Consider the following 53,888-nt stretch of genomic DNA (forward strand, 5'->3'; position numbering starts at 1 on the left):
AACGCGGCGAGGACATCGCTGGTCTTGTTGCGCTTGTGGGGGTAGACGGCATCCGGGTTGGCATGGGTGATGGCCACCGGTTTTTCCGAGTACTGGATGGCTTCCAGGGACGTCCGGTTGCCTACATGGGACAGGTCGACGACGATCCCGCAGTGGTTCATTTCACGGATCACTTCCTTGCCGAATCGCGCCAGGCCGCTGTCGTGTTCTTCGTAGCAGCTGCCGCCCAGCTCGTTCTGGTTGTTGTACGTGAGCTGGATGACGCGCACGCCCAGATCGGCGAAGAGTTCGACAAAGCCGATGTGCCCCTCGAGGAGGTTGGCGTTCTGGAACCCCAGTATCAACGCCAGTTTCCCCTGGCCGGCCAGCGCCTCGATATCGGCTGCCCCGCGGGCAATGCCCACCAGGTCGGCGTTGGCGCGCGCCAGCGTCCGCCATCGGTCGATGGCCTCGAGCGACTGCACCGTGCCTTCCCAGAATCCCAGCGTCACGGTGACGCAGCCCACGTTGCCGCGCTGGAGGGATTCGAATACGTCGCGGTCGAAATGTCCGCACTGCAAACCGTCAATAATCACTTGCTTCTCCGTCAGGATGCAATCAGGGAGTCCGGGCCCTGCGCCCCGGCATGGGGGTGACGCAGCAGAGTCAGGTCGGTGTCGTCATCGGCGGGCGCGCGGCCGATCACGGTGCCGTCGTCCTGCACGATGGTCGGCCCGGCATGGCGCCTGGAGGCCACGGAGTCGGGGGAAAGCGCCTTGTTCGACGCTGCATACAGTTCCCACCACAGGTCTTCCGGCATGGGGTAGCCGTGCCGCAGTCCGTGCGCCAGCAAGGGGTCGCGCGTGTCCCAGGCGCCGGGCAGCGGGTCGAGCCACCGTGGGCGCAACGTCGCGCCGTCGGCATGGGGCTCGCAGTCCAGCCGCAGCCCGTGCTGCCCGGCGAGCGGGGCCACGCACATCAGTTCGGCCGGCTCGCGAACGTGGCGCACGCGCACGGCCGGGCAGCCCGACTTGCGCATGGCCGCGACCAGCAGATCGGCCAGCAGGGGCGCCACGCACCATGCGTGCAACCCGGCGCCGTCGAAGCGGCCGGCGTCGATTTCTTCGCGGATGTCGCCCAGGCGCGCAAGGTCGGCGGCGAGCGCTGCACGTGCCTGCGGCGACGCCAGGCCGCGCAGGCCGGACAGTCCGAGCCCCTGCGATGCCAGCGCCGTGTCGCGCAGGGCTGCTGCATAGCCCGCCGGGGCGCCGCAGGTAAGCAGGATGCGTTCGGCAATGAGACGGGCCTCGCGCACGGAAATGCGAAGCTCGCGCTGCCCGGAACGGGTGTGTACAGTCATTTATGCGGGTTCCTTGGGGAAAAACCAGACGGGGTCGGCGCCGCGTTCGATATCGGCGGGCGTCGGCGCGCCATGGAACAGCACGCCTCGCAGATTGCGGCCCAGGTAGTCGCGCGCCTTGTCGATACCATGCAGGCCGACGTTCATCAGCCGGACGATGTCGACCGGAACGAAGGACTCGCTCATGATGTCCATGTGGGGAGAGTGCAGGTCCAGCCCGCGCAGCGACTGTATGCGCGCGACAATCGCGCGGTAGCCGGGGTGGCGCAGCAGGAAATGGGCCGTGCTGGTGTCGTCGGCGCAGCGCGCCAGGTCGGCCAGCAGCGCGCGGACCAGTCGCGGCAGGTCCAGGCCCAGGTTGTAGACGTATTCGATCTCGGCGGCGGGGCCCCGCCGCGGCTCTTCGGCCGTGGCCGACTTGTACCAGACGTAGCGGCGCGAGGCCTCGCTGTCCAGATCCAGGGAGTGCGTCCAGGCGTATTCGCGCTCGACCAGCCCGCGCAACTCGGCTACGCTCATGTCGGGAATCGTCATGAATTCCTCGTCCGCGCTCAATGATTCGGCGCGGGCGTCGCAGTAGTCGGGCACCAGTTCGGTCAACAGGCCCAGGAAGGTCTGCACACTTTCTTCGTGCAAGGACTGGCGGGCCCATGCGACCAGTGCCGCCAGGGGCGGAATGTCGGGCGCTGCGCCGGCATAGGTCCCGTTGCCCGCATATTCCTCCAGGCGTTGCAGCAGGCTCTGCAACTCGCTCGCGACCATGGCGCTGTCGGCAAAGCGTTCATATTCCATGCGGTCCTGCCGGCGAAACACAATGGCCCGCTCGAGCAGGCGCCGCAACAGCGCCACTGACGGGTCGTCCGGCCGCGCCGCCAGGGAGCACGCCATGTCGACCGCCGCCTGGCGGGCGGCCAGCCATTGCTGCATCAGCCTGGGGTGGTTGTTCACGAACAGGATCAGCCCGAGGGCCGAGCCGTTGCCGACGCCGAGATAGCGCTGGATCGCCGGGTCGATCTCCGGCGCCAGCGGGTTGCGCGCGCGCGCCAGATGGTGGGCCAGGTCGATGGAGAACACGCGCATCATGTATGCCGACAGCATTTGCGCGTCCAGTGGCCGGCGCAGCGGATGATCGGCCTCGAGCGTGCGGTAGCTGCGGGTCCCGAATGTGCCGTTGCCGTCCAGCCCGGTGTTGCGCATCAGGTAGCAGACCTGGGCCAGCTCGGCGATATCGGGCTGGCGCCCCGCCGCCAGCGCCGCGACAGTGTGTTCGAACACCCGGGAACTGCGATTGGCGCGCGCCCAGACCAGCGTGCCGGGCGTCGCGCGCCCTTCGTACAGCTTGGGCAGTTCGACGGCGGTGGTCTGCAGGTCGGCTTCCGAGATGCGGCCTTCGACCAGCGCGCCCATCATGTCCCAGGAGCGTCCGATGATGCGGCCGGTCTTGCCTTCCACGGTCGGCTCGAACGAGTAAATGGCGAAGCTCAGGGCCATGGCCGGCGTGTCTATGTGATAGACGGCCTGGCCGCGGGCCCGGCCGTCGATTTCCCAGCGGACCCGGCGTATGCGCCAGCGTTCCCGGATGGCGCGCGCCATGAACAGCCGCGACACGCTCATGCGACTGGGCTGCAGCATGGCCAGGCGTTCGGACTGCATGGGGTGTGTCGTGGAAACGGCGGCGACGGGCGACTCGATCGTCATGGACGTCCTTTGCAACTCAGCATCTATTTGTCTTCTAATAGAATCATGATGATTCAAATAGAATACTATCGGGTTCGCGCTTTGCCGTAAATCAAGTCGCCGTCGTTTCGCGGGAAATCCCTAGGCCGGGAAAACCCGCATAAATTGGGTCGGTTTACAGTGAAAATCCGATGCCTTAGGATGGGCGCCCCATATAGAGGAAGCATCAAGGGCCATGGCAGAACGGAGTGGCAGTGGCGTTCGCGCGCTGAGTTCGGTATTGAAGACGCTGGCGGTCCTGGATTTGCTGGGCGCGTCGGACCGCCCGCTGAAGCTGGCTGAACTCGTTGCCGCCCAGGGCGGGAACCGGGCGACGGTGTATCAGCGGCTGGTCACGCTGATCGAAGCCGGTTGGGTGGAAGTCGATGAAGACGGCGCCTACCGGCTCACACTGCACGCGGCGCGCGTCGGCGAGGCGGCGTTCGACCAGGCCAGCCTGGGCGAACGCGCCACCGCCGTGCTCCAGGAACTGGTCTATGCCTCCGGCGAGACAGCTTCGCTGGCGGTGATCAGCGGGGCGCAGGTCGTGTTGGCCAAGCGCGTCGAGGCCAAGGGAATGCTGCGGGCCGACGTCCACGTGGGCACGACTTTTTCGCTCGAGATCAGTGCTTCGGGCCGGGTGCTGTCCGCCTACGCCGAGCCGGCGATGCAACAGTACCTGCGGGACCAGGGCGCGGCCTTGCCCGACCCCGGGGTGATGGCCGATGTCGTGGCCCAGGGGTATGCCGTCTCCAGCGGCCTCGAGATTCCCGGCATCCTCGCGCTGGCCGTGCCGGTGCTGAATCGGCTCGGCAAGTGCGTGGCGGCGCTGTCCCTGGTGATGCCCGCCACGCGTTTCGATATCCAGCGGTTGCTCCCTCCCTTGCAGGCCGCCGCGGGCAAGCTCAACAGCCTGCTCGCGGGCGCCGGCCAGGGCGAGGCGGGCAGGGCCGGCGAATAGCGCCGCTTTCCCCCTGTTTCTTGGGTGATCGTCCGGCCGGCCGCACCCCTAGAATCTCGCCGGGCCGCCCGTATCTCGACACGCGCGGGCGGCGGACGACATCCCGAGCATGGCCGACGAAAGCGATCTGGAAAAAACCGAAGCCGCCTCTCCCCGGCGCCTGGAAAAGGCGCGCGAAGAGGGGCAGATCGCGCGTTCGCGCGAGCTGGGCACCTTCATGCTGCTGGCCGCCGGCGTCGGCGGCCTGTGGCTGAGCGGCTCGCTGCTGTATCGCGGCCTGGCCGGCGTATTGCGCGCCGGGCTGGGGTTCGATGCGCGGGTCGGCCGCGATACCGGCGCGATGGTGGCGCAGGCGGTCGACGGCGCCGGCCAGGCGCTGTGGGTGGTGCTGCCGGTTTTCGGCGTCCTGATGGCGGTGGCGGTGCTGGCCAGCGTCTTGCTGGGCGGCTTCGTGTTCTCGTCCAAGCCGCTGCTGCCTGATCTCTCCAAGCTCAGCCCGCTGGCCGGCCTGAAGCGCATGGTGTCGGCACAAACGGCGGTGGAGCTCTTCAAGGCGCTCGCCAAGGCGCTGCTGGTGGGCGGCGTGGCGGCCGTCGTCATCGTCATGCACCAGGACGACATGCTGGCGCTGATGCACGCTGCGCCGACCGAGGCGCTGGTGCGCGCCCTGACGCTGGTGGCGCTGTGCTGCGCGCTGATCGTCGCTTCGCTGGCCTTCATTGTCATGCTGGACGTGCCGTGGCAGGTCTGGAGCCATCTGAAGAAACTGCGCATGTCCAAGGAGGATGTGCGCCAGGAACACAAGGAAAGCGAGGGTGATCCGCACATCAAGGCGCGCATCCGCCAACAGCAGCGCGCCATGGCGCGGCGCCGCATGATGACCGAGGTGCCGCGCGCCGATGTGGTGGTGACCAACCCCACGCACTACGCCGTGGCGCTGTGCTACGCCGAGGGCCAGGCCGCGCCGCGGGTGGTGGCCAAGGGCGCGGGCCTGGTGGCAGCCCGGATCCGCGAGCTGGCCGCCGAGCACCGCGTGCCCCTGCTGGAAGCACCGCCGCTGGCGCGCGCGCTGTATCGGCATGTCGAACTGGGCCAGGAGATTCCCGCGGCGCTGTACACCGCCGTGGCCGAGGTGCTGGCCTGGGTCTTCCAGTTGCGCAGCTGGCGCGCCGGATGGGGCGCCGAACCTCCGGCGCCCGCCGCGCTGGCGGTGCCCGCGGAGCTGGACCCCCAAGGAACCTGACGCATGAGCCAATTGCTATACGCTTTGAAGACCCAGGGCGCGGCCAACGCCCGCCTGCTGGCGGGGCCGGTACTGATCGTCCTGGTGCTGGGCATGATGGTGCTGCCATTGCCCACCTTCCTGCTGGACTTGCTGTTCACCTTCAATATCGCCTTGTCGGTGATGATTCTGCTGGTGGCGATGTTCACGCGCCGGCCGCTCGATTTCGCGGCATTCCCCGCGGTGCTGCTGTTCGCCACGCTGCTGCGCCTGTCGCTGAACGTGGCGTCGACCCGCGTGGTGCTGTTGCATGGCCATACCGGCCCGGACGCGGCCGGCAAGGTGATCGAGGCGTTCGGCCACTTCCTGGTGGGCGGCAATTTCGCCGTGGGGATCATTCTCTTCGTGATCCTCACCATCATCAATTTCATCGTCATTACCAAGGGCGCGGGGCGCATTGCCGAGGTGGGCGCGCGCTTCACGCTCGACGCGATGCCGGGCAAGCAGATGGCCATCGACGCCGACCTCAATGCCGGCCTGATCGGCGAGGACGAGGCCCGCCGGCGGCGCGCCGAAGTCGCCCAGGAGTCGGACTTCTTCGGCTCGATGGACGGCGCCAGCAAATTCGTGCGCGGCGACGCCATTGCCGGCCTGCTCATCATGATCATCAACGTGCTGGCCGGGCTGGTCGTGGGCGTGGCGCAGCACGACATGTCCATGGGCGACGCGGCCCGCACCTATACGCTGTTGACCATCGGCGACGGCCTGGTGGCGCAGATCCCGGCGCTGGTGATCTCGACCGCCGCGGGCGTGGTGGTGTCGCGCGTGGCCACCGACCAGGACGTCGGCCAGCAGATCCTGGCGCAGCTGTTCTCCAATCCCAGCGTGCTGTACCTGACGGCCGCCATCATCGGCATCATGGGCCTGATCCCCAACATGCCCCATGTGGCTTTCCTGACCCTGGCGGCGATCCTCGCGGGTACCGGCTGGGCGCTGCAGCGGCGCGCCCGCGAGGCGGCGCGCAGCGCCAGGCAGCAGCCGTCGCAGGCCGCCGCGCAGGCCCAGGCGGCGGCCGCCGAAGCGAGCTGGGACGACGTATCAATGGTGGATCCGCTCGGCCTGGAAGTCGGCTACCGCCTGATCCCGCTGGTGGATCATGCGCAGAACGGCGAACTGCTGCACCGCATCCGCAGCCTGCGCAAGAAGTTCGCCCAGGATGTCGGCTTCCTGCCGCCGGTCGTGCACATCCGCGACAACCTGGAACTCAAGCCCAATGACTACCGCATTCTGCTGTCGGGCGTCGAAATCGGCCGTGGCGTGGCGATGCCAGGCCAATGGCTGGCGATCGATCCGGGCGGCGTGACGGGCCAGATCCAGGGCACGGCCACTACCGACCCGGCATTCGGCCTGCCGGCGCTGTGGATCGACGGCGGCCAGCGCGACGCGGCGCAAGTGGCCGGCTATACCGTGGTCGACGCCAGCACGGTGGTCGCCACGCACCTGAACCACATGATGCACCGGCATGGCGCCAGCCTGCTGGGCCGGCAGGAAACCCAGCAATTGCTGGATCGCATCGGCGCGGAGGCGCCCAAGCTGGTGGAAGACCTGGTGCCCAAGACGCTGTCGCTTACTACGCTGCAGAAGGTGCTGCAGGGCCTGCTGGACGAGGAAGTGCCGATCCGCGACATGCGTTCCATCGTCGATACGCTGTCCGAGCATGCGCCGCGCCTGGCCGCGCAGGCGCCGGGCGCGGGCGGACAGGCCGACATCGCCGAATTGATCGCCTTGACGCGCCGGGCGCTGGGGCGGGCCATTACGCAGCAATGGTTCCCGGGCGACGGCGAGCTGCGGGTCATCGGGCTGGACGTCAAGCTGGAACGCGTGTTGACGCAGGCACTGACCACCAGCGGCGGGCTGGAGCCGGGACTGGCCGAAACGTTGCTGCGCGAAGCGCAGGCCAGCGTGGCCCGCCAGGAGGCGCAGGGCAACGCGCCGGTGCTGGTGGTCTCGCCGCCCCTGCGCGCGCCGCTGGCGCGCTTCCTGCGCCATCACCTGCCGCAGTTGGGCGTGCTGTCCAATGCCGAGATTCCGGATGAGCGCATGCTGCGGGTGACGGCCCTGATCGGTGCGGGCGCATGAAGATAAGCCGGTTCGTCGGCGCCACCAGCCGTGAAGTGCTGCGGCAGGTGCGCGAAACCCTGGGGCCGGACGCGCTGATCGTCGCCAATCGCAGCGTGCCGGGCGGCGTGGAGGTGCTCGCCACCCTGGAAGAGCCGCCGGCGCCGGCGGCCACGGCCCCGGTGCGCGCCGTGGCCGCCGTCGGAATGTCGCCCGGGGCGGGCGCGCCGGCGGCGGATCCCGCCGCGGCCGGCCTGGAGGCGGCCATCGGCGCCTTGCGCGGCACGCTCGAGAGCCGGCTGGACGGCCTGCTGTGGGGCGGCGCCGAAGGGCCGGGGCGCGAGCCGGTGCGGGCCGGGTTGTTCCGCCTGCTGCTGGATACCGGCTTCAGCGCGCGGCTGGCGCGGGCCATGCTGGAACGCCTGCCCGCCAGCCTGGACGCGCGCGAGGCGCAGGCCTGGGCCCGCAACGAGCTGGTGACGCACCTGCCGGTGCTGGCCTCGGAAGACGACTTGCTGGCCGAGGGCGGCGTCTACGCGCTGGTGGGCCCGACCGGCGTCGGCAAGACCACCACGCTGGCCAAGCTGGCGGCCCGCTGCGTGGCCCGCGAGGGCCGCGAGCAAGTCGCCATGCTCACCACCGACAATTTCCGGATCGGCGCGCTGGAGCAGTTGCAGATCTATGGCCGCCTGATGGGGATTCCGGCCCGCTCGGTCCGGGATATCGCGGAGTTGCGCAGCGCGCTGGCCGAATTGGGCACCCGCAGGATCGTGCTGATCGATACCACCGGAATCAGCCAGCGCGATCGCAATGTGGCGGCGCAGGCCGCGCTGCTGTGCGGCGCCGGCCGTCCGGTGCGGCGCTTGCTGGTGCTCAACGCGGCCAGCCAGGGCGATACGCTGGACGAGGTCGCGCATGCCTATCGCCATGGCGCGGGCGAGGATGTCGCCGGCTGCATTGTCACCAAGGTGGATGAGGCGGTGCGCCTGGGACCGGCGCTGGACACGGCGGTCCGCCATCGCCTGCCGGTCCATTATGTGTCGGTCGGACAGAAGGTGCCGGAAGACCTGGCCCTGGCGCGCGCCGACGAGCTGGTGGATCGCGCCTTCGCCGCGCAGGCGCGCACGCGCGCGCTATATGCGCCCAGCGAAGCCGACATGGCGACCTTGTGGCGCGCGACGGCGCCGGCCGCCGGGGATTCCGCCGCGCAGCGGCGCCGGCATTGGCTGGCCGCGGCCTTGTTGCCCGGCGATTCCGGCCGCGCCGGCGCCGCGCTGGGCGATGCGCTGGCATGGCTCGAAAACGACCTGGCCTGCGCCCAGGCGCGCGCCGCATGGCGCCGGCACGGCGGTTCGGCGCTTGCGACATCTGCGGTTGCGACATCGCCGCCTGCCGCGCCGCTGGCCGCCGTGCGCGGCGCTTTCTCGGCCAGTTGCGATCGTCGCCTGCTGGCACTGCACGGCGCAGTTGCGCTGGGCGCGCGCTGGCGCGGGGCCAGCCTGCAGGCGGGGCTGTTGCTGAGCGACCGTGGCGCCGTCCTGGGCGCTGCCGAAGCCGGACTGCATTGGTCCGCGGCTGTGGCGGCCGTGCCCCGCGTGCCGTCGCGCATCGCCGCGCGCGGCGCCGCAGCGGCGCAGCGGGCGGCGGCCCTGGCGGCGGGCTTGCCTGGCGTGCCGCTGGTCCACATGCTCGACGCGGGCGATGGCCCGCCCTGGCATGCGCTCCCGGCCGGCATGGCCTGGCTGGCGCGCAGCGCCGGCGGGCTGCGGGTGTTGCATGACGATTGCCTCGTCACACTGAACGCCGTCGGCAAGATGCTCGGCTATGTGCCCGCCGGCACGCTGACGGCCGCAAGCGGTGTGCTGTCGCCGCGGCCGGGGCGGGCAGGGCAGGCCGCCGAGGCCGACATCTGGGCTTCCGGCACTGAAGTGACGGTGCCGCGGCGCGGCGGCGTCCCGGTGGCGCTGCGGCTGATCTGCGCGCGGGTGGCCGAGCCCGGCGGCGCGGCGCCGCGCCAGCTGTTCGGCCTGACCAGCCTGTCCGCGGGCGAGGCCGACGCTGTCACGCTGGCCCGCTGGCTGGCATGGCAAGAGCAGGCGCGCCGCGCGTTCCGCGCCATGGCGCAAGCCTGGCAGGCGCTGCCGCAGGAAGCAGCCGTTGCCGACCCGGCCGGCCAGGCCATGCTGGCCGCCCAGCTGGGCGCCGCCTGCTGGCAGCTGGAGCGCGCCCCGGCCGCGCTGGCCATGGAGGCGCCGCTGCGAGGCGCGCTGGCGCACCGGCGGCGCCTTGCCGCCGGCAGCCTGCCGGGCGCGGTGTTGCGCTTGTGGGCGATGCTGGAAATGGCCGCCTGAAAAGCGGCACGTCTTTGCCGGGATGCGCCGGCGGTCAGGCGGCGACGATGCTGCGGCCGCCGTAGCCGGTCCTGGCGCCGCGGCCCTGGGCGTCGTAGGTGCCGGCGCCCGCCAGGCCGCCCAGTTCGCGCAGCGCATCCAGTGATTGCTGGGTGTGGCGCAGGCTGATTTCCACCAGCGCGCGATTGCGGGCATTGCGTTCGCGCGCGATCTCGGCATGCGCCAGCAGCGCCTGCCAGGGCGCTGCCAGCTCCGGGTAGCGGCTTGCGGCCTGTTCGGCGCCGGAGTGGCCGGCTGGCAAGCCCAGCCGCTCCAGCAGCGCATCGCGCCGGTCGCTCAGTGCGACCAGCTGCCGCGCCAGGGTTTCCTTGTGCTGGGTCAGGGCCGGCAGGCGCTCGAACGCGGTACGGTCGGCGAGCGCCGCGGCTTCGGCCTCGAGGGTTTCGGCGAATTCCCGTACCAGGGCGTCTTCGTCGGCCAGGCAGGCCAGCAGGTCGGCGGATGGGGTCATGTCGCGCGGCTTATTTGAGCAGGTCGCGGGCGCTGGCGATCAGGCCATCGGCGATGCGGCCGGCATCGATGCGCAACTGCCCGGAGGCGATGGCATCGCGGATGGCGGCCACACGCTCCACGTCGATGTCGTTGTCGCCGGACTGCAGGGCAAGCAGCTGGCGCGAGGCCGGGCTCAGCGCCACTTCCGCGCTGCGCATGCCCGCCTGGCCGGCGGCGGCCGGCGCGGCGGCGGCAGCGGGCTCGGTCCGTCCACCCAGTGCTTCGGCGCTGAACGGCCGGGAAGAGGGGGAAGCGATCTTCAATATGTTCTCCGCAAGGCAGTGCGCCGGCAGGCGTGTCGCAGGATTCCGGCTCTTGTAGCGATAACGGCGGCGCCGCGCCGAACTTTAGCCCGGCCGGGCGGGGCATGCTCGTGCGCTATCCGGACCGTGTCCTGCGGCATTTTATAGGGTGACTTCGACCAGGGTGGCGCTGCGGACGATGCCGCTGACGATTTGCCCCGATGGCGTGCGGACTTGCACTGCCGCGCCCGGCGGCGCATCGTCGAGCGCTTCGCCTTCGCCGCTGACCACGAAACCGCGTCCTTGCGCCGTGATCCGCACCTGCTGGCCGCGGGTCACGGCCTCGGCGCTGCGCAGCCCCGAGGCGCGGATGGTCTGGCCGGCGGCAATCCGCGAGCGGGCGCGCATGCCGACGATGGCTTGCGCGTCCAGCATGACGCCGCGCGGCAGCGTCACCAGGTCGCCGTCGCGGGGTGCCAGGTCGTCTGGCCGCAGGGCCTGGCCGGCCGGGATCTGGCGGGCGGCCACGTAATACTGGCCCGGCACGCTGACCGTGGCCTGCACGTACAGCGTCCAGGATTGCGGGGCGGCGCAACGCACTCCCACGGTCATGCGCGGGCGCGGCCGCAGCGCCGAGGGCAGGAACGGCAGCAGCTCGGCGCACGCGGGGTGGCGCGCGGCGTCGATGGGGTCGAGCGTGATGGCGGGCGTGCCGGGCAGCGCGGCCAGTTGCTCGCGCAGGTAGTCCTGCGCGACGCGCGCGATCGCGGCGGCGTCGGCCTGGCCGGCCGCGGCCGGGGCGGCGCGCGGATACAGCGCCGCGACCGCCGTCGCCAGTGCGAAGAGGGCACGCGGGAGCGTTTGCATGATGCCAGTCATTTTAGAAGGGGGCGGCGGCGCCCAAGACCCGAATTGCATTGGAAATGACGGGTTGTTTGGTTGATTGTGTTGACGGCGCCGCACCTAAGATGCCGTCATGCAAAAAGCCGGATGGCACGTTGCCCGGCCGGCCCACACATTGCCGCAGGATGCCCCAAGGATGCTAGACAGGCTCAACGAGGATTTTCGCTTCTTCCAGCAGTCGATCGCGCTGCGCGCCCAGCGCCAGGAAGTGCTGTCCTCGAATATCGCCAACGCCGACACGCCCGGCTACAAGGCGCGCGATTTCGATTTCCGGGCCGCCATGCAGGACGCCCTGGAGACGCGCATGCGCCTGCCCGACACCCAGCTGGCGTTGACCTCGGCGCGCCACATCCCGGGCCGGGCGGCGAGCCCGAACCCCGTGGAGCTGCAGTACCGGCTGCCCTATCAGCCGAGCGTGGATGGCAACACCGTGGACATGGACGTCGAGCGGGTGCAGTTCGCCGATAACACGCTGCACTACCAGAGCAGCCTGCAACTGCTGTCCGGCCGCATCCGCTCCATGATGTCGGCCATCCAGGAATAACCCTCTACAGGCCCCGCCATGTCCCTGACCAGCATTTTCGATATCGCCGGCTCGGCCCTGCGCGCCCAGTCGCAGCGCATGAACGTCTCGGCCAGCAACCTGGCCAACGCCGACAGCGCGGTGGGGCCGGACGGGCAGCCGTACCGGGCGCGCCAGGTGGTGTTCCAGGTCGATCCACCGGCCGGCCAGCCCTACGGCCAGGAGATTGGCGGCGTGCGGGTGGCCGGCGTGGTGCAGGACCCGTCGCCGCCCAAGCTCGTCTACGACCCCGCCCACCCGCTGGCCGACGCGCAAGGGTACGTGGCCATGCCGAACGTCGACCCGGTCGCCGAGACGGTCAACATGATCGCCGCCTCGCGTTCCTACCAGGCGAACGTGGAAGTCCTGAATACGGCCAAGCAATTGATGATGAAGACGCTGACCATTGGTCAGTCGTGATATAGGCACGGAGCTCCGGATGACCACCGTCAACAATACCGATCCTACCGCGATGGCGCTGGCGCAGACTGGCGTGAATTCCGCCAGCAGCGCGCAAGGCCTGCAAGACCGCTTCCTGACGCTGCTGGTGACCCAGCTCAAGAACCAGGACCCGCTCAACCCCATGGAGAACGCCGAGCTGACCTCCCAGCTGGCGCAGATTTCCACCGTCGAGGGCATCACCAACCTGAAGAACACCCTGCTGGCCATCAGCGGGCAGATCGACGTGTCGCAATCGATGAACGCGGTGGCGATGATCGGCAAGGGCGTGCTCATTCCCGGCAACAAGATCTCGCTGGGCACCGACGCCGCCGACCCCTCGCAGCGGGTGGCCACGCCTTTCGGCATCGACCTGCAGGGCGATGCCGCCAAGGTCACCGTCAAGATCATGGACGGCTCCGGCGCGGTGGTCCGCACGTTCGAGCTGGGGGCGCAGGAGACCGGCGTCCTGACCCTGGACTGGGACGGCACCAACGACGGCGGACAGGCGCTGACCGACGGCAAATACACCGTGTCCGTCAGCGCGCAGGACGCGGACGGCAAGCTGGTGTCGTCCGAGGCGCTGACGTACGGCAAGGTCAACAGCGTTTCGTATTCCACCGACGGGCTGCGCCTCGACCTGGGGCTGGCCGGCCAGATCAGCATGCTGGACGTGCGCAAGGTGATCGGCGCCTAGGCGCCGGGCCCGGGCGATATTCGCGGCCGGCGCGCCGGCCATTGATTGGACATTCACAGACACCATCGAGAGAAAATATGGGCTTCGGACAAGGATTGAGCGGCCTGAATGCCGCGGCGCAGAACCTGGACGTCATCGGCAACAACATCGCCAACTCCGGCACGGTGGGCTTCAAGTCCGCCTCGGCATCGTTCGCGGATGTCTACGCCAGCTCGCGCGTGGGCCTGGGTGTCAAGGTCAGCGCCATCAACCAGCGATTCACGGTGGGCAACGTCACCGCCACCGGCGGCGAATACGACATCGCCATCGACGGGCCCAAGGGCTTTTTCCGGCTGACGGATTCAAGCGGCGGCGTGTACTACTCGCGCAACGGCGAGTTCCTGGTCGACAAGGATTTCTACCTGGTCAATGCGCAGGGCTATCGCCTGACCGGCTACGCCGCCGGCGCGGTCGGCGCGGCGCCGGTCGACCTGCGCCTGCCGCAGGGCAACATCGCGCCCAACGCCACCACCACCGCCGGCCTGCAGACCAACCTGAACGCCAATGCCGACCCGATCGACCCGGTGGCGACGCCGTTCGACCCGACCCTGGCCTCGACCTACACCGACTCGGTGCCCACCACCGTGTACGACTCGCTGGGCAACGCGCACCAGTTGACCCAGTACTTCGTCAAGCGCGAAGCGGTGGGCGGGCAGAGCGTCTACGACATCTATTACACGCTGGATGGCGAGCCCATGGCGCCCACCGACAACGCCGGCGGCCCCTGGACGACTACCGCGCAACTGACTTTCGATTCCGCCGGCCGCCTGTTGACCACGCCGCCGTCGGTGGACCTGAGCTTCGCCGACCCCGGCGGCGCCACCTCGCCGGCCGAGCCGCTGGCCATCACCATGAGCTACGAGGGCGTCACCCAATACGGCAGCGCCTTCTCGCCCAAGATCACCCAGAACGGCTATTCCAGCGGCGAGTTCTCGGGGTTGTCGATCGGCAAGGACGGCAGCCTGCAGGCCAACTACACCAATGGCGAGACCGCCATCATCGGCACGCTGGCGCTGGCCAATTTCAACAACGTGCAAGGCTTGCAGCCGGTGGGCAACAACGCCTGGGCCGAGACTGCCGAATCGGGCCAGCCGCTGCTCGGCCAGCCGGGCACCAACGGCCTGGCCACCGTGGTGGGCCAGGCGCTCGAGGCGTCCAACGTGGACATGAGCAAGGAGCTTGTCAACATGATCGTCGCGCAACGCACCTACCAGGCCAATGCGCAGACCATCAAGACCCAGGACGAAGTCATGCAGGTGCTGATGAACATGCGCTGATGCGCAACCCGGACGGCACGGAGCAGGCATGGATCGAATCATCTATACCGCCATGAGCGGCGCGGCGCGGATCGGCGAGCACCAGGCCGCGCTGAGCAACAACATGGCCAATGTCAGCACGCCCGGCTTTCGCGAGCAGGTCGCGCTGTACCGGTCGGTGCCGGTGCTGGACGGCACTTCGCTGCCCACCCGGGTATCGTCGGTGACCGCCACCCCGGGCAGCAACTTCGCGCTGGGCAACATGCAGACCACCGGCCGGGCGCTCGACGTGGCGATCGCCGGCCCGGGCTGGCTGGCGATCCAGACCCCGCAGGGCGAAGCCTATACCCGCGCGGGCGATCTGCGCGTGGGGGTCGATGGCCTGCTGCAGACCGCCCAGGGGCAGCCGGTGTTGTCGGACCAGAACGGCGTGATCGACGTGCCGGAACTGGCCACGCTGACCATCGCGAGCGACGGCACCATTACCGCCGTGGGCGCGGGCGACCCGCCCAACAATATCCTGAACCTGGGGCGCCTGAAGCTGGTCAGCCCGCCCGAGCAGGCATTGCAGCGCGGCGACGACGGCGTGTTCCGCCTGGCGCAGGCTGGCGGCCAGCCGGCCCCGCCGCTGCCCGCCGACCCCGCGCTGCGCGTCACGCCGGGCGTGCTGGAAGGCAGCAACGTCAGCCCGGTCAAGGCCATGGTGGGCATGATCGAGAACGCCCGCCGTTTCGAAATGCAGATGCAGGTCATCAGCGAGGCGGACAAGAACGCCGAGCGCGCCAACGGGCTGTTGTCGGTTGGCTGATCCCTTGTTTTTTCGCGCCGGGCGGACCGAAGCCGCGCCGCGCCAGGAGTTTTCATCATGATGCGTTCGCTGTGGATCGCCAAGACGGGCCTGGAAGGCCAGCAGACTTCCATGGACGTGATTTCCAACAACCTGGCCAATGTCCAGACCAACGGCTTCAAGCGCGGCCGGGCAGTGTTCCAGGACTTGATGTACCAGACGCTGCGCCAGCCGGGCGCCCAGGTGGGCGACGGCAACCAGTTGCCGACCGGCCTGCAGCTCGGCACGGGCGTGCGGGTGGCGTCCACCGAGCGGGTGTTCTCGCAAGGGAACATGAACAATACCGGCGGCGAGCTGGACATCGCGATCGAGGGCAAGGGCTTCCTGGAAGTGGAGCTGCCGGACGGCACGCCGGCCTATACCCGCGACGGCGCCCTGCAGCTGGACCAGAACGGCCAGCTGACGACAGCCGGCGGCTACGTGATCCAGCCGCCGATCAATGTGCCTGACAACGCGCTGTCGCTGACCATCGGCAAGGACGGCACGGTGTCGGTCACCCAGCCCGGCGCGGCCGGCGTCAACGTGGAGATCGGCCAGCTGCAGCTGGCCACTTTCATCAATCCGCCGGGGCTGCAGAGCATTGGCGAGAATCTCTACCTGGAGACCGACTCGTCGGGTCCGGCCAACGTGCTGGAGCCGGGCATCGATGGCGCCGGCTCGATCCTGCAGCAGTACGTCGAGACCTCGAACGTCAATGTGGCCGAGGAGCTGGTCAACATGATCACCACGCAGCGCGCGTACGAGATGAACAGCAAGGCTGTCAAGACCTCGGATGAGATGCTGGCCCGCCTGACCCAGCTGTGATGCCCATGTCCTTGTTGCGTCTGTCGGCTGCCGCGCTGCTGGCGGCGGCCGCCGCGGGTTGCGCGATGATCCCGCCCGAGCCCATCGTGACCGGGCCGGTGACGGCGCCGCCGCCTGCGCCGCCGCCGCCGTCGGCGCAGCCCAACGGCTCCATCTACCAGCCGCGCGTGTACGGCAACTATCCCTTGTTCGAGGACCGCCGGCCGCGCAATGTGGGCGACATCGTCACCATCGTGCTCAACGAGAAGACCAATGCCGCCAAGAACGTCGCCACCACCACCGAGCGCAACGGCAGCGCCGGCCTGACCGTGGCCGCCGCGCCTGGTTTCATGGACAGCTGGGCCAATGCCAAGCTCGACAGCGACCTGTCGGGCGCCAACGAATCTTCCGGCAAGGGCGATTCGCGCGCCAACAACACCTTCACGGGCACCATCACCACGACCGTGATCGGCGTGCTGCCCAACGGCAACCTGCAGGTCGCCGGCGAAAAGCAGATCGCCATCAACCGGGGCAGCGAGTATGTACGCTTCTCGGGGGTGGTCGACCCGCGTTCCATCACCGGCGCCAATTCCGTCTCGTCCACCCAGGTGGCCGATGCCCGTATCGAATACCGCAGCAAGGGCGTCATGGACGAAGTGCAGACCATGGGCTGGCTGCAACGCTTCTTCCTGATCGCCTCGCCGTTCTGACCATGAGTTCCTCGCATCGTTTCTTCGCACTGTTGTGCCGGCTGGGCCAGGTCGTCGCGGCCGTCGCGCTCGTGGCCGCCGCGCCGGCGCAGGCCGAGCGCATCAAGGACCTGGCCTCGATACAGGGCGTGCGCGGCAACCCGCTGATCGGCTACGGCCTGGTGGTGGGACTGGACGGCAGCGGCGACCAGGTGCGCCAGACTCCGTTCACCCAGCAGAGCCTGACCAACATGCTGTCGCAACTGGGCATTACAGTACCGCCCGGCAGCAATATGCAGCTCAAGAACGTGGCGGCGGTCATGGTGACCGCCACGCTGCCGGCGTTCGCCCGGCCGGGCCAGCGGCTCGACGTGGTGGTGTCCTCGATGGGCAACGCCAAGAGCCTGCGCGGCGGCACGCTGCTGATGACGCCGCTCAAGGGGGCCGACAGCCAGGTGTATGCCATCGCGCAGGGCAATATCCTGGTGGGCGGGGCGGGCGCGTCGGCCGGCGGCTCCAGCGTGCAGATCAACCAGCTCAATGGCGGCCGCATCAACGACGGCGCGGTGGTCGAGCGCGCCGTGCCGACCACCTTCGCGCAGGACGGCACCATCTACCTGGAGATGGACCTCACCGACTTCGGCACCACGCAGAATGTGGTGGCCGCGCTGAACCGCCAGTTCGGCGCCGGCACCGCACAAGCCGTCGACGGCCGCGTGGTGCAGGTGCGCGGGCCGCTCGAGCCGTCGGCGCAGGCGGCGTTCCTGGCCAAGGTCGAGAACCTGCAGGTGCGGCGCGCGCCGGCCACGGCCAAGGTCATCATCAATGCCCGCACCGGCTCGGTGGTGATGAACCAGACGGTGATGATCGAGGAAGCCGCGGTCGCCCACGGCAATCTGTCGGTCATCATCAACCGTCAGACCATGGTGTCGCAGCCCGACACGCCGTTCGGCGGCGGCCAGACCGTGGTGGTGCCCAATACGCAGATCGAAGTGCGGCAGGACGATGGCGCGCTGCACAGGCTGCGGACCAGCGCGAACCTGGCCGACGTGGTCAGGGCGCTCAACGCGCTGGGCGCGACCCCGCAGGACCTGCTGGCCATCCTGCAGGCCATGAAGTCGGCCGGCGCGCTGCGCGCCGAGCTCGAGATCATCTAGGCAGGCGCTGGAAATGGCATTCGTCAGCTATACGCCGCGCCCCGGGGCCCAGCAGTCGGTATTCGACCTGGGCCGGCTGGCGGATATCCGGCGCGGCGTGGCGGCCGACCCGCGCGACGGCGCCGCCCGCCAGCAGGTGGCCACCCAGGTCGAGGCGCTGTTCCTGCAGATGATGCTCAAGCGCATGCGCGAGGCCGGGCCGAAGAGCGGGCTGTTCGACTCCGAGCAGACCCAGATGCTGCGGGCCATGGCCGATGAGCAGCTGGCCTTGCAGCTGGCCACCCCCGGCGTGGGACTGGCCCAGGCGCTGCTGCGCCAGATGCGGCAAGAGGGCGGCACCGACGCGGCGCTCGATGGCGGCGCCGCGCCGGCGGAGGCGCTCGCCCCGGCCGCCGGCCAGCCCGGCGCGCCGCAGGAGCCGTCGCGCCAGGTCGCCGCGCTGCTGGAGGTGTTGCACGACAGCCGGGCGCGCGACCGTGGGCTGGCCGCCGCCGGGGGCGCACCGCCGCATGTCATCGACTTCGTCGCGCGCATGGCCGGGCCGGCGCGCGACGCCGCCCGGCAAAGCGGCCTGCCGGCCCGCCTGATCCTGGGCCAGGCGGCCCTGGAATCGGGGTGGGGCCGGCGCGAGCTCAAGTTCGAGGACGGCAGCACCAGCTATAACCTGTTCGGCATCAAGGCCGGCGCGAGCTGGAACGGCAAGGTGGTCGAGGTCCTGACCACCGAATACCAGGACGGCGTGGCGCGCAAGGTGGTGCAGCCGTTCCGCGCTTACGGGTCGTACAAGGAATCGTTTGCCGATTACGCGCGCCTGATCGGCGGCAGTCCCCGCTACGCCGCGGTGACCGAGGCGCGCGACGAAATCGAGGCCGCCCGCCGCATCCAGGATGCCGGCTATGCCACCGACCCCGCCTATGCGGAGAAGCTGATCGCCGTCATGGGGCAGTTGCGCGGCCGCGGCGCCGCGGTTTTTTCCGATGCGCGCTAAATCCGCGGGTGCGCCTGCCGTTAACCCGGTATCTGGACCGGATGCGGTTTTCTACGGGATATCGGCAGCATGAATCTGTACAACTTGGCGCTCACCGGGCTCAATGCCTCCCAGGCGGGGCTGGAAGTCACCAGCCACAACATCAACAATGCGGCCAACCCCGGCTACAGCCGCCAGCGGGTGATGACATCGACGGCCGGCGCCATGGCCACCGGGCAGGGTTTCTTCGGACGCGGCGTGCAGGTCGACACCGTCAAGCGGCAGTACGACAGTTTCCTCTACCGCCAGATGGTGGGGGCGCAGGGCACCGGCGCACAGCTGGGCACGCACTACGATCAACTGTCGCAGATCAACAACCTCTTCGCCGACCGCACGGCCGGCATCACGCCGGCCCTGGAAGGCTTTTTCGCCAGCCTGAATGCCGGCGCCAGCAGCCCGGCCGACCCCGCCGTGCGCCAGGACCTGATCGGCAAGAGCAATTCCCTGGTCACCCAGATCAACACCGCTTACCGCGAGCTGCAGAATCTGCGCGAAGGCGTGAACACGCAGATCTCCACCACGGTGGCGCAGGTCAACAGCTACCTCGAGCGCATCAACGACCTGAACCAGCAGATCGTGGTGGCGCAGGGCAAATCGGGCCACGCCCCGAATGACCTGCTGGACCAGCGCGACCTGGCCTTGTCGGAGTTGAACCAGCTCGTCGGCATCCGCTATTACGAGCAGGGCAATAGCCTGAATATCACCCTGCAGAGCGGCCAGACGCTGCTGTCGGGCACCACCGTGTATCCGCTGGCCGCCGTGCAATCGGCCAGCGACCCCACCCGCATGGCGCTGGCGTACTCGCTGCCGGCCGGTTCCGGGTCGACCATCCAGGTGGAGCTGGACGACAGCGAAGTGGCGGGCGGCAAGCTGGCGGGTTTTCTGCGCTTTCGCAGCGAGTCGCTCGACGCCGTGCAGGACCAGCTCGGCCAGTTGGCGGTGGGCCTGGCGCTGGCCTTCAATGCCCAGCACGAGGCGGGCCTGGATCTCAACGGCGACCCGGGCCAGGCCATGTTCGGCCTTGGCAACCCGGCGGCGATTCCCAAGGCCGGCAACACCGGCGACGGTGCGCTGACGGCCACCTTCACCGACGCCAGCGCGGTGCGGGCCAGCGCCTACGACATCGTTTTCGACGGCACCCAGTACCAGGTCACGCGGCGTTCGGATGGCGTCACCCAGACGCTGACGCCCAGCGGCACCCCGCCGACCATCGCCTTCGACGGCATGTCGCTGGAGCTGGGCGGCACGCCCATGGCGGGCGACACCTGGACCCTGCAGGCGACCCGCGACGCCGCGCGCGACCTGGACATGCTGATCACCGACCCGGCCAAGATCGCGCTGGCCGATGCCGCGGGCGGCAGCACCAACGGCGCCAATGGCCTGTTGCTGGCCAAGTTGCAGACCGAGCGGGTGCTGGCGGGGGGCACGCTCAGCCTGAGCGGGCAGTTCTCGCAGTTGATCAACAACGTGGGCGTGCAGACCCAGCAGGTCAAGACCGCCACCGAGGCGCAGGGCAACCTGATCACGCAGCAAGCCTCGGCCTATCTGTCGGTTTCCGGGGTCAACCTGAACGAAGAATACGTAAACCTGACGATCTACCAGGAACAGTACCAGGCCAGCGCCAAGATACTGGACGTGGCGAGCACGGTGTTCGACACCTTGCTGGGCCTGCGCTGATCGCCGCGTGATTGACAAGAATCCGGAGCTTTCCCCATGCGCCTGAGCACTTCTTTGATCTACCAGAACGGCCTGAACGGCATCCTCAAGCAGGAGGCGACGCTGTCGCGGCTGCAGGAGCAGCTCGCCAGCGGCCGCCGCGTGCTGACGCCGGCCGACGATCCGCTGGCGGCGTCGCTGTCGGTGAACCTGTCGCAGACTTCCAGCATGAACGCCACCTACGCGGCCAACCGCAATGCGGCCAAGCAGACGCTGGGCCTGGAAAGCAACGCGCTCGGCTCGGTCGTGACGACGCTGCAGTCCATCCTGCAGCGCGTGGTGCAGGCTGGCGGCACGCTCAGCGATTCCGACCGCCAGGCGCTGGTGACCGAATTGCAGAGTTCGCGCGAACAGCTGGTGGGCCTGGCCAATTCCACCGACGGCAACGGTCAGTTCCTGTTTTCCGGCCATGACGGCTTTGCGCAGCCCGTCACGCTCAATAGCGACGGGAGCGTCACTTACGCGGGCGACAGCGGCCAGCGCATCATCCAGGTCGACCAGAGCCGCCAGATGGCGGGCAGCGACGTCATCGCCGACATCTTCGGCAAGGCCGCGAGCGGCTCCATGGCATACATCATCCGGGCCGATGGCGCCAACACCGGCACGGGCCAGTTCAGTTCGGTGTCGTTCGGCGCGCCCGGCGCCGGCAACAACGTCGGCCGGGATTTCACCATCAGCTTCTCGGACATCGGCGGCGTGCTGCACTACACCGCCGACACGGTGCCGCCGTCGACTCCGCCGGCCGCGCCGGTTCCCTATGCCGATGGCGAGACCATCGACATGGGCGGCGTGACGGTCAAGATGAACGGCCAGCCCGCCGCGGGCGACACCTATACGGTGGAAACCGCCAAGGACTCGAACATGGACATGTTCCAGACGCTGGACGACCTGATCGATACCCTGGGCCGTTCCGCCGAGAACGATCCGGCCGCCGCGGCCGCCATCAACAACATGCTGGCAACCGCCAACAAGAAGCTCTCGCTGACGCTCGACAACGTCTTGACCGTGCAGGCGTCGGTCGGCGCCCGCCTGAACGAGCTGGACGCGCTGGACGCCGTGGGTTCGCAGCGCACCCTGGCCTATACCAAGCAGCTTTCCAACCTGGAGGACGTGGACGTGTACTCGGTCACATCCGAGCTGCTGCTGCGCAAGGTGGCGCTGGACGCGGCCGCGGCATCGTTCTCGACCATCCAGGGTTCCAGCTTGTTCAGCCGCGGCCGTTAAAGCGCTGGCCACGGCGCTTTGCCATTCATCTGAAGAAACGCTCCATCATGTTGTCCAATTTGAAAGTACGCACCGGCATGGCCCTGGTGCTGGGTGCATTCCTGCTGGCGCTGCTGTTTTCCAACGCGGCCGGCTGGCTGGCCATGTATTCCAGCAACGACAAGCTCGACCGCGTCAACTCGGTGTACTCGTTCCAGGCGGTGCCGGTGTACAGCGCTTACACGCTGCTGCAGCGCTCGCGCCTGGATCTCGCCGCCGCCATGATCGAAATGCAGGAAGGCCGCTCGCGCGAGTCCAGCCAGTTCCTGGGCCGGGCGCGTGACCGCGACGAGGCGGCGTCGCAGACCATCGCGGCGTTCATGAAAATCGAGAGACAGGGTGAACTGGCGGACAAGGCCGCGGCGGTGCAGGCGGCCTACCAGGGCTACGCCGGCCAGTCGCGCCGGCAGATGGATGCGCTGGCGCGACAGGACGTGCGCGGATTCATCGGCCTGAACGCCGCCTTGCAGGAGCAGGGCGCGCGTTTCGACGAGGCCGTGACCGCGTACCTGGCATATGTCGATACGCGGACCAACGACCTGGTGGCACAGGCCGACGCCGACTACACGCTATCGCAGCGCGTTTCGGCCGTGATGGTCGCGCTGTCGCTGGTATTGGCCGTGGTGTGCTGGACCTTCATGCAGCGCAGCGTGCTGCGCCCGCTGCGCCATGCCGGGCAGCATTTCGACAAGATCGCGGCGGGCGACCTGACGGCGCGGGTCGAGGTGCGCAACAGCAACGAGATCGGCCAGTTGTTCGCGGCGCTCAAGCGCATGCAGGAGAACCTGGCGCGCACGGTGTCGCAGGTGCGGCGCGGGGTGGACGAGATCAACGTGGGCGCGCGCGAGATCTCGGCGGGCAACACGGACCTGAGCAGCCGCACCGAGCAGCAGGCGGCCTCGCTGGAAGAGACGGCGGCCTCGATGGAGGAGCTGGCCTCGACGGTCAAGCAGAACGCGGACAACGCGCGCCAGGCGAACCAGCTGGCGGCCAGCGCCTCGGACGTGGCCGAGCGGGGCGGGTCGGCGGTCTCGGAGGTGGTGAGCACGATGGAGGGCATCTCGGCGAGCTCGCGCAAGATCTCGGAGATCGTGTCGGTGATCGACGGGATCGCGTTCCAGACCAACATCCTGGCGCTGAACGCGGCGGTGGAGGCGGCGCGGGCGGGCGAGCAGGGCAAGGGCTTCGCGGTGGTGGCCGGCGAGGTGCGTTCGCTGGCGCAGCGCAGCGCGCAGGCGGCCAAGGAGATCAAGGTGCTGATCGAGGACTCGGTGAGCAAGGTGGGCACCGGTTCGCAGCAGGTCGAGCGGGCGGGCGCGACGATGCAGGAGATCGTGGCGTCGGTCAAGCGGGTGACGGACATCATGGGGGAGATTTCGGCGGCCTCGGAGGAGCAGTCGGGCGGGATCGACCAAGTGAACCGTGCGGTGTCGCAGATGGACGAGGTGACGCAGCAGAACGCGGCGCTGGTGGAAGAGGCGGCGGCTGCGGCGGGCTCGCTGCAGGAGCAGGCGCAGCGGCTGGCCGAGGCGGTGTCGGTGTTCAAGATCAACGCCGGCGAAGTCATCGAGGTGCCGGCGCGGCAGTTGGCCGGCCAGCATGTCCCGCGCGTGGGGGAAGCGCAGCACCGCGGCGGGGCGGCCGAGCGCGCGCCGCAGGCCGCGGCGCCGGCGCCCGCGCCCGCCACGCGCCGCCTGGCGGCCGGGACCGCGACGGAGCCGGCGCGCGAGGCGCGTGCGCAGGCGCCGCGAGAATCCGCGCCGTCTGAGGACGCGGTCGAGCCGCCGGCGCGGCGCGCGGTCGCGGCCAAGCCGTTGCCCGCCGGCGCGAGCGCGGCCCGCCCGGCCCGCCGTCCGGCCCCGGCCGGGGCGCCCGCCTCGGCGCTGCCCGCCGCGGCCGCCGCGCGCCGGCCGGCGGCGGACGACGACTGGGAGTCTTTCTGACATGGCGGGCGGCCGGGCGGATGGGCGATGGCCATGGGCATGAAGGCGCTATTGCTGGGGCTGGGCGCGGCCGTGGCGCTGGCCGGCTGCTCGACCTCCGGAAACAATTTCGATCCCGGCGCTTTGTCGATGTTGACGCCGGGAGAGTCGACACTGCAGGAAGCCGCCTATGCGCTGGGCGCGGCGCCTGTGGCGTTGTACGGCCAGGGCGATGGCGGCGCGTTGGCGCTGTGGTCGTTCAAGGCAACGTTCGTGACCGATGGCCTGTACAGCCGCAAGCAAGCCTTGCTGCAGTTCGGTCCGGACGGCAGGCTGGTGCGCCTGGTGGATACGACCAATCTCCTGCTGGAGCCATGGGAGCGGCGCAAGCTGCTCGGTCCGGCGCCCGAGCGCCTGGACGGCCCGGCGGGCGCGCCCTGGTCGATACCCGTGCCGGCCGCGCCTATGCAATAAGCGCCACGGCGTGACCCGCCGAGGCCGATAAAGCGCCGGCCCGCGTCGGCGCGAATACTTGTGCGAGCATCCCGACGGAGAAAATCATGGAAGCGAGTTACGACACTGCCGGCGCCAAGCTGGCCAAGCCCAAGAAGCGGGCGCGGGCGCCCAGGCAGAAGCGCTCCTGGAAGATCCGCGATGCCCGCGTGGGCACATTGCTGCTGGTGGTGATGGCGTTCTTCGCGCTGCTGATCGCGGCGGTCGGCGCCCTGGCGGCGTATTTCCTGCAGACCAACTACGATGCGATCCGCCGCATCAACGACCTGACCGAGCGGGCCAAGCAGGTCGAGATCATCAACAGCGACATGTTGCGTGCCCGGGTGGACTTGATGGTGGCGGCGCGCTACCTGCAAGAGTCCGGCTGGGGCAGCGGCGAGAACTCGGCCAAATCCGCCAAGGAGGCGCTCGACGGCGCTACCGACCGGCTGGATGGCGTGCGCAAGCGCTTTGCCGATTTCCAGAAGAACATGCTGGAAGACGACAGCGGCCGCCGGCTGTCGATGAACCTGGTGCGCCGCTATCGGGCCTATATCGACGATGGCGTCGACACCATGGTGGAAGCGCTGCGCAGCGAGGACTATTCCACTTTCTACATGGTGAACAATGAGTACGGCACGCCGCGCAGCGCCACCTTCATCGAGGCGATCGCCGAGTTCGACCAGTACATCCAGGAACAGCAGCGCGCCAATGTGGCCGCGGCGCATCGCAACTTCGAGCGCGCCGTGCTGGCGGTCGGCGTGGCGGTGATCCTGGCCCTGGTGCTGATGGTGATGGCGCGCCTGGTGTTCGGCCGCCTGGTGGTGCGCCCGCTGATCGACGCCGGGCAGCACTTCGACAAGATCGCGGCGGGCGACCTGACGGCGCGGGTCGAGGTGCGCAACAGCAACGAGATCGGCCAGTTGTTCGCGGCGCTCAAGCGCATGCAGGAGAACCTGGCGCGCACGGTGTCGCAGGTGCGGCGCGGGGTGGACGAGATCAACGTGGGCGCGCGCGAGATCTCGGCGGGCAACACGGACCTGAGCAGCCGCACCGAGCAGCAGGCGGCCTCGCTGGAAGAGACGGCGGCCTCGATGGAGGAGCTGGCCTCGACGGTCAAGCAGAACGCGGACAACGCGCGCCAGGCGAACCAGCTGGCGGCCAGCGCCTCGGACGTGGCCGAGCGGGGCGGGTCGGCGGTCTCGGAGGTGGTGAGCACGATGGAGGGCATCTCGGCGAGCTCGCGCAAGATCTCGGAGATCGTGTCGGTGATCGACGGGATCGCGTTCCAGACCAACATCCTGGCGCTGAACGCGGCGGTGGAGGCGGCGCGGGCGGGCGAGCAGGGCAAGGGCTTCGCGGTGGTGGCCGGCGAGGTGCGTTCGCTGGCGCAGCGCAGCGCGCAGGCGGCCAAGGAGATCAAGGTGCTGATCGAGGACTCGGTGAGCAAGGTGGGCACCGGTTCGCAGCAGGTCGAGCGGGCGGGCGCGACGATGCAGGAGATCGTGGCGTCGGTCAAGCGGGTGACGGACATCATGGGGGAGATTTCGGCGGCCTCGGAGGAGCAGTCGGGCGGGATCGACCAAGTGAACCGTGCGGTGTCGCAGATGGACGAGGTGACGCAGCAGAACGCGGCGCTGGTGGAAGAGGCGGCGGCTGCGGCGGGCTCGCTGCAGGAGCAGGCGCAGCGGCTGGCCGAGGCGGTGTCGGTGTTCAAGATCAACGCCGGCGAAGTCATCGAGGTGCCGGCGCAGCAACTGACCGGGTACACGGCGCCGATGGTGGCGCAGGCCTGACGCGCGCGACCGCAGGCCGGGGGAACCGGCGGGGCTACCGGAGTCGATCAGCCATTCCCATGGCTGCTCACTTCCCCGCCAGGCCCACGGCTACGTCGCTCATGGCCTGCAGGCCGTCGCGCAGCAGGGTTTCGAGAAAGGGCGCCGAATGGGGCAGCACCAGCGCCAGCAACAGCAGCCCGGCGATCAGGCTGACCGGGAATCCCACCGCGAACACCGATAGCTGGGGCGCCGCGCGATTCAGGATGCCCATCGCCAGGTTGATCGTCAGCAGGGCGCAAATGAGCGGCAGGGCCAGCAACAGGCCGGAGACGAAGACCGCCTGGCTCCATTGCAGCAGGACGCCCCAGCCATTGCGGTCCAGGGCCATGGGCTGCAGCGGCAGCACGTCGAACGAGCGCACCAGCGCGGCCAGCACCAGCAGGTGGCCGTCTAGCGCCACGAACACCAGCATTGCCAGGATGTTGAACAGGCGCGCCAGCACGGCAGTGTTGGCGCCAGTGGCGGGATCGAAGAACGAGGCGAACGACAGGCCCATCTGCAGGCCGACGAATTCGCCGGCCGTCTGCACCGCGGCGAACACGATGCGCATGGTGAAGCCCAGCGCGATGCCGATCACCACCTGCTGCCCCAGCAGCCACAGGGCGGCATAGGAGCCGGGTGGAATGGCGGGCGCCGGGCCGATCGCCGGCGTCACCGCGACGGTCAGCAGGAACGCCAGGCCGACCTTGACCCGGATCGGGATGGTCGATTCCGAAAACAGTGGCGCGCTGCCCACCAGCGCGAGCATGCGCACAAACGGCCACAGGAACTGCAACAGCCACGCGTCGAGCTGTTGCTGGGTAAAGGAGACCACCTACGAGACCAGCAGGGGAATCTGGCCGATCAACTGCCGGATATAGTCCGTCATGAGTCCCAGCAGCCAAGGGCCGAGCAGCACCAGCACGCCGCACATCGCCAGCAGCTTCGGGATGAACGACAGCGTCATTTCATTGATCTGGGTGGCGGCCTGGAACACCGCGATGACCAGCCCCACCACCAGCGTCACCAGCAGCAGGGGGCCCGCCATGGCCAGGGCGATCTTCATGGCCTGGTAGGACATCGACATGACGGTTTCAGCGGTCATGGGGTGTTCCCTTCATTGATAGAAGCTGCTGGCCAGCGAACCCAGCAGCAGGTGCCAGCCGTCGGCCAGCACGAACAGCATCAGCTTGAACGGCAGCGCCACCGTGACCGGCGGCACCATCATCATGCCGAGCGACATCAACACGCTGGCCACCACCAGGTCGATGATCAGGAAGGGTATGAAAATGGTGAAGCCGATCTGGAAGGCGGTCTTGAGCTCGCTGGTGACGAACGCCGGCACCAGAATCTTCAGCGGCACCTGCGAGGGATCCTGCAATTCCGACTGGTTGGCGAGATTGGCGAACAGGCTCAGGTCGTTCTCGCGGGTCTGGTGCAGCATGAAGGTGCGCAGCGGCGCGGCGGCCCGCTCGACCGCGGTCTCGAACGGAATGGCGCCTTCCGACAGGGGCTGGTAGGCCTCGGCGTAGATTCGGTCGAACACCGGCGACATCGTGTAGAACGTCAGGAACAGCGCCAGGCCGATCAGCACGTGGTTGGGCGGCGACATCGCCGTTCCCAGCGCGCTGCGCAACAGTCCCAGCACGATGATGATGCGGGTGAAGCCGGTCATCATCAGCAGGGCCGCCGGCAGGAACGACAGGGACGTCATCAGCAGCAGCGTCTGCATGCTGAGCGAATAGGTTTGCGAGCCGTCCGGGCCGGGCGTCGCGGTCAGCGCCGGCAAGGCGGCCTGCGCCGCCGTGCCGGCCGGGTACAGCGCCAGCGCGGCCAGCACGGCGGCGATCAGCAGGGGCGGCACGCAGCAGCGCTGGAGCAGGGACACGGCGGCGGGCGTCATGGATGGTGCGGGCGCGTCATTGGCCGCGCCGCAGCGCCGCGGCGAGCTTGCCGGCGAACGGCTCCGCGCCGGCTCCCGCCGGCGGCAGGACGCCCGCCGGCAGGGTGTGCAGCATGGTGAGCTGGGCGGGTGTCACGCCGACCACCAGCCAGGTGTCCTCGATCTGCAGCACCGCCACGCTTTGCCGCGGGCCGAGCGGCACGCTGGCCACCTGCCGCAACAGGCGCGCCTGCGCGCGGCCGGCCAGCCCGGCACGGCGCGCCAGCCAGGCGGCGGCCAGGATGGCGGCCACCACCAGCAGCAGGCCGATCGCCACGCGCAGGAGGGCGGAGTCCGTCATGGTGTCAACGCCGGTTGTTCAGGCGGTTGATGCGTTCGGACGGCGTGATGATGTCGGTCAGGCGAATGCCGTACTTCTCTTCGACCACCACCACTTCGCCCTGGGCGATGAGGTAGCCGTTGACGAAGATGTCCATGGGTTCGCCCGCCAGTCCGTCGAGCTCGACCACCGAGCCCTGGCCGAGTTGCAGCAGGTTCTTGATCGTGAGCCGGGTGCGGCCCAGCTCGACCGTGAGCTGGACGGGGACGTCCATGATCAGGTCGATGTCGTTGCCGGTGCTGCCGGCGGTACTGGCCAGGGGCTTGAATACCGCGCCGCCGGCCGGCCTGGCGGGCGCCGCCGCGGCGTCCGCCGGCGGCGCGGTGGCGGCCTGCTCGGCTATGGCGCTGGCCCAGTCGTCCTGCGGCTTCAGGCCGTCGGCCTGGGTGCCAGGGGCGCCCGCGGCGGATTGTTCGGCGAGCGCGTCGGCCCAATCGTCGGCCGGTCGGGCCGACGAGCCGGAGTCCGCCTGGCCGGGCCGCTCGTTCGTGTCAGTCATGGTCGGGAGCCTCGTGAGAGTCGCTTTCGTGAGTAAACAGGTTCTGGACGCGCAGGGCGTACTGGCCGTTGAAGACGCCGTAGCCGCATTCCATGAGCGGCACGCCATTGACGCTGGCGATCACCTGCTCGGGCACGTCGATCGGCAGCACGTCTCCCGGCTTCAGCCGCATCAGCTCGCCGATCGTCGCGGCAATAGTGGCGAATTCGGCCGTCAGTTCGACGTCGGCGCTGCGCACCTGGCGCGACAATTGGTGCGTCCAGCGCTGGTCCACTTCCTCGAGCGCGGTTTCCTGCAGCGGCCGGGTCAGCAGGTCGCGCACCGGCTCGATCATGGAGTAGGGCAGGCAGATGTTGAGGTCGCCGCCCGTCGCGCCGAATTCGATATGGAACGGCGTCACCACCACCACTTCGTTATTGCCGGTGATGCTGGCGAACTTGGTGTGCATTTCCGAGCGTACGTATTCGAACTCGATCGGATACACCGCTTCCCAGGACTTGCCGTAGCTCTCCAGGGTCAGGTTCAGCAAGCGGCGGATGATGCGCTGTTCGGTGGTGGTGAAGTCGCGGCCCTCGACGCGCGTGTGGTAGCGCCCGTCGCCGCCGAACAGGCTGTCGATGACCAGGAACACCAGGCTGGGATCGTAGGTGAACAGCGCCGTGCCCCGCAGCGGCTTCATCTGGATCATGTTCAGGTTGCTGGGCACCGGCAGGTTGCGCTCGAAATCGGCGTATTTCAGGATCTTGATCGAGCCTACCGTGATGTCGGCGTTGCGCCGCATGAAGTTCAGCAACAGGTGGCGCAGGTGGCGCGCGAAGCGCTCGTTGATGAGCTCCAGCGTCTGCATGCGCCGGCGCACCACGCGGTCCGGCGAACTCAGGTCGTAGGCGCGCGCGCCGCGCGGATCGGCCTGGTCGCCCGCCTTGCTATCGCTTTCGCCCGTGACGCCGGCCAGCAGGGCATCGACTTCGTCCTGCGAAAGAAACGCCTCGTAGGCCATGCTTACTGCACCACGAAGGCGGTGAACAGGGCGTCGCTGACGTACTGGCCGTCGGGCAGCGGCGAGAAGGGCCGGTTGACGGCCGCGACGATGGCCCGCGCCATGTCGGCCTTGCCCTGCAGGCTCTGGGCGGCGGCGGGCGATTGCGCCGACAGCACCATCAGGATGCGGCTGCGCACTTCGGGCATGTATTTCTCGATGCGCGCGCGGGTCTGCTCGTCGCCGGCCCGCAGAGTGATGCCCACGTGCAGGATGCGCTCGCTGTCGGCGCTTTGCAGGGTGACGGTGAAGGCTTCCAGCGGGATGAAGATGGGCGCCGGCACTGCTGCCGGCGCGGCTGGCGGCGCGACGAACACGGCCTCGGCCGGCCCGGCGGCCTGGCCGACGCCCAGCTTGACCGGCGCGGCGGGCTGCGAATATTGGCGGTGCATGACGAACCAGGTGATGGCGACGCTGGCGGCTGCGACGATGGCGAGCGCCAGCAGCCAGAAAAGACCGCGCAGGATCGGGCTGCCGCCGGCCGCGCGCAGCGGCAGGCTGCTGCGCAACGGCATGGAAGGATTCTTGGAAGTGGCCATCAGGGTATCGATACTAGGGAATGAAGGGATTCTGCCGCAAAGTCCGCGGGCCATTGCAGGCGAAAAACAGCACGAAATTCGCGTATCTCAGCCTATTGCGCGCCGCCCGCCCAGGCTCAGGCGAAGGTGTCCACCAGCCCATCGCCGCGGCGCGGCGCGCCGGCCGCCATGCGCACGCCCGCTTCCGCCTCGGCCGGAGCGTCGCCGTGCCCGCCATGGGACTGGCCCTGCGCCTGCTGCTGCATATCGAAACCGGACTGCGCGCCGTGGTCGCCCACGCTGGCCTGGCCCAGCGACAGGCCGGCCTGGGCCAGCGCCTGCTGCAACTGCGGCAGCGCGGCTTCGACCGCGTGGCGCACGGCGGCGTGGGCGGACACGAAGCTGGCGCTGGCGACCCCGTCGTTGACGCTGAGCGTGACGCGCAGCGGGCCGAGATCGGGCGGGTCGAGCCGCAGTTCGGCGGTCTGGCGTCCTGCTCCGCCATCGTGGCTCAGTACCACGATCTGGCGTCCCAGGTCGGCGCCCCAGGCGGGCGTCGCCGACACCGGCGTGGCGATGCTCAGCGCCAGCGGATGGTTTGCGGCAGCCTGGCCGGGGATCGCGGCGCCGTCCGGACGGCTGGCGCCGGGCACGGCGATCGCCACCTGCATGTCCGGCGACTGTCCGGCGGCCGCGGGCGCGGCGGGTTCCGGCGGCAGGGCCGCCCGCGGCGCGTCCGGCGGCACGTCGGCAGCCGGCGGCAGTTCCGTGCCGGCGGGCTGCTGCGAACCGGCGCCGGGGGTGGCCGCCGGCGGCAGCGTAGCTGCCGGCACCACATGCTGCGCAGGCTGCGTTGCGGCGGCGGCCGTGCTGGTGGCCGGGGCGGCCCGGGCCGCCGCCGGCGCGGCGGACGCGAGCGGAGCGGCCGGCAGGCCAGCCGGCGCGGCTGCCGCTGGCGCGGACGGCAGTACCGGCGGCGGCACAGCCGGGCCGGCGGCCAGGCCAGGCGGCCTGTCCGCAGCCGGCGGTGTGGCGGCGGCCTGCTGCAGCCGGGCTGCGTGCGCGGCGATCTCGATGGCCTGGGCGGGCAACGCTGGCGCGGCCGGTGCGGCCGCAGCCAGCGCCGCTGCGGCGGCCTGGGCGGCTTCCTGGTCCCGGGCCTGGCCGGGCAGGCTGGCATCGGTGCCCGGGGCCGCTTCGTGCTCGCTTGCCTTGCCGCGCGTCGGCTTGCCCGGTTGCCCGGCGGGCGGGGCCGGCGGGCCGGATTCGGCGCCGCGCTGGCGCGCCAGCGCCTGGGCAAAACTGTCCCGCCCGCCGCCGGATGCCGGCTTGTCGGCGCTACGGCCGGCGTGGGCCGGCGCGGCGGAAGGAACGAGCAATGGAGAGGGCGGGGTCGCGGTCATGGTGATCCTGATCGGCGGTCGAGTCATCGCGGCGTTGCCTGGCCATATGCCAGGCGGGACGCATGTTCGTCGTTGGCGCGTTGTTCGCGGCGCGCTTCGCGCGCGGCCAGCGCGCGCTGTTCGCGCTGCGCCAGCGCATCGAAGGAGTTGAGGCGGCGCTGCTGCTGCTGCCAATGCGCGCGGCCCTGCGCGAGGTGGTCGTCGGCCTGGCGCAGCACGGTGACCTGCTGCCCGATGGCATCGTCCAGCGTGGCGATGAAGCGCTGGTAGTTGTGGCAGTCCGCGGCCGACATGCCGGACTGCATGGCCGCCTGCAACCGCGCGAGGTAGTCCTGCCGATACTCGTGCAGCATCGACAACTGCTGTTCGGCGTGGTTGCGTTGGGCATTGAGGCGGCCGAGGGCGCGCGCGGCGTCGTCGGCGCCGTCCTTGGCCAGTCCGCGCAGGGTATCGAGGGGCAGTCCGCTAGGCATAGGCTTCCTTGGTCTCGAAGGTGGCGCGCAACTGATCGATGGCGGCGTCGTAGGCGACGTTCTCGCCGATGTCCTGCTGCAGGAATGCCTCCAGGCGCGGATAACGCGCGATGGCGTCGTCGAGCTGCGGGTCGTTGCCGGCGCTGTAGGCGCCGACGGCGATCAGGTCGCGGTTGCGCTGGTAGCGCGACAGTGTCTGCTTGAAGCGGCGCACGACGGCATATTGCGCGTGCGGGATCAGCGCGGTCATGGCGCGCGAGATCGAGGCCTCGATGTCGATGGCCGGATAATGCCCGGCTTCGGCCAGATGGCGCGACAGCACCACGTGGCCGTCGAGGATCGCGCGCGCCGCATCGGCGATGGGATCCTGCTGGTCGTCGCCCTCGGCCAGCACGGTGTAGAAGGCGGTGATCGAGCCGGCCTTGCCGTTCGGCCCGGGCGCGCCCATGCCGGCGCGCTCGACCAGCGCGGGCAGGCGCGCGAATACCGAGGGCGGGTAGCCCTTGGTGGCGGGCGGCTCGCCGATGGCCAGCGCGATCTCGCGCTGCGCCATGGCGTAGCGCGTCAGCGAATCCATGATCAGCAGCACGTCCCGGCCCTGGTCGCGGAAATGTTCGGCCAGGCGGGTGGCGTAGGCCGCGCCCTGCAGCCGCAGCAAGGGCGACACGTCGGCCGGGGCCGCCACCACCACCGAACGCGGCAGGCCGTCCGCGCCCAGGTTGTGCTCGATGAACTCCTTGACTTCGCGGCCGCGTTCGCCGATGAGGCCCACCACGATCACGTCGGCGCGCGTATAGCGGGCCATCATGCCCAGCAGCACGCTCTTGCCCACCCCGGAACCCGCGAACAGGCCCATGCGCTGGCCCCGGCCCACCGTCAGCAGTCCGTTGATGGCGCGCACCCCCACGTCCAGCACTGTCTCGATGGGGGCGCGCGACAGCGGGTTGACCGGCTGGGCGGCCAGTGGCGCCAGCTCCGCGCCGAGCAGCGGGCCCAGGCCATCGAGCGGCCGCCCGGCGCCGTCCAGGACGCGGCCGAGCAGGGCGTCGCCCACCGGCAGGTGGCGGCCCAGCTGCGGCTTGGCGTTGCCGTTGAGCTCGGCCGTGCGGGGCAGGGGAATGGCCCGCTGTACGGGCGGTTCGCCCGGCACGACGCGCGCGCCGGGGGGCAGGCCGGCAATGTCGGCCTGCGGCATGAGGTACAGGGTATGGCCGTCGAAGCCTACCACCTCGGCATCGGCCCAGTGATCGTGGCCGCGCGCGATCTCGATGCGGCAGGCCGCGCCCACCGGCAGGCGCAGGCCGGTGGCATGCAGCACCAGGCCGGTGGCGCGCGTGATGCGGCCGGCGGCCAGCCACGGTTCGGTGGACCCGGCGCGGATCGAGCCGATACGCAACTGGGCCTGCCAGCGCTCGATGACCGGGACGGCGGCGCTCATGCCTCGGCCTCCCAGGGCATGTCGCGGCCCAGCGAGGCGGCGATGCGGCGCCAGCGGGTCTGCAGGGTGGCGTCGATGTCGCCGTAGGGCGTTTCGGCGCGGCAGCCGCCGCGCGCGATGGATTCATCGGCCAATACGCGCCAGCTGCCTTCGCGCAGCTCGTCGGCCAGGTGCACGCGCACCAGCTCGAGGTCGGCCGGATGCACCCACAGGCGCATGGCGCCGCCCGTCGCCGGGTGGATGTGCAGCACTTCGCGCACCGCGGCCAGCATGGCCTCGGGCTGCCCGGCCAGCGTGGTGCGCAGCACCTGGCCGGCGATGTCCAGCGCCAATGTCAGCAGGGCCTGGCCCATGCGGGCTTCGAGGGCGGCCAGCGACGCGCCGCAGGCGTCGGCCAGCGCGTGCAGCCGCAGCGCTTCCTGGCGCGCCTGTTCGCGGCCTTCGGCCAGGCCCTGCTGGTAGCCGGCCTCGCGGCCCGCGGCCAGCCCTTCTTCGTGGCCCGCCGCGCGGCCTTCGGCCAGCCCCTCGGCACGGCCCTGGTCCAGCCCTTCGAGATGACCGGCCCGTCGGCCTTGTTGCTCGGCTTTGCGCCGCAGCGCGTCGAGGTCCGGGCCGGGGTCGGGCGCCGGCGGCGCGATCTCCACCGCGTCCTCGACCGGCAGGTCGAACGACGACATTTGCCAGCGCCGCCATGCGGTGCGCGCCAGCGCATTGGCGGCGGGCCGGCGCGCCTCAGACATAGGCGTCGTCCCCCTGGTTGCCCAGCACGATCTGGCCGCTTTCGGCCAGGCGGCGGGCAATTTGCAGGATCTTCTTCTGTTCGCCTTCGACCTTCGACATGCGAACGGGCCCTTGCGCTTCCAGGTCCTCGCGCAGGATGTCGGCCGCGCGGCTGGACATATTGCGCAGGAACTTGCCGCGCAATTCTTCGGACGCGCCCTTGAGCGCGATCATCAGGCTGTCGTTGTCGATTTCCTTGAGGATCAGCTGCAGGGCCCGATCCTCCACGTCGACCAGATTGTCGAATACGAACATCTCGTCGATGATCTTCTGGGCCAGGTCGCTGTCGCGTTCGCGCAGGCTTTCGACCACCGCTTCTTCGTCGGCCGAGTTCATCATGTTGAGGATCTCGGCCGCCGTGCGGACCCCGCCCATCTTGCTGCGCTTGGCGCCCTGGCCGGCCAGCACCGAGTTGAGCACGTCGGTAAGCTCCGCCAGCGCCGCCGGCTGCACCCCGCCGAACGTGGCGATGCGCAGCATCACGTCATTGCGCAGGCGGTCGGTGAGCAGGGCCAGCACGCCCGCGGCGCGGTCGCGCTCCAGGTGCACCAGGATAGTGGCGATGATCTGCGGATGCTCGTCGCCGATCAGCTCGGCCACGGTGTGCGGATCCAGCCAGTTCAGGGCATCGATGCCGCTGGCGCCTTCGCCCGCTTCCAGGATGTCCTCAATCAGGCCGGCGGCGCGGTCGCTGCCCAGCGCCTTGGTGAGCACGGCGCGGATGTACTCGTCCGAACCCAGCGTGACCGCCATGAACTGGTCGGCTTCCTGGCGGAATTCCTCCAGCACCACGGCCACGTCGCCGCGGGTCACTTGTTTCAGGTTGGCCATCGAGCCGCCCACCTGCTGCACTTCGCGCGCGGTCAGGTACTTGAAGACTTCCGCCGCGGCGTCCTCGCCGAGCGACATCATCAGCACCGCGCTGCGCGTCACGCCATCCAGCGGTTTTCCGTCATTTCTCATCTTTGGTCATCCAGGCGCGCATTACCATGGCCACCGCGCGCGGATCCTTGGTAGCCATCTCGCGGGCGCGCTGCAAGTTGTCCTCGTAGCGGTCGACTTCCTTGGCGCGCGCCACGGCCTGGGCCTCGCGCTGCGCTTCCTGCCGGCGCGCTTCGGCTTCTTCCGGGTCGACCGGCGGGTACAGGTAATTGGCCACCGCCGGGCGCAGCTTGCGGTACAGCCAGAGAGCCAGCGCCAGTCCCAGCACCCAGGCCAGCACGGTCTTGACCAGGCCGATCAGCTCGGGGTCGCGCCACAGCGGCGGCGGCGCCGGCTGGTCGTTGAACTGGCTGTTGACCAGGTTCAGCGAATCGCCGCGCGTCTCGGAGTAGCCCATGGCCTCGCGCACCAGGTTGGTCAGCTTGGTGAGCTCTTCCGGCGGCAGCGGCTGCGGTTCGCCGCTGGCGTCGGGCAGGTAGTTGACCACCACCGCCACCGACAGGCGCTTGAGCTGCCCCACGGGCTGCTTCACGTGGCTGATGGTGCGGTCGACCTCATAGTTGATGGTGGCGTCGTGCCGGTTGTTGGTCGGCACCCGCGGCTGCGGCGCCTCGTCCTGCTGCTGAGCCTGGCCGCCCTGGGCGGGCTGGGGCGCCGGCGGCGGGTTGACAATGGGCGCCTCGGCCGCCGACGGCGGCTGGTTGCTCAGCGCGCCCGGCACGCCCTGCGCGGGGCCGACGCCCGTCTGCGCCGAATCGCTGGTCTGCTTGCTGCGTACGGCGGCCTGGCCCGGCTCCTGGTTGGGCCGGTAGACTTCGGACGTCTGCTCGCGGCGCGCGAAATCGACTTCGGCGCTGGCCTGGGCCTGCACATTGCCAGGGCCCACCAGCGGGTTGAGGATGGTCAGGATGCGTTCGACGGTGCGCTGTTCGACGTCGCGCACGAAGCGCGACTGGTCGGCGTCCATGCCGCGCCCTTCGCCCAGCGGGGCCGACAGCAGGCGGCCGTTCTGGTCGACGATGGAAATGTTCTCGGCGGTCAGGTCGGGCACGCTGGACGCCACCAGCCAGGCCACCGCCGCCACCTGGGCGTGGCTGAGGCTGCGCCCGGGGTACAGGTGCAGCAGCACCGACGCCGTCGGCGCCTGGCGGTTGCGCACGAACAGCGACTGGCGCGGCAGCGCCAGGTGCACCCGGGCGCTCTGCACGGTGTTCATGGCCTCGATCGAGCGGGCCAGCTCGCCTTCCAGGCCGCGCTGGTAGTTCACTTGCTCGGCGAACTGGCTGGCGCCGAAGCGGCTGTTGTCCAGCAACTCGAAACCGACCGAGCCGCCGCGCGGCAGTCCCTGGCTGGCCAGCTGCATGCGCGTGTCATAGACCCGCTCGGCCGGCACCAGCAGGGCGCGGCCATCGCTGCTGAAGCGATAGGGCACGTTCATTTGCCCCAGCGCCGTGACGATGGCGCCGCCATCGCGGTCGTCCAGGTTCGAGAACAGGACCTTGTAATCCGGCTCGCGGCTCCATAGCGCCAGCACGGCAATGACGGCCACCAGGGCCGCCGCCGCGCCCAGCAGCAGCGGCTTGGGCAGCGCGCGCACTTTGTCTAGAACCGGAAATTTCGCCAGCAGCGAGGCGCCTGGAATGGCCTGCTGGTTCATCGGTGGCTCCGGCAAGCTTCGCGGAGCGGGGAGGCGGACAACATGGGCGAATGGGGCAGGTTACGCATGCAACATGCTTGGGATCGGGGAGCGTGAATTATGGCCGCGGGCCTGGCTATCCCAATCGATGAAAACAACCGGTTTTTGGCGTTAGTTGTCCCCTATGTGTCCCGCGTTTTCCCAGGCCCGCCGCCCGGGCCATGCCGCGAACTGCCGGGTGTTTTGCCGGCTATTGGCGGCTATGGAGGCGGCGGGCGGCGCGTACGCTTGCAATCCTCAATGTTTTTGCCCTGAGAGGAAGCAAGGCCATGGCGGTATCGGGATTGTCGGGTATTGAAAACATGCTGCAGCAGATGCGCGCCGTGGTGCGCGCGGCGCAGAACAATGGCGTCACGCCGGCCGACCTGACCCCCGCGCCCACCAGCTTCGCCGCCGAGCTGCAGCGTTCCGTGCAGCGCATCTCGGCCGCGCAGAACGCCGCCAGCGCGCAGGCCAAGGCATTCGAGCTCGGCGCGCCCGGCGTGGCGCTCAACGACGTGATGATCGATCTGCAGAAAAGCTCGATCGCTTTCCAGACCGCCGTGCAGGTCCGCAACCGCCTGGTCGCGGCCTACAAGGAAATTTCGTCGATGTCCGTGTAGCTCAAGGGCTGGATCGCGTGCCGGTTGCCTGGTACCAGACGCAATCCGGAAAGGCCGACAGCATGGCCGCGCTGCGGTCGGCAAAGCGCAGCACCAGGGGCGCGGGCACGCGGAAGCGCAGGTCGGCGCCGTCCGGGGTGCCGGCGGAAAAGTCCAGCGTCATCATGCCGTGCGGGCCGGCGTCGCGGACGTGGATCTCGAAGTAGTCGATATCGTGCGGCCGCCAGAAGAAGTGCCGCAACTGCCAATCGGGGCCGAGGATGCGCACATCGCAGCCGTGGCCGCCGGCGCGGCCGTCGGCCCATACCTGCACGCGACAATCCGGATGCATCAATTCACGCAGCATCGAGCGGATCTCGTCGGTACGACTCACCAGGGCGCCGGCGGAGACGGGTTTCATGATCCGGGGCGGCCCTCGCTCAGGCGCCGGTCGGCGGCGCAGCCGCCTCGCCGGGCGGGACCGCGGCGGCTTCCAGCCGATACAGCCAGGCCAGGAGCTCGGCCACGGCGGCATAAAGCTGGGGGGGAATGTGTGCGTCCAGGTCGACCTGCATCAAGAGCCCCACGAGTTCGCGCGATTCATGCACATACAAGCCATGCTCCCGCGCGGTGCGCACGATGGTGTCGGCGATCTGCCCATAGCCTTTCGCCACGATGCGAGGCGCCACATCGTTGTCGCTATAGCTTAGCGCAACGGCCGCGCCGCGGCTGGCAGGCATTTCCCCCGGGTCGGACGGGTTCATGGCAGGGACTCGTCGGGACGGGCGGCGGTGGCCGCCACGGACAGCCGGCTCAGCGTCAAGCCGGCGCGCTGCAGGCCCTCGCGCAGCGCTTGTGCCTGGTCGCCGATCTCGCGGGCGCTGCGCGGCGCGATCACCTGCATCACGAGCTGGTCGCCCGCCAGGTTCAGGCGCGCCTCCACCAGGCCCAGCCGCGGCAGATCCAGCTTGAGGCGCGTGGCCCAGTGCGGCACGGGCTGGTCGGCGCCGTCGGGCGCCTGGCGGCGCACCTCCCATTCCAGGGGCGTGCCCGGCCAGGCCGCACCGTGCCAGAGCAACGCCTGGTTGGCCAGGATGTCCAGTTGCTGGCGCACCAGCGGCGCGGCGTCCGGATGGATGCCGGCGGGCGCGGATGGCGCAGCGGCGGCCCCGGCTGCGGGCGCGGGGCCGCCACCGGCCGCCGTATCGGCCGGCGCCGCTGCCATGGCCGGGGCGGGCCCCTGCGGGCGCGGCGCGGCTCCCGGAGCAGGTGCCCGGAGGCCTTCGCGCGGCAAGCCGGCTTGCGGCTCGTCGCGGACTTGCTCGAGCGTGCGCCGGCCGAAGGCCAGCTCGCTCAAGTGCGATTCGTAGAACAGCCCGCTGCCTTGCAGTGCCTGGCGCAAGGCGCCGGCCAGCATGGCGGGCAGGGAGCCGGGCCCGGTGGCGCCCGCGCCCGCCGCCGGGCCGGCGCTGGGCGGCGGCGCGGTGGGCGCGGCGGAGGCGGCTTGCGGCGCGGCGTGAGGGGCGGGCCGGGCGGGCGCCGCGGCCGCTGGGTCGCCGGCCGGCGCGCCTGGCGGCGCCGGCCACAGCGGCGCGCGGCCTTGGGCGGCGGGGGCCTGGTCCGGGTATAGCGCCAGCAGGGCCAGTATGGTGCGCGCCGTCTGTCCCAGCGTGGTCGGGGCGGAAGCGGTCGCGTCATAGCGCGTGACCTTCTCGCGCGCGGCCTGGCCGGACGCTTCGGCGCTCCCGGCGTCGCCGACCGTGTTGCCGCGGCTGCCGCGGGCCTGCACGGGTTCGGCCGGCGCGCGCGGGTTGCGTCCGGCGGCGTCGGGCTGGCCGGGGCGGGCGGCTTCGCCCGGCTGCGCGACCGCGTCGGGCCGCGCGCCCGACACGAGGTTGGCGTGGGCGGCCATAGTGGTGCCGAGCACGGCATCGAGCCGCTGCACCAGCACGGTGCTCAGGGCGGGCGGTCCGATGCTCATCGTTGCCGGCCCGCCACGCGTCGGCTGCCGCGCGCCATCATGCGGCGGACGGCTGCGCGCCGTATGCGGAAAGCAGCGATTGCTGGCGCTTCATGCGGCCCAGCAAATCGCTCAGGCGGGCCATCTGCGGAATCGCCAGGTCGCGGGTCGCGGCGTCATTGTCCAGGATGCGCACCAGCAGGTCGTACTTGGCCTCGCGCCCGGCATGGTCCAGCGGCGTCACCGGATCGACGATGCGCAATCGCTCCACCAGTTCGCAATAGTGCTGCCCGCAGCTCAGCACCGAGCTCCAGTCGCCCGCCCGGGCGGCGGCATGCATCTGGTCGGTCAGGTTGGCGATTTCCCGGTAAATGTCCAGGACGGGAGCGTGCCGCAAGGTGGACGTCATAAGTTTCTCGCGCGATGGGCGATACGGCGGCTGTGGGCGTACCGTAAGAGATCAGGCCGGCGTGGCGCCGGCGGGCGGGTCGTTGGCGGCTTGCCAGGCCTGCGCCAGCTCGGCCAGCAGGCGGTCGGCCGTTTCCAGGCCGGCCCGGTCGGCCTTCAGGTTGGCCAGCAGCAGCGTGCGGACGATGTAGTCGTACAGGTTGGCCAGGTTGGCGGCGATCTCGCCGCCGGCTTCCATGTCCAGGCCCGTCTTGAGGCCCTCGTCGATGATGCGGGTGGCCTTGGAAATTGCCGCGCCGCGCTCGGCGGTCCGGCCTGCCTCGAGATGCAGGCGGGCCTGCGCGATGGCTGCCCGCGCGCCGTTGAACAGCAGCGTGACCAGCCGCTCGGGGCTGGCGCTCAAGACTTGCGTCTCAAGCCCGATATCGGTGTAAGAGCGGGCAGAATGAGAGCCCAGGGGGCGGCGCGCGGCATACGTCATGGTTTACGGCAGTGGATTCGTCAACTGGCTTTGGAGAGCGCGTCGAATTGCTGGGTCAGGTAGTCGCTCAGGTTGTTCATCTGGGCCACCAGGGCGTCGAGCCTGGTGAACTGGGCCCGGTAGTTGTCCATGGTGGCCTGGATCGACAGCTTGGTGCGGTCGTATTGGTCCTGCAGCGTGTCGACGGTCTCCTGCAGGCCCTCGGTGCGCGTCTTGATCGAGCCCTTGTCGCCCAGGATGGCCTCCGTGGCCGCCTTCATCTTCTCGGCCAGGCCGCCGCTGCCGGCGAACAGGCGCGTCACGTCGGCCGGGTTGTCCTTCAGCGCCTTGTCCAGCTTGGTCTGGTCCAGCTCCAGTTTGCCCGTCGTGGCATTGGTGGTGATGCCGAGCTGGCTCAGCGTGCGCAGCGTTCCCTCGCCGCCGACCACCCGCAGGGCGTTCGCCACGCCAGCCTGGATGGCGCGCGTGGTGCTGTCGCCGGTCAGCGCGCTTTGCGTCTCGGCTTTGACATCGAAGGCCGTCAGTTCGCCGATGGTCGCCTGCAGGCTGTTATAGGCGTCCACAAAGGTCTTTACCGCCTTGGACAGCACCGCCGGGTCGCTGGTGATCGACACGTCGACGAACTTGCCGGCCTCGGTGGTGGCGGTCAGTTCCAGCGTGACGCCGTCGATCGCCTCGTCGAGGGTGTTCGACTGGCTTTCGATGGTGATGCCGTTGATCGTGACGACCGCGTTCTTGGCCGCCTGTTGCACGGTCATGGCCGACGAACCGCCATCCTGGTAGCCCACCACCGCCTGCACGGCGCCGTTGTCCGATGTGATGCTCTGCACCGCCGCCTGCTCGCCGGTGGCCTTGCTGGTCAGCATCAGGTAGCTGGCGCCATTGCCGTCGGTGATGATGGTGGCGCGCACCCCGGCTTCGTCGCTGGCATTGACGGCCTTGGCGATGCCGTCGAGCGAGGTGTCGGAGCCCAGCTCGATGGTGGCTGTCTCGCCGTCGGCCAGGGTGATCTCGATGCTGCCGCCGGCGCCCATCTGGGCCTTGCGGTCGGCCACCGCGCCGGATTTCAGCGCCTGGGCGCTGGCCAGCGCGGTGACGGCGATCTGGTAGTCGCCCGGCACGGCGCCGGCTTCCGTCTTGACCGTCAGCGCGTCGCCCGTGACCTTGCTGGTGACCGCGCCGAGGGTCGCCGGATCGCCCAGCGCGGCGGCCGCCTTCTGCACGGCTTCGACCACGCCCTGCAGCTTGCTGTAGGCGGAAATGCGCGTCTGGTAGCTGGATTGGCGGGCGGTGATCTGTTTCAGCCGGACTTCTTCCGCTTCCTGGAGCTTGGTGAGCATGTCTTCCAGGTTGGTCAGGCCGGAGCCGACGCCGAGCGAGGTAATGGAGGCCATCTGTTATTCCTTACTAGCTATGCAATTCTGTCAAAACGTCCCGCCGCGCGATCGGCCGGGCAAGGGGGCAAGGGCGGCCTAGTTCCGGGTTTCGGGCCTTCAGGCCGTGGTCTGGACCGCATGGCCCTGCATCTGCACGATCATCCGCGCGATGCGCAGCAGGGTTTCGGACGGGATGGTCCGGATCGTGTCCCCGGTCTCGGAGTCGATGATGCTCACCACGACCTGGTGCACGTTGGGGTCGATCTCGAACTGCAGTTGCGTCGACCAGGCGCGCAGCTGCTGGTTGATCTCTTCCAGTGCGCGCTCCAGGGGCAGGGGCGGCTGGCCCGGGTCGCCCGCCGCCGCATCCTGCGCCCCGCCGGTGTTGGCCGAAGCGGCCGCCGGGGTGACGGCCACGGCCGGCTCTGGCGGTGCCGGCGCGACGGCCACGGTGGGCAGCGCAAGAGGGGCGGGGGCGAGAGGGCTGACAGCCATGGTCACTCCTGTCGGGGGCGCGGACGGCGCCGGGTCTGGGGAATTTCTCAGCTACCATTACGGCACCGCCGGGCGGAACTTTAGCCGCCGCCGGGGCGGCGCCGCCCCACCGACACAATCCAGCCAATCATGAGCGTCAAGACGGCCCTGCGAGTCATCGAAATCATCGAGACCTACGCGCGCGAACGGCGTGCCCTGCCGCTGTCCGACCTGGCGCGCCTGCTCGGCGTGCCGGTCTCGAGCTGCCTGGCGCTGATCCGCACCCTGTCCGACCTCGGCTATCTCTATGAAACCGGGCGCCGCCAGGGCTATTACCCCACCGGCCGCCTGCTGGCGATGGCGCAGCGCATCGCCAGCGCCGATCCGGTGCTGGACCGCGTCTACCCCAGCCTGGTCGAGTTGCGCGACGCCACCCAGGAAACCGTGGTGTTCGCCAAGCTCAGCGGCGAGGGCCGGGTGGTTTATCTCGATGTGCTCGACTCGCCGCACACCATCCGCTATGCGCCGGTGGCGGGCGAGTTCCGCGACGTGCACGCGAACTCCCTGGGCAAGGCGCTGATCTCCGTGCTCGATGCGCCGGCCCGCGCCGCGCTGTTGGCCCGCCGCCCGCTCACCCGCTACAACGATCGCACCCTGGTCACGCCCGAAGCGGTCGATGCCGACCTGGAAGCGTCGCGGCAGCGGGGCTGGTTCATGAACCTGGGCGAGTCCATTCCGGATGTCTGCGCCATTGCCTGGCCGGTCACGCTATCGGGTGAAACCTACGCCATTTCGGTGGGCGGGCCGGTGTACCGGATCGAACCCCAGCAGCAGGAATACGCGCGCATCCTGCGGGCCGCCTGCACGGCGCTGGAGCAGCGCGGCTGAGCGTCGCGGGCAAGCATGCCAGGTGCCTGACACCCTTGAGGGTGTCAGGCACCTAGGGAGCCACCGGGGCGCCATGAAGGCTGCCCCGGGGCTCAATAGGACTTGGGCAGCCCCAGCACTTTTTCCGCGATGAAGCACATGATCAGCTGCGGGCTGACCGGCGCGATGCGCGGAATATAGCTTTCCCGCAGCAGGCGCTCGACGTGGTATTCCTTGGCGTAGCCCATGCCGCCCAGCGTCAGCACCGCCGTCTGGCACGCATTGTGGCCCGCCTCGGCGGCCAGGTACTTGGCGCTGTTGGCATAGGGGCCGCAGGGCAGGCCGGCGTCGTACAGGCTGGCTGCCTTGAAGACCATCAGGTTGGCGGCTTCCAGCTGCATCCAGGCTTGGGCCAGCGGGTGCTGGATGCCCTGGTTCTGGCCGATGGGCCGGCCGAACACGGTGCGTTCGCCGGCATATTGCACGGCGCGATCCAGCGCGGCCCGGCCGATGCCGACCGCTTCGGCCGCGATCAGGATGCGCTCCGGGTTGAGCCCGTGCAGGATGTATTCGAAGCCGCGGCCTTCCTCGCCGATGCGGTCGGCCACCGGGATGCGCAGGCCGTCGATGAACAGCATGTTTGAATCGACCGCCTTGCGGCCCATTTTCTCGATCTCGCGCACCTCCACCTTGCCGCGGTCGAGATCGGTGTAGAACAGCGACAGGCCCTGGGTCGGCTTGGCGACTTCCGACAGCGGGGTGGTGCGCGCCAGCAGCAGCATCTTGTGCGCGACCTGGGCGGTGGAAATCCAGATCTTGCGGCCATGCACCACATATTCGTCGCCATGGCGCTCGGCGCGCGTCGACAGCTTGGTGGTGTCCAGGCCGGCGTCGGGCTCGGTGACCGCGAAGCAGGCTTTTTCGCGGCCGGCGATCAGCGGCTCCAGCCAGCGGCGGCGCTGCTCGTCGGTGCCGAACACCACCACCGGGTTCAGGCCGAAGATGTTCATGTGCACGGCCGACGCGCCGGCGAAGCCCGCGCCCGAGGCGGCGATGGTCTGCATCATCAGCGCCGCCTCGGTCATGCCCAGGCCGGCGCCGCCATACTCTTGCGGCATGGCAATGCCGAGCCAGCCGTCGCGGGCCAGGTCGGCATGGAAATCGTGCGGGAAGCCGCCCTCGCGGTCGCGCTCGAGCCAGTAGTCGTCCGGGTAGCGTTCGCACACGCGGCCAATGGCGTCGCGCAGGGCCAGTTGGTCGGACGAGAATTCAAAGTCCATCAGGGTGCTCCTTCTTGGGTGGCGCGCGCGGCGATCAGCGCGTCGATTTCGGCGTCGGTGCAGCCTGCTTCGCGCAGGATCTCGCGGCTGTGCTCGCCCAGCCGCGGCGCCGGGCGGCGGATCGCCGTGGGCGTGGCCGCGTAGCGGCCGAGCGGCGCGGGCGTGCGCATGCGGCCTTCGGACGGATGCTCCAGCGCCTGGATGAAGCCGGTGGCGCGCAAGTGCGGGTCGTCGATCAGGTCGTCCACCGAGTACAGGCGCGCGGCCGGGATGTCGGCCTGCGCCAGCGCCGCCAGCCACGCGGCGCTGGTGCGGGTGCGCATGACCTTGGCCACGAACGCGTAGGCTTCGTCGATGTGCGCGGCGCGCGCGGTATGGCTGCAGAAGCGCGGGTCGTGTTCCAGGTCGGGGCGATCGATCAGGGCGAAGAAATTGCGCCAGTGCTTGTCGTTATAGATCAGCAGGCACAGGTAGCCGTCCGAGGTGGCGTAGGGCTTGCGGTGCGCCGCCAGCAGGCGGGCATAGCCGGTGGCGCCCAGCGGCGGCTCGAACGTGGCGCCGCCCAGGTGGTCGCCCAGCACCATGTGGGCCATGCCCTCGAACATGGGGATCTCCACCTGTTGGCCGCGCCCGTGGGCGCGCGCGTGCAGTGTGGCCGACACCAGCGCGATGGCCACGTGCAGGCCCACCGCCCGGTCGGCCAGTGTCAGCGGCGCGTAGCGTGGCACGTCGCCGCTCTGGCGGCTGGACAAGTCGGCGATGCCGGTCTGCCCTTGGATCAGGTCGTCGTAGGCGGGCCGTCCGGCGTACGGACCGGCCTCGCTGAAACCATAGGCGCCTACGTAGACCAGCCGCGGGTTGCGCGCGGCCACTGCCTCGTAGGACAGGCCGAGCCGGGCCATGGCCTGCGGCCGGATGTTGTACAGCAGCGCATCGCAGCTCTCGGCCAGCTTCAGGCAGGCCTCGCGGCCGGCCTCGGTCTTCAGGTCGAGCACGATGGAACGCTTGTTGCGGTTCAGGTGCAGGTACAGGTGCCCCATGCCCGCGTTGCGCATGGGGCCGACGGCGCGCATGTTGTCGCCGGCCGGCGATTCGACTTTGATGATGTCGGCCCCCAGGTCGCCCAGCACCTGGGTGGCGTAGGGTCCCATGACGACCGAGCTCAGGTCGAGGATGCGCACGCCGGCCAGCGGGCCGGCCGGTTCTGCAAACGTGGTCATTGTGGCTGGATACCTGCGTCTTTGATCAATTTGCCCCACAGGTCGCGCTGTTCGCTGACGAAGGTGGCGAAGCTCTCGGGCGTGCCGCTGAAGGCGTCGAAGCCCAGGCCGGCCAGGCGCTTGCGGGTCTCGGGGTTGGCGACGATCTGGTTGATCGCGGCGTTGAGCTTGGCCACGATCTCGGGCGGCAAGCCGGCCGGGCCGAAATAACCGTTCCAGGAATTCAGGTCGAAGTCCTCGACCCCGGCCTCGCGCATGGAGGGCAGATCGGGCACGATGCTGCTGCGCTCGGCGGTGGATACGGCCAGCGCGCGCAACTGGCCCGATTGCACGAACGGCAGTCCGGATGCCAGGTCGGTGAACATGAAGTCCACCTGGCCGCCCACCAGGTCGGTCAGGGCCTGCGGCGTGCCCTTGTACGGCACGTGCAGGATATCGATGCCGGCCCGCCGCGCCAGCGTGCCGCCGGCCACGATGCCGGTGCTGTTGCCGGTGGCGTAGGTCACCTTGCCGGGATTCGCGCGCGCGTAGTCGATCAGTTCCTTCACGCTCTTGTACGGCCGCTGCGGATTGACCACCAGGATGAAGGGCAGGTTGCCGCCGCGCGCGATGGGCGTGAAATCCTTGACGGGATCATAGGGCACGTTCTTCATCAGCCAGGGGGCCGCCGAATGCGAGGTATTGGTGGTGACGAACAGGGTGTAGCCGTCCGGCTTGGCGCGCGCCACGTAATTGGCGGCGATGGTGGCGTTGGCGCCGGGCTTGTTCTCGACCACGACCTGCTGGCCCAGGATGTCGCCGAGCTCGGCCGCGAAAATGCGGCCCACGGCATCGGTGCCCGAGCCCGCCGGGAAGGGCACGACCAGGCTGATGGGTTTTTCGGGGTAGGCGGCATGCGCCGGGGCGGCGATGGCCAGCGCGGCCAGGGCGGCGGCGCGCAGCGTGCGTAGGAACATGGGTGAGTCTCCTGGTATTGGGCGGCGTCTGGCGGCCGCCTGGTCGGGGAAGGACGCCGCTCAGGGCGCCGCGAAGCCGCGTATCACGCGGTCGGGTGATTCTTCGTAAGGGGGCGAATAGATGACCAGCAGGCGCGCGGGCTCGTCGCTGGTGACGGTGAAGACGTGCGGCACGTCCGGCGGGAAATAACAGCAATCGCCCGCCACCATGTCGGCCGACTCGTCGCCCACCTGGGCGCGCGCCGTGCCGGCCAGCAGGTAGCACACCTGCTCGATGCCGGGGTGGGCATGGGGCAGGGCGCCCTGGCCCTTTTCGATCACGCCCAGCAGCACCTCGACATGGCGGGCGCCGACGGTTTCGGCGCCGATCAGGCGGCGGTTCAGCGTGCCGGTGTGATTGGCGGGGTGGTAGCCGGGGATGTCGGCCTCGCGCACCAGCCAGCGCGGGGATTGGGACATGGGATCTCCTGTATTTCCTGTCTGTGAAATTATTTTCATACATGAGAAAAATATTGGCAAGCCGGGTTTGCGCGCATGGCGCTGTGCCCTACAGGGTTTTCCCGGCCCGCGCCCGGCCCGACTGCTACACTGCCGCCTCTGTCATTTTCGTGTGTTCCCATGACTGCGCCCCGCCTCGACGCCGCCACCCCGTTGCCAGAGTGGCTGCAATACCTCGAGTCCATTCATGGCAAGCCCATCGACCTGGGACTGGACCGCGTGCGGCAGGTGGCCGACCGCCTGGCGCTGCGCCTGGACGCCGTCAAGTTCGTCGTGGGCGGCACCAATGGCAAGGGTTCGACCTGTGCCATGCTGGAAGCCATGCTGCTGGCGGCGGGGTACCGGGTCGGCCTGTACACCTCGCCGCACCTCATCGACTTCAACGAACGGGCGCGCATCAATGGCGAAATCGCCAGCGACGCCGCCCTGGCCGAGCAATTCGCCGCGGTCGAGGCGGCGCGCGGCGACGTCACGTTGACGTATTTCGAGTTCACCACGCTGGCCATCCTGCGGCTGTTCGCGCAGGCGCGGCTCGACGCCGTGGTGCTGGAGGTCGGCCTGGGCGGGCGGCTGGACGCCGTCAATATCGTCGACGCCGACTGCGCCATCGTCACCAGCGTCGACCTGGACCATATTGAATATCTCGGCGACACGCGCGAGAAGATCGGCCTTGAAAAGGCGCACATCTATCGCGGCGGGCGGCCCGCCATCTGCAGCGACCCCATGCCGCCGCAGTCGCTGCTCGATCACGCACGCGCCATCGGCGCCGACCTGTGGCTGTTCGGCCAGGACTTCAATTATTCCGGCGACCGCCAGCAATGGGCCTACGGTGGCCGCGGCCAGCGCCGCAATGCGCTGGCCTACCCGGCGCTGCGCGGCGCCAACCAGCTGCTGAACGCTTCCGCCGCGCTGGCGGCGCTGGAGTCGGTGCGCGACCGCCTGCCGGTGCCGCAGCAGGCGGTGCGCGTGGGCCTGCTGCAGGCCTCGCTGCCGGGCCGCTTCCAGATCCTGCCCGGCCAGCCCGCCGTCATCCTGGACGTGGCGCACAATCCGCACGCGGCCGCGGTGCTGGCCCAGAACCTGGACAACATGGGGTTCCATCCGTATACCCATGCAGTGTTCGGCATGCTGGGCGACAAGGACGTCGATGGCGTCATCGCCAAGCTGGGCAGCCGCATCGACCACTGGCATTGCGCCGGGCTGCCGGGCCCGCGCGGCACCACCGGCCAGGACCTCGCCGCGCACGTGTCGGCAGCCCTGGCGGCGGCCCCGGCCGGCGCCGAGGCGCCTACCGTCCAGGCCCATGACGACCCGGCCGCCGCCTTCGCGGCAGCCCGCGAACGGGCCGGCGAGGGTGATAGAATCGTGGTATTCGGCTCATTTCTGACCGTCGCCTCGGTTTTGCAGTCGCTGGGCCGCAAAGCGTAGGGTCACGGACGCGCGGGGCGCCGGCCCTGCCCAGGTCGCAAGGAATTCCGTTCCATGGGATTGTTCTCTCGCAAAGATTCCGCCTCGCAGGCATCGTCTTCCAGGCCGCGTCCGTCGGTCTCCAGCGAAGCCCAGGCGGCGGAACTCCGTGCGCGCGCACGCCGCCGGCTGGCCGGCGCGGTAGCGCTGGTGCTGGCCGCCATCATCATCCTGCCCATGGTGCTCGATTCCGAGCCCGTGCCGGTGGCCGACGACATCCCCATCCGCATTCCCGATCGCAACACGCCGTACCAGCCGTCCGTGTCCAGCCCCGGGAACGGGGCGGGCGACCCGGCCGCGCAAGGCACGACGCCGGGCCAGGCACCTGCCGCCCAGGCTCAGGCCCCGGCCACGCCGACCCCGCCCGACCCGGGCGCCGTGCCCACCCAGCCGCCCGCCACGGCCCAGGCCACGCCGCCGGCGCAGCCGGCCGAACCGACGCCGACCACTCCGCCGGCCGCCAAGCCGCCCGCGGCGCCGCCCAAGCCGGCCGACACGCCGCGCGACGACGACGGCGCGCGCGCCCTGGCCCTGCTCGAGGGCCGCGCGCCCAGCCAGCCGGCGCCCACGGCCAAGCCGCAGGCCACGGCCAAGGGCAATTTCGTCTTGCAGATCGCGTCATACAGCAGCCAGTCCGATGCCCAGGCGCGCCGTTCCAAGCTGCACCAGGCCGGCATCACCAATGCCTTCGTCGAACAGGCTTCCGTGGGGGGCAAGCAGCAATACCGCCTGCGCGTGGGGCCGTTCCCGTCGCGCGATGCCGCCCAGGCGGCCCAGGCGCGGCTGCGCACGCTGGGCTACGACAACGGTTTCATCGCCAGCCAGTGACCGGCTTCGATTTCGTCGTCATGGCGATCCTGGCGGTGTCGGGCCTGCTGGGCCTGCTGCGCGGCCTGCTGAAGGAAGTGCTGTCCCTGATGGCGTACGTGCTGGCATTCGTTGCCGCGATCTGGTGGGGGCCGACCGTCTATGGCTGGCTGGAAGCCTATATCGATACGGCGATGCTGCGCATGGGCGTGGCCTACGCGGCGGTGTTCCTGGTGGTGCTGCTGGGCGTGGGGCTGGTCAACATGACACTGGCCGCCCTGATCCGCACCACCGGCCTGACGCCGGCCGACCACGGGCTGGGCGCCATTTTCGGCCTGGCGCGCGGGCTGCTCATCGTCCTGGTCCTGGTGGCGCTGGGGGGCTACACGCCGTTGCCGCAAGAGCCCTGGTGGCAGGACGCCATGTTTTCGCATTCGGCCACCGAGGCCGTCAGGCATATCAAGTTGTGGCTGCCGCCGTCGCTGGCGACGTGGCTGCCCTACTAGGGTCCTTCAACGGGCCGCATAGTTTTGTTTAACGGGAAATCACCATGTGTGGAATCGTAGGGGTCATCGGGCGCGGGCCGGTCAACCAGTTGCTCTATGACAGTCTGCTGCTGCTGCAGCATCGCGGCCAGGATGCTGCCGGCATCGCCACGTTCCAGGGCAGCCACTTCAACATGTTCAAGGCCCATGGCCTGGTGCGCGACGTGTTCCGCACCCGCAACATGCGCGCGCTGCCGGGCGCCAGCGGGATCGGCCATGTGCGCTATCCCACCGCCGGCTCCAGCGCCAGCGAGGAAGAAGCCCAGCCGTTCTACGTGAACGCGCCGTTCGGCCTGACCTTCGCGCACAACGGCAACCTGACCAACTGGCGCGAACTGCGCGAGTCGCTCTACCGGGTGGACCGCCGCCACATCAATACGAATTCCGACTCCGAAGTGCTGCTCAATGTGCTGGCGCACGAGCTGCAGTCGGCCGCCAGCGGCGTGTCGCTCGACGAGGACACCATCTTCCGCGCCGTCGCGGCCGTGCACAAACGCGTGCGCGGCGCCTACGCGGTGGTGGCGCAGATCTCCGGCTACGGCCTGCTGGCCTTCCGCGACCCGCATGGCATCCGGCCGCTGTGCATCGGCCGCCAGGAAACCGACGAGGGCGTCGAATGGATGGCCGCCTCGGAATCGGTCGCCCTGGAGGGCAGCGGCTTCGCGTTCGTGCGCGACGTCGAGCCGGGCGAGGCGGTGTTCATCGACCTGGACGGCCGCATGGTCAGCCGCCAGTGCGCCGACGACCCGCAACTGGTGCCGTGCATCTTCGAATACGTGTATTTCGCCCGGCCCGATTCGCTGATCAACGGCGTGTCGGTCTACGACGCGCGCCTGCGCATGGGCGAATACCTGGCCGACAAAGTCGCGCGCAACATGCGCCTGGGCGACATCGACGTGGTCATGCCGATCCCGGATTCCTCGCGCCCGGCCGCCATGCAGCTGGCCGCGCGGCTCAACCTGGACTACCGCGAGGGCCTGATCAAGAACCGCTACGTGGGCCGCACCTTCATCATGCCGGGGCAGGCCGTGCGCCGCAAATCGGTGCGCCAGAAGCTCAACGCCATCGGCATGGAGTTCAAGGGCAAGAACGTGCTGCTGGTCGACGACTCGATCGTGCGCGGCACCACCAGCCGCGAGATCGTCGACATGGCGCGCGCGGCCGGCGCCAATAAGGTGTATTTCGCCTCGGCCGCGCCGCCGGTGCGCTATCCCAATGTGTACGGCATCGACATGCCGACGCAGAGCGAGCTGATCGCCACCGGCCGCTCCGACGAGGAAATCGCCCGCACCATCGGCGCCGACGGCCTGGTCTACCAGGACCTGCAGGATATGCAGCAGGCGGTGCGCGATATCAACCCGGCCTTGACGCGCTTCGAAGCGTCCTGCTTCGATGGCCAGTACATTACGGGCGACATCACCGCCGAATACCTCGAGCGCCTGGGCCAGTCGCGCGGCGGCGGCGATGACGAGACCGCCGGCGGGCTGCAATTCAACATGGGCTACGTATCCAACGATGCCTGAGCGGCCTGCCGCGGCGCGGATGCCGGCCGGCGGGCCGGCGCCGCTTTCCTTCGCCTAACCTTCCATGCCATGAATCCGTCACGCCAGCGCCTGCTTCTCGTCATCGCCGTCCTCTGCTTTGCCGCCGTGGGCGTGGCGCTGGCATCCCAGCACGTCTTCGGCATGCCGCCCTGCGCCTGGTGCGTGCTGCAGCGCCTCATCTACCTGGTCATCGGGGTGGTGGCCCTGGCCGGCGCCTGCGCGGGCGCCATCGCGCGGGTTTGCGCCGCGCTGTGCGCGCTGCTGGGAGCGGGCGGCATCGCCGCCGCCTGGTACCAATACGACGTGGCGGCGCACATGTTCTCGTGCGACATGACTTTCGCCGACCGCTTCATCAGCGGTTCGGGGCTGGATGCCGGCCTGCCGTGGCTGTTCGGCATCTTCGCGACCTGCATGGACGCCAGCGTCGAAGTGCTGGGCGTGGAGTACGCCCTCTGGAGCCTGGCGCTGTTCGCGGTGCTGGTAATCGTGGCGCTGCGCGCGCTGCTGCCGCGCCGCTGACGTCCCGGCTCAGGAGGCCCGCTGCTGCAGCGAGAACGTGGCCCGGTCGTCCTGGGCCAGTTCCCGCGCCAGGAAGGGCAGCGCCTGCTGCAGCGCGGCATGCAGCGTCCAGGGCGGGTTGGCGACGAACATGGCGCTGCCGTGCAGGCCAAAGCCGTCCGCGGCGGGCTTGCGGACCGCCAGCGAGGCATGCACCCAGCTCTTGACCGGCAGGTTCTCCAGGTGGCGCGCCAGTTCGCCCACCTCGCGGCGCTGCACCAGCGGGTACCACACTGCGTAGGTTCCGGTGGCGAACCGCTTCAGGCCTTCTTTCACGGCATTGAGCGCGCGCTTGTAGTCCTGCTTGTCTTCATACGAGGGATCGATCAGCACCAGCCCGCGCCGCGGTGGCGGGGGCAGCAGCGCCTTCATGCCCTCGAAGCCGTCGGTGGCATAAATGGTGGTCTGGCGCAGCGCGGTCTTGCCAAGCCGCTCGAGGTTGGCCACCAGCACGTCCGATTCGGTCGGGTGCATTTCGAACAGGCGCAGGCGGTCGCGCTCGCGCAGTACGTCCAGGGTGAGCCAGGGCGAGCCCGGGTAGTGCCGCAGGCGGCCATCCGGGTTGTACTGCCTGATGCGCGCCACGTAGTCGGCCAGCAGGGGCGGCAGATCGTCGCGCTGCCACAGGCGGCCGATGCCGTCGGCGAACTCGGCGTTCTTCGCCGCCCAGTCGCTGTCCAGCGCGTACAGCCCCGCGCCGGCGTGGGTGTCGACCACCCAGTAGGGCGTGTCCTTGCGGTTGAGATAATCCAGCGTGTGGACCAGCAAGGCGTGCTTGAGGACGTCGGCATGATTGCCGGCATGGAAGGCGTGTCGGTAACTGAACAAGGCGGGTCCTGCGTGAATGATGCTAGGGCGGGCTGATTTCGATCAGCTCGTCCGTGAACAAGGCGTCCAGGCCCCAGGATAGCAGCAGCCGCGCCCGCGCCGGGTCGTTGACGGTCCAGGCGGCGATGCGATAGCCGGCCGCGTGCACCGCTTCGATCAGTTCGCGGCTGGCGTCGCGCTGGTTGATATTGAGCGCCTCGCAGTCGTGGCGCGCCAGGCGCTCGCGCCAGTCGGGCGGCACCTGTTCGACCAGCAGGGCGCGCGGCAGCTCGGGCGCGGCCGCCTGGGCGGCCGCCAGGGCGGTCTCGGAAAACGACGATAGCAGCGGCGCGGGCAGGGCGTCCCGCCACAGTCGGCGCGCGGCCAGGGCCACGGCGGCGCCGGTGGCGGACTCCTGGCCGGGGCTGGGCTTGATCTCGATATTGCAGGCGATGCCATTGGCCAGGGCATAGCGCGCCACCGCCTCGAAGGCCGGCACCGGCTCGCCCACGTAGGCGGGCGAATGCCAGCCGCCGGCATCCAGGCGGGCCAGTTCGGCGAACGATTGCGCGGCGGCCGGGCCGCGGCCGTCGGTAGTGCGGTCCAGGGTGTCGTCGTGCAGCAGGACGAGCACGTCGTCGCGGCTGAGTTTCACGTCGAACTCGAACATGCGGAAGCGGTGCTGGGCGCCCACGCGCATGGCCGCCAGGGTGTTCTCGGGCGCCAGGCGGCCACCGCCGCGATGCGCGATGTGGGCCGGGTAGGGCCAGGGGGGCAAGGGGGCGTTCATGCAGGCCTCGGCAAGCGATGCGGCTGGGGGAAGTTTGCAAGAATACTCCTTCGGCGGCGCGGGCCGGCCCGCGCGGAACTCCCCTGCGGC

General features: G+C 69.6%; 57 protein-coding genes (1 of these 57 running past the window's edge). 25 read left to right on the plus strand and 32 right to left on the minus strand.

The window, feature by feature from the left end; translation table 11 throughout:
• The 3 genes in view from ACKTT0_RS19255 to ACKTT0_RS19265 are tightly spaced (at most 11 nt apart) and all read right to left on the minus strand, a layout consistent with a single transcriptional unit that may run on beyond the window.
• Positions 1-575: the 5' portion of a dipeptidase gene (locus tag ACKTT0_RS19255; RefSeq protein ID WP_407851378.1), read on the minus strand. Its footprint begins 394 nt before the window's first position; the window shows 575 of its 969 coding nt (coding positions 1-575); the start codon lies at positions 573-575; its stop codon lies beyond the left edge, outside the window.
• An 11-nt stretch (positions 576-586) separates the two neighbouring features.
• Positions 587-1,339, minus strand: a complete 753-nt coding sequence (locus ACKTT0_RS19260) for a hypothetical protein (protein WP_407851379.1) — start codon at positions 1,337-1,339, stop codon at positions 587-589.
• Positions 1,340-3,037, minus strand: coding sequence for a hypothetical protein (locus ACKTT0_RS19265; protein ID WP_407851380.1), 1,698 nt, complete (start codon positions 3,035-3,037; stop codon positions 1,340-1,342).
• 214 nt (positions 3,038-3,251) lie between these two features.
• On the opposite strand from ACKTT0_RS19265, the gene ACKTT0_RS19270 reads away from it, so the two are divergent.
• The 4 genes from ACKTT0_RS19270 (at position 3,252) to flhF (ending at position 9,707) form a co-directional block, all read left to right on the plus strand.
• Complete coding sequence (locus tag ACKTT0_RS19270) at positions 3,252-4,016, plus strand: IclR family transcriptional regulator (protein WP_407851381.1); 765 nt, start codon at positions 3,252-3,254, stop codon at positions 4,014-4,016.
• A 109-nt stretch (positions 4,017-4,125) separates the two neighbouring features.
• Positions 4,126-5,259 (plus strand): flagellar biosynthesis protein FlhB, encoded by a 1,134-nt coding sequence (gene flhB / locus ACKTT0_RS19275; protein ID WP_407851382.1) that lies wholly within the window; start codon positions 4,126-4,128, stop codon positions 5,257-5,259.
• 3 nt (positions 5,260-5,262) lie between these two features.
• Positions 5,263-7,377: a flagellar biosynthesis protein FlhA gene (flhA, locus tag ACKTT0_RS19280; protein ID WP_407851383.1), complete on the plus strand. Its 2,115-nt coding sequence runs from the start codon at positions 5,263-5,265 to the stop codon at positions 7,375-7,377.
• The gene (gene flhF / locus ACKTT0_RS19285; protein WP_407851384.1) at positions 7,374-9,707 is read left to right on the plus strand and encodes a flagellar biosynthesis GTPase FlhF; all 2,334 of its coding nucleotides are present in this window, start codon (positions 7,374-7,376) and stop codon (positions 9,705-9,707) included. Before flhA ends, flhF begins: the two co-directional genes overlap by 4 nt.
• Positions 9,708-9,741: 34 nt before the next feature.
• Here the strand turns inward: flhF and ACKTT0_RS19290 are convergent, their stop codons facing one another.
• From ACKTT0_RS19290 to flgA, 3 genes are all read right to left on the minus strand, one after another.
• Positions 9,742-10,218 carry a flagella synthesis protein FlgN gene (locus ACKTT0_RS19290; RefSeq protein WP_407851385.1) on the minus strand — a complete coding sequence of 159 codons (477 nt, stop codon included), beginning with the start codon at positions 10,216-10,218 and terminating at the stop codon, positions 9,742-9,744.
• 10 nt (positions 10,219-10,228) lie between these two features.
• Positions 10,229-10,522, minus strand: a complete 294-nt coding sequence (flgM, locus tag ACKTT0_RS19295; protein ID WP_407851386.1) for a flagellar biosynthesis anti-sigma factor FlgM — start codon at positions 10,520-10,522, stop codon at positions 10,229-10,231.
• Between the two features lie 141 nt (positions 10,523-10,663).
• Positions 10,664-11,368: a flagellar basal body P-ring formation chaperone FlgA gene (gene flgA / locus ACKTT0_RS19300; RefSeq protein WP_407851387.1), complete on the minus strand. Its 705-nt coding sequence runs from the start codon at positions 11,366-11,368 to the stop codon at positions 10,664-10,666.
• A gap of 172 nt (positions 11,369-11,540) precedes the next feature.
• On the opposite strand from flgA, the gene flgB reads away from it, so the two are divergent.
• From flgB to ACKTT0_RS19370, 14 genes are all read left to right on the plus strand, one after another.
• Entirely contained in the window at positions 11,541-11,948 is a 408-nt protein-coding gene (flgB, locus tag ACKTT0_RS19305) for a flagellar basal body rod protein FlgB (RefSeq protein ID WP_407851388.1), read from the plus strand.
• A gap of 18 nt (positions 11,949-11,966) precedes the next feature.
• Positions 11,967-12,386: a flagellar basal body rod protein FlgC gene (gene flgC, locus ACKTT0_RS19310; protein ID WP_407851389.1), complete on the plus strand. Its 420-nt coding sequence runs from the start codon at positions 11,967-11,969 to the stop codon at positions 12,384-12,386.
• Positions 12,387-12,405: 19 nt separating this feature from the next.
• The gene (locus ACKTT0_RS19315) at positions 12,406-13,101 is read left to right on the plus strand and encodes a flagellar hook capping FlgD N-terminal domain-containing protein (protein WP_407851390.1); all 696 of its coding nucleotides are present in this window, start codon (positions 12,406-12,408) and stop codon (positions 13,099-13,101) included.
• Positions 13,102-13,178: 77 nt separating this feature from the next.
• Positions 13,179-14,417, plus strand: a complete 1,239-nt coding sequence (flgE, locus tag ACKTT0_RS19320; protein ID WP_407851391.1) for a flagellar hook protein FlgE — start codon at positions 13,179-13,181, stop codon at positions 14,415-14,417.
• Between the two features lie 28 nt (positions 14,418-14,445).
• Positions 14,446-15,204: a flagellar basal body rod protein FlgF gene (locus tag ACKTT0_RS19325; RefSeq protein ID WP_407851392.1), complete on the plus strand. Its 759-nt coding sequence runs from the start codon at positions 14,446-14,448 to the stop codon at positions 15,202-15,204.
• A 57-nt stretch (positions 15,205-15,261) separates the two neighbouring features.
• Positions 15,262-16,047 (plus strand): flagellar basal-body rod protein FlgG, encoded by a 786-nt coding sequence (gene flgG, locus ACKTT0_RS19330; protein ID WP_028355542.1) that lies wholly within the window; start codon positions 15,262-15,264, stop codon positions 16,045-16,047.
• On the plus strand, positions 16,047-16,736 hold the full coding sequence (locus tag ACKTT0_RS19335) for a flagellar basal body L-ring protein FlgH (RefSeq protein WP_407851393.1): 690 nt from the start codon (positions 16,047-16,049) through the stop codon (positions 16,734-16,736). Before flgG ends, ACKTT0_RS19335 begins: the two co-directional genes overlap by 1 nt.
• A 2-nt stretch (positions 16,737-16,738) precedes the next feature.
• Positions 16,739-17,872 carry a flagellar basal body P-ring protein FlgI gene (locus ACKTT0_RS19340; RefSeq protein ID WP_407851394.1) on the plus strand — a complete coding sequence of 378 codons (1,134 nt, stop codon included), beginning with the start codon at positions 16,739-16,741 and terminating at the stop codon, positions 17,870-17,872.
• Between the two features lie 13 nt (positions 17,873-17,885).
• Complete coding sequence (gene flgJ, locus ACKTT0_RS19345) at positions 17,886-18,860, plus strand: flagellar assembly peptidoglycan hydrolase FlgJ (protein ID WP_407851395.1); 975 nt, start codon at positions 17,886-17,888, stop codon at positions 18,858-18,860.
• 69 nt (positions 18,861-18,929) lie between these two features.
• Entirely contained in the window at positions 18,930-20,576 is a 1,647-nt protein-coding gene (gene flgK, locus ACKTT0_RS19350) for a flagellar hook-associated protein FlgK (RefSeq protein WP_407851396.1), read from the plus strand.
• A gap of 36 nt (positions 20,577-20,612) precedes the next feature.
• The gene (gene flgL / locus ACKTT0_RS19355) at positions 20,613-21,839 is read left to right on the plus strand and encodes a flagellar hook-associated protein FlgL (protein ID WP_407851397.1); all 1,227 of its coding nucleotides are present in this window, start codon (positions 20,613-20,615) and stop codon (positions 21,837-21,839) included.
• Positions 21,840-21,886: 47 nt separating this feature from the next.
• Positions 21,887-23,821, plus strand: a complete 1,935-nt coding sequence (locus ACKTT0_RS19360; protein WP_407851398.1) for a methyl-accepting chemotaxis protein — start codon at positions 21,887-21,889, stop codon at positions 23,819-23,821.
• 39 nt (positions 23,822-23,860) lie between these two features.
• Positions 23,861-24,274 (plus strand): hypothetical protein, encoded by a 414-nt coding sequence (locus ACKTT0_RS19365; RefSeq protein ID WP_407851399.1) that lies wholly within the window; start codon positions 23,861-23,863, stop codon positions 24,272-24,274.
• Positions 24,275-24,360: 86 nt separating this feature from the next.
• Positions 24,361-26,088, plus strand: coding sequence for a methyl-accepting chemotaxis protein (locus ACKTT0_RS19370; RefSeq protein WP_407851400.1), 1,728 nt, complete (start codon positions 24,361-24,363; stop codon positions 26,086-26,088).
• A 67-nt stretch (positions 26,089-26,155) separates the two neighbouring features.
• Here the strand turns inward: ACKTT0_RS19370 and fliR are convergent, their stop codons facing one another.
• From fliR to fliF, 13 genes are all read right to left on the minus strand, one after another.
• Positions 26,156-26,944, minus strand: a complete 789-nt coding sequence (gene fliR, locus ACKTT0_RS19375; RefSeq protein WP_407851401.1) for a flagellar biosynthetic protein FliR — start codon at positions 26,942-26,944, stop codon at positions 26,156-26,158.
• A complete protein-coding gene (gene fliQ, locus ACKTT0_RS19380) occupies positions 26,945-27,214 on the minus strand; it encodes a flagellar biosynthesis protein FliQ (protein WP_028356308.1) in 270 nt (89 codons plus the stop codon).
• Positions 27,215-27,226: 12 nt separating this feature from the next.
• Positions 27,227-28,012: a flagellar type III secretion system pore protein FliP gene (gene fliP / locus ACKTT0_RS19385; protein ID WP_407851402.1), complete on the minus strand. Its 786-nt coding sequence runs from the start codon at positions 28,010-28,012 to the stop codon at positions 27,227-27,229.
• 16 nt (positions 28,013-28,028) lie between these two features.
• Positions 28,029-28,352, minus strand: coding sequence for a flagellar biosynthetic protein FliO (fliO, locus tag ACKTT0_RS19390; RefSeq protein ID WP_407851403.1), 324 nt, complete (start codon positions 28,350-28,352; stop codon positions 28,029-28,031).
• Positions 28,353-28,356: 4 nt separating this feature from the next.
• Positions 28,357-28,890: a flagellar motor switch protein FliN gene (gene fliN / locus ACKTT0_RS19395; protein ID WP_407851404.1), complete on the minus strand. Its 534-nt coding sequence runs from the start codon at positions 28,888-28,890 to the stop codon at positions 28,357-28,359.
• Positions 28,883-29,890, minus strand: coding sequence for a flagellar motor switch protein FliM (gene fliM / locus ACKTT0_RS19400; RefSeq protein WP_407851405.1), 1,008 nt, complete (start codon positions 29,888-29,890; stop codon positions 28,883-28,885). Before fliM ends, fliN begins: the two co-directional genes overlap by 8 nt.
• Positions 29,891-29,892: 2 nt before the next feature.
• Positions 29,893-30,468 (minus strand): flagellar basal body-associated FliL family protein, encoded by a 576-nt coding sequence (locus ACKTT0_RS19405; RefSeq protein WP_407851406.1) that lies wholly within the window; start codon positions 30,466-30,468, stop codon positions 29,893-29,895.
• Positions 30,469-30,584: 116 nt separating this feature from the next.
• Positions 30,585-31,850 carry a flagellar hook-length control protein FliK gene (locus ACKTT0_RS19410; protein ID WP_407851407.1) on the minus strand — a complete coding sequence of 422 codons (1,266 nt, stop codon included), beginning with the start codon at positions 31,848-31,850 and terminating at the stop codon, positions 30,585-30,587.
• A 23-nt stretch (positions 31,851-31,873) separates the two neighbouring features.
• Positions 31,874-32,323: a flagellar export protein FliJ gene (gene fliJ / locus ACKTT0_RS19415; protein ID WP_407851408.1), complete on the minus strand. Its 450-nt coding sequence runs from the start codon at positions 32,321-32,323 to the stop codon at positions 31,874-31,876.
• Positions 32,316-33,761 carry a flagellar protein export ATPase FliI gene (gene fliI, locus ACKTT0_RS19420; protein WP_407851409.1) on the minus strand — a complete coding sequence of 482 codons (1,446 nt, stop codon included), beginning with the start codon at positions 33,759-33,761 and terminating at the stop codon, positions 32,316-32,318. The genes fliJ and fliI overlap by 8 nt, the downstream gene beginning before the upstream one ends.
• Entirely contained in the window at positions 33,758-34,501 is a 744-nt protein-coding gene (gene fliH, locus ACKTT0_RS19425) for a flagellar assembly protein FliH (RefSeq protein ID WP_407851410.1), read from the minus strand. Before fliH ends, fliI begins: the two co-directional genes overlap by 4 nt.
• On the minus strand, positions 34,494-35,504 hold the full coding sequence (gene fliG / locus ACKTT0_RS19430) for a flagellar motor switch protein FliG (protein ID WP_407851411.1): 1,011 nt from the start codon (positions 35,502-35,504) through the stop codon (positions 34,494-34,496). Before fliG ends, fliH begins: the two co-directional genes overlap by 8 nt.
• Positions 35,494-37,140, minus strand: a complete 1,647-nt coding sequence (gene fliF / locus ACKTT0_RS19435) for a flagellar basal-body MS-ring/collar protein FliF (RefSeq protein ID WP_407851412.1) — start codon at positions 37,138-37,140, stop codon at positions 35,494-35,496. Before fliF ends, fliG begins: the two co-directional genes overlap by 11 nt.
• Before the next feature lie 308 nt (positions 37,141-37,448).
• On the opposite strand from fliF, the gene fliE reads away from it, so the two are divergent.
• Positions 37,449-37,781, plus strand: a complete 333-nt coding sequence (gene fliE, locus ACKTT0_RS19440; protein WP_407851413.1) for a flagellar hook-basal body complex protein FliE — start codon at positions 37,449-37,451, stop codon at positions 37,779-37,781.
• Between the two features lies 1 nt (position 37,782).
• Here fliE and ACKTT0_RS19445 read toward each other — a convergent pair whose 3' ends face one another.
• The 7 genes from ACKTT0_RS19445 to ACKTT0_RS19475 all read right to left on the minus strand — a co-directional run bounded on the left by ACKTT0_RS19445 (position 37,783) and on the right by ACKTT0_RS19475 (position 42,480).
• Positions 37,783-38,181 carry a hypothetical protein gene (locus ACKTT0_RS19445; protein ID WP_407851414.1) on the minus strand — a complete coding sequence of 133 codons (399 nt, stop codon included), beginning with the start codon at positions 38,179-38,181 and terminating at the stop codon, positions 37,783-37,785.
• A 19-nt stretch (positions 38,182-38,200) separates the two neighbouring features.
• A complete protein-coding gene (locus ACKTT0_RS19450) occupies positions 38,201-38,524 on the minus strand; it encodes an EscU/YscU/HrcU family type III secretion system export apparatus switch protein (protein ID WP_407851415.1) in 324 nt (107 codons plus the stop codon).
• Positions 38,521-39,741: a flagellar hook-length control protein FliK gene (fliK, locus tag ACKTT0_RS19455; RefSeq protein ID WP_407851416.1), complete on the minus strand. Its 1,221-nt coding sequence runs from the start codon at positions 39,739-39,741 to the stop codon at positions 38,521-38,523. Before fliK ends, ACKTT0_RS19450 begins: the two co-directional genes overlap by 4 nt.
• Positions 39,742-39,778: 37 nt before the next feature.
• Positions 39,779-40,129 carry a flagellar protein FliT gene (locus tag ACKTT0_RS19460; RefSeq protein ID WP_407851417.1) on the minus strand — a complete coding sequence of 117 codons (351 nt, stop codon included), beginning with the start codon at positions 40,127-40,129 and terminating at the stop codon, positions 39,779-39,781.
• Between the two features lie 51 nt (positions 40,130-40,180).
• Positions 40,181-40,609 carry a flagellar export chaperone FliS gene (fliS, locus tag ACKTT0_RS19465; RefSeq protein ID WP_407851418.1) on the minus strand — a complete coding sequence of 143 codons (429 nt, stop codon included), beginning with the start codon at positions 40,607-40,609 and terminating at the stop codon, positions 40,181-40,183.
• 20 nt (positions 40,610-40,629) lie between these two features.
• On the minus strand, positions 40,630-42,003 hold the full coding sequence (gene fliD / locus ACKTT0_RS19470) for a flagellar filament capping protein FliD (RefSeq protein ID WP_407851419.1): 1,374 nt from the start codon (positions 42,001-42,003) through the stop codon (positions 40,630-40,632).
• 99 nt (positions 42,004-42,102) lie between these two features.
• Positions 42,103-42,480: a flagellar protein FlaG gene (locus tag ACKTT0_RS19475; protein WP_407851420.1), complete on the minus strand. Its 378-nt coding sequence runs from the start codon at positions 42,478-42,480 to the stop codon at positions 42,103-42,105.
• A 129-nt stretch (positions 42,481-42,609) separates the two neighbouring features.
• On the opposite strand from ACKTT0_RS19475, the gene ACKTT0_RS19480 reads away from it, so the two are divergent.
• The gene (locus tag ACKTT0_RS19480) at positions 42,610-43,347 is read left to right on the plus strand and encodes an IclR family transcriptional regulator (RefSeq protein ID WP_407851421.1); all 738 of its coding nucleotides are present in this window, start codon (positions 42,610-42,612) and stop codon (positions 43,345-43,347) included.
• A 92-nt stretch (positions 43,348-43,439) separates the two neighbouring features.
• Here the strand turns inward: ACKTT0_RS19480 and ACKTT0_RS19485 are convergent, their stop codons facing one another.
• The 4 genes from ACKTT0_RS19485 to ACKTT0_RS19500 are packed head-to-tail and all read right to left on the minus strand — an operon-like array spanning position 43,440 to position 47,241.
• The gene (locus ACKTT0_RS19485) at positions 43,440-44,606 is read right to left on the minus strand and encodes an acyl-CoA dehydrogenase family protein (protein ID WP_407851422.1); all 1,167 of its coding nucleotides are present in this window, start codon (positions 44,604-44,606) and stop codon (positions 43,440-43,442) included.
• The gene (locus ACKTT0_RS19490) at positions 44,606-45,826 is read right to left on the minus strand and encodes a CaiB/BaiF CoA transferase family protein (RefSeq protein ID WP_407851423.1); all 1,221 of its coding nucleotides are present in this window, start codon (positions 45,824-45,826) and stop codon (positions 44,606-44,608) included. Before ACKTT0_RS19490 ends, ACKTT0_RS19485 begins: the two co-directional genes overlap by 1 nt.
• The gene (locus ACKTT0_RS19495) at positions 45,823-46,782 is read right to left on the minus strand and encodes a Bug family tripartite tricarboxylate transporter substrate binding protein (RefSeq protein WP_407851424.1); all 960 of its coding nucleotides are present in this window, start codon (positions 46,780-46,782) and stop codon (positions 45,823-45,825) included. Before ACKTT0_RS19495 ends, ACKTT0_RS19490 begins: the two co-directional genes overlap by 4 nt.
• A gap of 60 nt (positions 46,783-46,842) precedes the next feature.
• Positions 46,843-47,241, minus strand: a complete 399-nt coding sequence (locus ACKTT0_RS19500) for a cupin domain-containing protein (protein WP_407851425.1) — start codon at positions 47,239-47,241, stop codon at positions 46,843-46,845.
• 159 nt (positions 47,242-47,400) lie between these two features.
• On the opposite strand from ACKTT0_RS19500, the gene folC reads away from it, so the two are divergent.
• The 5 genes from folC to ACKTT0_RS19525 all read left to right on the plus strand — a co-directional run bounded on the left by folC (position 47,401) and on the right by ACKTT0_RS19525 (position 52,162).
• Positions 47,401-48,708: a bifunctional tetrahydrofolate synthase/dihydrofolate synthase gene (gene folC, locus ACKTT0_RS19505; protein WP_407851426.1), complete on the plus strand. Its 1,308-nt coding sequence runs from the start codon at positions 47,401-47,403 to the stop codon at positions 48,706-48,708.
• Between the two features lie 54 nt (positions 48,709-48,762).
• A complete protein-coding gene (locus ACKTT0_RS19510) occupies positions 48,763-49,575 on the plus strand; it encodes an SPOR domain-containing protein (protein WP_407851427.1) in 813 nt (270 codons plus the stop codon).
• On the plus strand, positions 49,572-50,060 hold the full coding sequence (locus ACKTT0_RS19515) for a CvpA family protein (protein WP_028356282.1): 489 nt from the start codon (positions 49,572-49,574) through the stop codon (positions 50,058-50,060). Before ACKTT0_RS19510 ends, ACKTT0_RS19515 begins: the two co-directional genes overlap by 4 nt.
• Before the next feature lie 44 nt (positions 50,061-50,104).
• The gene (purF, locus tag ACKTT0_RS19520) at positions 50,105-51,622 is read left to right on the plus strand and encodes an amidophosphoribosyltransferase (RefSeq protein WP_407851428.1); all 1,518 of its coding nucleotides are present in this window, start codon (positions 50,105-50,107) and stop codon (positions 51,620-51,622) included.
• 69 nt (positions 51,623-51,691) lie between these two features.
• Entirely contained in the window at positions 51,692-52,162 is a 471-nt protein-coding gene (locus tag ACKTT0_RS19525) for a disulfide bond formation protein B (protein ID WP_407851429.1), read from the plus strand.
• A 9-nt stretch (positions 52,163-52,171) separates the two neighbouring features.
• Here the strand turns inward: ACKTT0_RS19525 and ACKTT0_RS19530 are convergent, their stop codons facing one another.
• Positions 52,172-53,029 carry a 23S rRNA (adenine(2030)-N(6))-methyltransferase RlmJ gene (locus tag ACKTT0_RS19530; protein ID WP_407851430.1) on the minus strand — a complete coding sequence of 286 codons (858 nt, stop codon included), beginning with the start codon at positions 53,027-53,029 and terminating at the stop codon, positions 52,172-52,174.
• A gap of 22 nt (positions 53,030-53,051) precedes the next feature.
• Positions 53,052-53,798: a glycerophosphodiester phosphodiesterase gene (ugpQ, locus tag ACKTT0_RS19535; protein WP_407851431.1), complete on the minus strand. Its 747-nt coding sequence runs from the start codon at positions 53,796-53,798 to the stop codon at positions 53,052-53,054.
• Between the last annotated feature and the right edge of the window lie 90 nt (positions 53,799-53,888).

This window comes from Bordetella saccharivorans, assembly GCF_045862855.1.
Taxonomy (GTDB): Bacteria; Pseudomonadota; Gammaproteobacteria; order Burkholderiales; family Burkholderiaceae_B; genus Bordetella_A; species Bordetella_A petrii_F.

Excerpts from the sequence above, each read along its gene's own strand:
- ACKTT0_RS19260 (WP_407851379.1), bottom strand. The coding sequence starts at position 1,339 with ATGACTGTACACACCCGTTCCGGGCAGCGCGAGCTTCGCATTTCCGTG.
- ACKTT0_RS19265 (WP_407851380.1), bottom strand. The coding sequence starts at position 3,037 with ATGACGATCGAGTCGCCCGTCGCCGCCGTTTCCACGACACACCCCATG.
- ACKTT0_RS19270 (WP_407851381.1), top strand. The coding sequence starts at position 3,252 with ATGGCAGAACGGAGTGGCAGTGGCGTTCGCGCGCTGAGTTCGGTATTG.
- flhB (WP_407851382.1), top strand. The coding sequence starts at position 4,126 with ATGGCCGACGAAAGCGATCTGGAAAAAACCGAAGCCGCCTCTCCCCGG.
- flhA (WP_407851383.1), top strand. The coding sequence starts at position 5,263 with ATGAGCCAATTGCTATACGCTTTGAAGACCCAGGGCGCGGCCAACGCC.
- flhF (WP_407851384.1), top strand. The coding sequence starts at position 7,374 with ATGAAGATAAGCCGGTTCGTCGGCGCCACCAGCCGTGAAGTGCTGCGG.
- ACKTT0_RS19290 (WP_407851385.1), bottom strand. The coding sequence starts at position 10,218 with ATGACCCCATCCGCCGACCTGCTGGCCTGCCTGGCCGACGAAGACGCC.
- flgA (WP_407851387.1), bottom strand. The coding sequence starts at position 11,368 with ATGCAAACGCTCCCGCGTGCCCTCTTCGCACTGGCGACGGCGGTCGCG.
- flgB (WP_407851388.1), top strand. The coding sequence starts at position 11,541 with ATGCTAGACAGGCTCAACGAGGATTTTCGCTTCTTCCAGCAGTCGATC.
- flgC (WP_407851389.1), top strand. The coding sequence starts at position 11,967 with ATGTCCCTGACCAGCATTTTCGATATCGCCGGCTCGGCCCTGCGCGCC.
- ACKTT0_RS19315 (WP_407851390.1), top strand. The coding sequence starts at position 12,406 with ATGACCACCGTCAACAATACCGATCCTACCGCGATGGCGCTGGCGCAG.
- flgE (WP_407851391.1), top strand. The coding sequence starts at position 13,179 with ATGGGCTTCGGACAAGGATTGAGCGGCCTGAATGCCGCGGCGCAGAAC.
- ACKTT0_RS19325 (WP_407851392.1), top strand. The coding sequence starts at position 14,446 with ATGGATCGAATCATCTATACCGCCATGAGCGGCGCGGCGCGGATCGGC.
- flgG (WP_028355542.1), top strand. The coding sequence starts at position 15,262 with ATGATGCGTTCGCTGTGGATCGCCAAGACGGGCCTGGAAGGCCAGCAG.
- ACKTT0_RS19335 (WP_407851393.1), top strand. The coding sequence starts at position 16,047 with ATGCCCATGTCCTTGTTGCGTCTGTCGGCTGCCGCGCTGCTGGCGGCG.
- ACKTT0_RS19340 (WP_407851394.1), top strand. The coding sequence starts at position 16,739 with ATGAGTTCCTCGCATCGTTTCTTCGCACTGTTGTGCCGGCTGGGCCAG.
- flgJ (WP_407851395.1), top strand. The coding sequence starts at position 17,886 with ATGGCATTCGTCAGCTATACGCCGCGCCCCGGGGCCCAGCAGTCGGTA.
- flgK (WP_407851396.1), top strand. The coding sequence starts at position 18,930 with ATGAATCTGTACAACTTGGCGCTCACCGGGCTCAATGCCTCCCAGGCG.
- flgL (WP_407851397.1), top strand. The coding sequence starts at position 20,613 with ATGCGCCTGAGCACTTCTTTGATCTACCAGAACGGCCTGAACGGCATC.
- ACKTT0_RS19360 (WP_407851398.1), top strand. The coding sequence starts at position 21,887 with ATGTTGTCCAATTTGAAAGTACGCACCGGCATGGCCCTGGTGCTGGGT.
- ACKTT0_RS19365 (WP_407851399.1), top strand. The coding sequence starts at position 23,861 with ATGAAGGCGCTATTGCTGGGGCTGGGCGCGGCCGTGGCGCTGGCCGGC.
- ACKTT0_RS19370 (WP_407851400.1), top strand. The coding sequence starts at position 24,361 with ATGGAAGCGAGTTACGACACTGCCGGCGCCAAGCTGGCCAAGCCCAAG.
- fliQ (WP_028356308.1), bottom strand. The coding sequence starts at position 27,214 with ATGACCGCTGAAACCGTCATGTCGATGTCCTACCAGGCCATGAAGATC.
- fliP (WP_407851402.1), bottom strand. The coding sequence starts at position 28,012 with ATGACGCCCGCCGCCGTGTCCCTGCTCCAGCGCTGCTGCGTGCCGCCC.
- fliO (WP_407851403.1), bottom strand. The coding sequence starts at position 28,352 with ATGACGGACTCCGCCCTCCTGCGCGTGGCGATCGGCCTGCTGCTGGTG.
- fliN (WP_407851404.1), bottom strand. The coding sequence starts at position 28,890 with ATGACTGACACGAACGAGCGGCCCGGCCAGGCGGACTCCGGCTCGTCG.
- fliM (WP_407851405.1), bottom strand. The coding sequence starts at position 29,890 with ATGGCCTACGAGGCGTTTCTTTCGCAGGACGAAGTCGATGCCCTGCTG.
- ACKTT0_RS19405 (WP_407851406.1), bottom strand. The coding sequence starts at position 30,468 with ATGGCCACTTCCAAGAATCCTTCCATGCCGTTGCGCAGCAGCCTGCCG.
- ACKTT0_RS19410 (WP_407851407.1), bottom strand. The coding sequence starts at position 31,850 with ATGACCGCGACCCCGCCCTCTCCATTGCTCGTTCCTTCCGCCGCGCCG.
- fliJ (WP_407851408.1), bottom strand. The coding sequence starts at position 32,323 with ATGCCTAGCGGACTGCCCCTCGATACCCTGCGCGGACTGGCCAAGGAC.
- fliI (WP_407851409.1), bottom strand. The coding sequence starts at position 33,761 with ATGAGCGCCGCCGTCCCGGTCATCGAGCGCTGGCAGGCCCAGTTGCGT.
- fliH (WP_407851410.1), bottom strand. The coding sequence starts at position 34,501 with ATGTCTGAGGCGCGCCGGCCCGCCGCCAATGCGCTGGCGCGCACCGCA.
- fliG (WP_407851411.1), bottom strand. The coding sequence starts at position 35,504 with ATGAGAAATGACGGAAAACCGCTGGATGGCGTGACGCGCAGCGCGGTG.
- fliF (WP_407851412.1), bottom strand. The coding sequence starts at position 37,140 with ATGAACCAGCAGGCCATTCCAGGCGCCTCGCTGCTGGCGAAATTTCCG.
- fliE (WP_407851413.1), top strand. The coding sequence starts at position 37,449 with ATGGCGGTATCGGGATTGTCGGGTATTGAAAACATGCTGCAGCAGATG.
- ACKTT0_RS19445 (WP_407851414.1), bottom strand. The coding sequence starts at position 38,181 with ATGAAACCCGTCTCCGCCGGCGCCCTGGTGAGTCGTACCGACGAGATC.
- ACKTT0_RS19450 (WP_407851415.1), bottom strand. The coding sequence starts at position 38,524 with ATGAACCCGTCCGACCCGGGGGAAATGCCTGCCAGCCGCGGCGCGGCC.
- fliK (WP_407851416.1), bottom strand. The coding sequence starts at position 39,741 with ATGAGCATCGGACCGCCCGCCCTGAGCACCGTGCTGGTGCAGCGGCTC.
- ACKTT0_RS19460 (WP_407851417.1), bottom strand. The coding sequence starts at position 40,129 with ATGACGTCCACCTTGCGGCACGCTCCCGTCCTGGACATTTACCGGGAA.
- fliS (WP_407851418.1), bottom strand. The coding sequence starts at position 40,609 with ATGACGTATGCCGCGCGCCGCCCCCTGGGCTCTCATTCTGCCCGCTCT.
- fliD (WP_407851419.1), bottom strand. The coding sequence starts at position 42,003 with ATGGCCTCCATTACCTCGCTCGGCGTCGGCTCCGGCCTGACCAACCTG.
- ACKTT0_RS19475 (WP_407851420.1), bottom strand. The coding sequence starts at position 42,480 with ATGGCTGTCAGCCCTCTCGCCCCCGCCCCTCTTGCGCTGCCCACCGTG.
- ACKTT0_RS19480 (WP_407851421.1), top strand. The coding sequence starts at position 42,610 with ATGAGCGTCAAGACGGCCCTGCGAGTCATCGAAATCATCGAGACCTAC.
- ACKTT0_RS19485 (WP_407851422.1), bottom strand. The coding sequence starts at position 44,606 with ATGGACTTTGAATTCTCGTCCGACCAACTGGCCCTGCGCGACGCCATT.
- ACKTT0_RS19490 (WP_407851423.1), bottom strand. The coding sequence starts at position 45,826 with ATGACCACGTTTGCAGAACCGGCCGGCCCGCTGGCCGGCGTGCGCATC.
- ACKTT0_RS19495 (WP_407851424.1), bottom strand. The coding sequence starts at position 46,782 with ATGTTCCTACGCACGCTGCGCGCCGCCGCCCTGGCCGCGCTGGCCATC.
- ACKTT0_RS19500 (WP_407851425.1), bottom strand. The coding sequence starts at position 47,241 with ATGTCCCAATCCCCGCGCTGGCTGGTGCGCGAGGCCGACATCCCCGGC.
- folC (WP_407851426.1), top strand. The coding sequence starts at position 47,401 with ATGACTGCGCCCCGCCTCGACGCCGCCACCCCGTTGCCAGAGTGGCTG.
- ACKTT0_RS19510 (WP_407851427.1), top strand. The coding sequence starts at position 48,763 with ATGGGATTGTTCTCTCGCAAAGATTCCGCCTCGCAGGCATCGTCTTCC.
- purF (WP_407851428.1), top strand. The coding sequence starts at position 50,105 with ATGTGTGGAATCGTAGGGGTCATCGGGCGCGGGCCGGTCAACCAGTTG.
- ACKTT0_RS19525 (WP_407851429.1), top strand. The coding sequence starts at position 51,692 with ATGAATCCGTCACGCCAGCGCCTGCTTCTCGTCATCGCCGTCCTCTGC.
- ugpQ (WP_407851431.1), bottom strand. The coding sequence starts at position 53,798 with ATGAACGCCCCCTTGCCCCCCTGGCCCTACCCGGCCCACATCGCGCAT.